This is a genomic window from Vreelandella sp. H-I2 (assembly GCF_052959335.1).
Window position 1 is genome coordinate 569869 of the sequence record NZ_JBRAMC010000002.1, and the last position, 54946, is coordinate 624814.

General features: G+C 52.7%; 62 protein-coding genes and 1 tRNA gene (2 of these 63 running past the window's edge). 30 read left to right on the forward strand and 33 right to left on the reverse strand.

Annotated elements, in window-relative coordinates; genetic code table 11:
• The 8 genes from ychF to ACUVOF_RS07235 form a co-directional block, all read right to left on the reverse strand.
• Positions 1-1071: the 5' portion of a redox-regulated ATPase YchF gene (ychF, locus tag ACUVOF_RS07200; RefSeq protein WP_447043676.1), read on the reverse strand. The gene continues 21 nt to the left of window position 1, outside the view; the window shows 1071 of its 1092 coding nt (coding positions 1-1071); its start codon is at positions 1069-1071; its stop codon lies beyond the left edge, outside the window.
• A 125-nt stretch (positions 1072-1196) separates the two neighbouring features.
• The gene (gene pth, locus ACUVOF_RS07205) at positions 1197-1781 is read right to left on the reverse strand and encodes an aminoacyl-tRNA hydrolase (protein ID WP_447043677.1); all 585 of its coding nucleotides are present in this window, start codon (positions 1779-1781) and stop codon (positions 1197-1199) included.
• 173 nt (positions 1782-1954) lie between these two features.
• Positions 1955-2599, reverse strand: a complete 645-nt coding sequence (locus ACUVOF_RS07210; protein ID WP_447043678.1) for a 50S ribosomal protein L25/general stress protein Ctc — start codon at positions 2597-2599, stop codon at positions 1955-1957.
• A gap of 96 nt (positions 2600-2695) precedes the next feature.
• Complete coding sequence (locus ACUVOF_RS07215) at positions 2696-3637, reverse strand: ribose-phosphate pyrophosphokinase (RefSeq protein WP_196238098.1); 942 nt, start codon at positions 3635-3637, stop codon at positions 2696-2698.
• Positions 3638-3694: 57 nt separating this feature from the next.
• Positions 3695-3769, reverse strand: a tRNA-Gln gene (locus ACUVOF_RS07220).
• Between the two features lie 115 nt (positions 3770-3884).
• On the reverse strand, positions 3885-4739 hold the full coding sequence (gene ispE / locus ACUVOF_RS07225; protein WP_447043679.1) for a 4-(cytidine 5'-diphospho)-2-C-methyl-D-erythritol kinase: 855 nt from the start codon (positions 4737-4739) through the stop codon (positions 3885-3887).
• 14 nt (positions 4740-4753) lie between these two features.
• Entirely contained in the window at positions 4754-5401 is a 648-nt protein-coding gene (lolB, locus tag ACUVOF_RS07230) for a lipoprotein insertase outer membrane protein LolB (protein WP_447043680.1), read from the reverse strand.
• A 72-nt stretch (positions 5402-5473) separates the two neighbouring features.
• Positions 5474-7327 carry a tetratricopeptide repeat protein gene (locus ACUVOF_RS07235; RefSeq protein ID WP_447043681.1) on the reverse strand — a complete coding sequence of 618 codons (1854 nt, stop codon included), beginning with the start codon at positions 7325-7327 and terminating at the stop codon, positions 5474-5476.
• A 260-nt stretch (positions 7328-7587) separates the two neighbouring features.
• Between ACUVOF_RS07235 and hemA the strand changes: the two genes are divergently transcribed.
• From hemA to ACUVOF_RS07260, 5 genes are read left to right on the forward strand one after another with little or no spacing between them, the layout of a single operon-like run.
• On the forward strand, positions 7588-8901 hold the full coding sequence (gene hemA, locus ACUVOF_RS07240; protein WP_113269952.1) for a glutamyl-tRNA reductase: 1314 nt from the start codon (positions 7588-7590) through the stop codon (positions 8899-8901).
• On the forward strand, positions 8898-9986 hold the full coding sequence (gene prfA / locus ACUVOF_RS07245; protein ID WP_113269953.1) for a peptide chain release factor 1: 1089 nt from the start codon (positions 8898-8900) through the stop codon (positions 9984-9986). Before hemA ends, prfA begins: the two co-directional genes overlap by 4 nt.
• Positions 9986-10834 (forward strand): peptide chain release factor N(5)-glutamine methyltransferase, encoded by an 849-nt coding sequence (gene prmC / locus ACUVOF_RS07250; RefSeq protein WP_447043682.1) that lies wholly within the window; start codon positions 9986-9988, stop codon positions 10832-10834. The genes prfA and prmC overlap by 1 nt, the downstream gene beginning before the upstream one ends.
• 33 nt (positions 10835-10867) lie before the next feature.
• A complete protein-coding gene (locus ACUVOF_RS07255; RefSeq protein ID WP_113269955.1) occupies positions 10868-11368 on the forward strand; it encodes an Lrp/AsnC ligand binding domain-containing protein in 501 nt (166 codons plus the stop codon).
• Between the two features lie 4 nt (positions 11369-11372).
• Positions 11373-12128 carry a HesA/MoeB/ThiF family protein gene (locus ACUVOF_RS07260; RefSeq protein ID WP_447043683.1) on the forward strand — a complete coding sequence of 252 codons (756 nt, stop codon included), beginning with the start codon at positions 11373-11375 and terminating at the stop codon, positions 12126-12128.
• A gap of 32 nt (positions 12129-12160) precedes the next feature.
• On the opposite strand, the gene ACUVOF_RS07265 is transcribed toward ACUVOF_RS07260, so the two are convergent.
• Entirely contained in the window at positions 12161-12715 is a 555-nt protein-coding gene (locus ACUVOF_RS07265) for a bactofilin family protein (protein ID WP_447043684.1), read from the reverse strand.
• Positions 12716-12921: 206 nt separating this feature from the next.
• On the opposite strand from ACUVOF_RS07265, the gene ACUVOF_RS07270 reads away from it, so the two are divergent.
• Both ACUVOF_RS07270 and ACUVOF_RS07275 read left to right on the forward strand, forming a co-directional pair.
• Positions 12922-13497 carry a bactofilin family protein gene (locus ACUVOF_RS07270; RefSeq protein WP_447043685.1) on the forward strand — a complete coding sequence of 192 codons (576 nt, stop codon included), beginning with the start codon at positions 12922-12924 and terminating at the stop codon, positions 13495-13497.
• A gap of 128 nt (positions 13498-13625) precedes the next feature.
• Positions 13626-15305: a methyl-accepting chemotaxis protein gene (locus tag ACUVOF_RS07275; protein WP_447043686.1), complete on the forward strand. Its 1680-nt coding sequence runs from the start codon at positions 13626-13628 to the stop codon at positions 15303-15305.
• Positions 15306-15396: 91 nt separating this feature from the next.
• Here the strand turns inward: ACUVOF_RS07275 and ACUVOF_RS07280 are convergent, their stop codons facing one another.
• The gene (locus ACUVOF_RS07280) at positions 15397-16164 is read right to left on the reverse strand and encodes a class I SAM-dependent methyltransferase (protein ID WP_447043687.1); all 768 of its coding nucleotides are present in this window, start codon (positions 16162-16164) and stop codon (positions 15397-15399) included.
• 274 nt (positions 16165-16438) lie between these two features.
• Between ACUVOF_RS07280 and ACUVOF_RS07285 the strand changes: the two genes are divergently transcribed.
• The 7 genes from ACUVOF_RS07285 (at position 16439) to ACUVOF_RS07315 (ending at position 22783) form a co-directional block, all read left to right on the forward strand.
• The gene (locus ACUVOF_RS07285) at positions 16439-16954 is read left to right on the forward strand and encodes a metallophosphoesterase family protein (RefSeq protein ID WP_447043799.1); all 516 of its coding nucleotides are present in this window, start codon (positions 16439-16441) and stop codon (positions 16952-16954) included.
• Between the two features lie 166 nt (positions 16955-17120).
• Positions 17121-17909, forward strand: coding sequence for an endonuclease/exonuclease/phosphatase family protein (locus ACUVOF_RS07290; protein ID WP_447043688.1), 789 nt, complete (start codon positions 17121-17123; stop codon positions 17907-17909).
• A complete protein-coding gene (clsB, locus tag ACUVOF_RS07295) occupies positions 17900-19120 on the forward strand; it encodes a cardiolipin synthase ClsB (protein ID WP_447043689.1) in 1221 nt (406 codons plus the stop codon). The genes ACUVOF_RS07290 and clsB overlap by 10 nt, the downstream gene beginning before the upstream one ends.
• Positions 19121-19126: 6 nt before the next feature.
• Entirely contained in the window at positions 19127-20110 is a 984-nt protein-coding gene (locus ACUVOF_RS07300; RefSeq protein ID WP_447043690.1) for a lysylphosphatidylglycerol synthase domain-containing protein, read from the forward strand.
• A 107-nt stretch (positions 20111-20217) separates the two neighbouring features.
• Complete coding sequence (gene nfsA, locus ACUVOF_RS07305) at positions 20218-20949, forward strand: oxygen-insensitive NADPH nitroreductase (protein ID WP_447043691.1); 732 nt, start codon at positions 20218-20220, stop codon at positions 20947-20949.
• 129 nt (positions 20950-21078) lie between these two features.
• Positions 21079-22044, forward strand: coding sequence for a zinc-binding metallopeptidase family protein (locus tag ACUVOF_RS07310; RefSeq protein WP_447043692.1), 966 nt, complete (start codon positions 21079-21081; stop codon positions 22042-22044).
• 100 nt (positions 22045-22144) lie between these two features.
• Positions 22145-22783 (forward strand): hypothetical protein, encoded by a 639-nt coding sequence (locus ACUVOF_RS07315; RefSeq protein ID WP_447043693.1) that lies wholly within the window; start codon positions 22145-22147, stop codon positions 22781-22783.
• A gap of 98 nt (positions 22784-22881) precedes the next feature.
• On the opposite strand, the gene ACUVOF_RS07320 is transcribed toward ACUVOF_RS07315, so the two are convergent.
• From ACUVOF_RS07320 to ACUVOF_RS07335, 4 genes are read right to left on the reverse strand one after another with little or no spacing between them, the layout of a single operon-like run.
• Positions 22882-23682, reverse strand: coding sequence for a PEP-CTERM/exosortase system-associated acyltransferase (locus ACUVOF_RS07320; protein WP_447043694.1), 801 nt, complete (start codon positions 23680-23682; stop codon positions 22882-22884).
• Positions 23683-23712: 30 nt separating this feature from the next.
• Positions 23713-26541, reverse strand: a complete 2829-nt coding sequence (locus ACUVOF_RS07325; RefSeq protein ID WP_447043695.1) for an EAL domain-containing protein — start codon at positions 26539-26541, stop codon at positions 23713-23715.
• Positions 26542-26574: 33 nt separating this feature from the next.
• Positions 26575-27786 carry a hypothetical protein gene (locus ACUVOF_RS07330; protein WP_447043696.1) on the reverse strand — a complete coding sequence of 404 codons (1212 nt, stop codon included), beginning with the start codon at positions 27784-27786 and terminating at the stop codon, positions 26575-26577.
• The gene (locus ACUVOF_RS07335) at positions 27755-28171 is read right to left on the reverse strand and encodes a hypothetical protein (RefSeq protein ID WP_447043697.1); all 417 of its coding nucleotides are present in this window, start codon (positions 28169-28171) and stop codon (positions 27755-27757) included. Before ACUVOF_RS07335 ends, ACUVOF_RS07330 begins: the two co-directional genes overlap by 32 nt.
• 475 nt (positions 28172-28646) lie before the next feature.
• Here ACUVOF_RS07335 and ACUVOF_RS07340 point away from each other — a divergent pair, with 475 nt between their 5' ends.
• Positions 28647-29555, forward strand: coding sequence for a dihydrodipicolinate synthase family protein (locus ACUVOF_RS07340; RefSeq protein WP_447043698.1), 909 nt, complete (start codon positions 28647-28649; stop codon positions 29553-29555).
• 117 nt (positions 29556-29672) lie between these two features.
• Here the strand turns inward: ACUVOF_RS07340 and ACUVOF_RS07345 are convergent, their stop codons facing one another.
• On the reverse strand, positions 29673-30608 hold the full coding sequence (locus tag ACUVOF_RS07345; RefSeq protein WP_447043699.1) for a glycerophosphodiester phosphodiesterase family protein: 936 nt from the start codon (positions 30606-30608) through the stop codon (positions 29673-29675).
• 80 nt (positions 30609-30688) lie between these two features.
• Positions 30689-31231 carry an adenylate kinase gene (locus ACUVOF_RS07350; protein WP_447043700.1) on the reverse strand — a complete coding sequence of 181 codons (543 nt, stop codon included), beginning with the start codon at positions 31229-31231 and terminating at the stop codon, positions 30689-30691.
• A 143-nt stretch (positions 31232-31374) separates the two neighbouring features.
• On the opposite strand from ACUVOF_RS07350, the gene ACUVOF_RS07355 reads away from it, so the two are divergent.
• Complete coding sequence (locus ACUVOF_RS07355) at positions 31375-32004, forward strand: SDR family oxidoreductase (protein ID WP_447043701.1); 630 nt, start codon at positions 31375-31377, stop codon at positions 32002-32004.
• A 15-nt stretch (positions 32005-32019) separates the two neighbouring features.
• Here the strand turns inward: ACUVOF_RS07355 and ACUVOF_RS07360 are convergent, their stop codons facing one another.
• The gene (locus ACUVOF_RS07360; RefSeq protein ID WP_447043702.1) at positions 32020-33003 is read right to left on the reverse strand and encodes an aldo/keto reductase; all 984 of its coding nucleotides are present in this window, start codon (positions 33001-33003) and stop codon (positions 32020-32022) included.
• Between the two features lie 58 nt (positions 33004-33061).
• On the opposite strand from ACUVOF_RS07360, the gene ACUVOF_RS07365 reads away from it, so the two are divergent.
• Entirely contained in the window at positions 33062-34003 is a 942-nt protein-coding gene (locus tag ACUVOF_RS07365) for a LysR family transcriptional regulator (protein WP_447043800.1), read from the forward strand.
• A 41-nt stretch (positions 34004-34044) separates the two neighbouring features.
• Positions 34045-34644 carry a class I SAM-dependent methyltransferase gene (locus ACUVOF_RS07370; RefSeq protein ID WP_447043703.1) on the forward strand — a complete coding sequence of 200 codons (600 nt, stop codon included), beginning with the start codon at positions 34045-34047 and terminating at the stop codon, positions 34642-34644.
• A gap of 28 nt (positions 34645-34672) precedes the next feature.
• On the opposite strand, the gene ACUVOF_RS07375 is transcribed toward ACUVOF_RS07370, so the two are convergent.
• The 3 genes from ACUVOF_RS07375 to ACUVOF_RS07385 form a co-directional block, all read right to left on the reverse strand.
• A complete protein-coding gene (locus ACUVOF_RS07375) occupies positions 34673-34945 on the reverse strand; it encodes a Txe/YoeB family addiction module toxin (RefSeq protein WP_447043704.1) in 273 nt (90 codons plus the stop codon).
• Positions 34926-35198 (reverse strand): type II toxin-antitoxin system Phd/YefM family antitoxin, encoded by a 273-nt coding sequence (locus tag ACUVOF_RS07380; RefSeq protein ID WP_447043705.1) that lies wholly within the window; start codon positions 35196-35198, stop codon positions 34926-34928. Before ACUVOF_RS07380 ends, ACUVOF_RS07375 begins: the two co-directional genes overlap by 20 nt.
• 74 nt (positions 35199-35272) lie before the next feature.
• Complete coding sequence (locus ACUVOF_RS07385) at positions 35273-36184, reverse strand: LysR family transcriptional regulator (RefSeq protein WP_447043706.1); 912 nt, start codon at positions 36182-36184, stop codon at positions 35273-35275.
• A gap of 131 nt (positions 36185-36315) precedes the next feature.
• Here ACUVOF_RS07385 and trpB point away from each other — a divergent pair, with 131 nt between their 5' ends.
• The 4 genes from trpB to ACUVOF_RS07405 all read left to right on the forward strand — a co-directional run bounded on the left by trpB (position 36316) and on the right by ACUVOF_RS07405 (position 40430).
• Positions 36316-37542: a tryptophan synthase subunit beta gene (trpB, locus tag ACUVOF_RS07390; RefSeq protein ID WP_447043707.1), complete on the forward strand. Its 1227-nt coding sequence runs from the start codon at positions 36316-36318 to the stop codon at positions 37540-37542.
• Positions 37543-37565: 23 nt separating this feature from the next.
• The gene (trpA, locus tag ACUVOF_RS07395) at positions 37566-38405 is read left to right on the forward strand and encodes a tryptophan synthase subunit alpha (protein WP_447043708.1); all 840 of its coding nucleotides are present in this window, start codon (positions 37566-37568) and stop codon (positions 38403-38405) included.
• Between the two features lie 308 nt (positions 38406-38713).
• A complete protein-coding gene (locus ACUVOF_RS07400) occupies positions 38714-39763 on the forward strand; it encodes an SDR family oxidoreductase (protein ID WP_447043709.1) in 1050 nt (349 codons plus the stop codon).
• Positions 39764-40109: 346 nt separating this feature from the next.
• Complete coding sequence (locus ACUVOF_RS07405; RefSeq protein WP_447043710.1) at positions 40110-40430, forward strand: hypothetical protein; 321 nt, start codon at positions 40110-40112, stop codon at positions 40428-40430.
• On the opposite strand, the gene ACUVOF_RS07410 is transcribed toward ACUVOF_RS07405, so the two are convergent.
• Positions 40414-41025 carry a LysE family translocator gene (locus tag ACUVOF_RS07410; RefSeq protein WP_447043711.1) on the reverse strand — a complete coding sequence of 204 codons (612 nt, stop codon included), beginning with the start codon at positions 41023-41025 and terminating at the stop codon, positions 40414-40416. The two genes, ACUVOF_RS07405 and ACUVOF_RS07410, sit on opposite strands and share 17 nt — an antisense overlap.
• 43 nt (positions 41026-41068) lie before the next feature.
• Complete coding sequence (locus ACUVOF_RS07415) at positions 41069-41899, reverse strand: AraC family transcriptional regulator (protein ID WP_447043712.1); 831 nt, start codon at positions 41897-41899, stop codon at positions 41069-41071.
• 169 nt (positions 41900-42068) lie between these two features.
• On the opposite strand from ACUVOF_RS07415, the gene ACUVOF_RS07420 reads away from it, so the two are divergent.
• A complete protein-coding gene (locus ACUVOF_RS07420; RefSeq protein ID WP_447043713.1) occupies positions 42069-42428 on the forward strand; it encodes a VOC family protein in 360 nt (119 codons plus the stop codon).
• Positions 42429-42823: 395 nt separating this feature from the next.
• On the opposite strand, the gene ACUVOF_RS07425 is transcribed toward ACUVOF_RS07420, so the two are convergent.
• Together ACUVOF_RS07425 and ACUVOF_RS07430 are read right to left on the reverse strand one after the other, a co-directional pair.
• A complete protein-coding gene (locus ACUVOF_RS07425) occupies positions 42824-43012 on the reverse strand; it encodes a hypothetical protein (RefSeq protein WP_447043714.1) in 189 nt (62 codons plus the stop codon).
• A gap of 246 nt (positions 43013-43258) precedes the next feature.
• A complete protein-coding gene (locus tag ACUVOF_RS07430) occupies positions 43259-43477 on the reverse strand; it encodes a type II toxin-antitoxin system RelE/ParE family toxin (protein ID WP_447043715.1) in 219 nt (72 codons plus the stop codon).
• A gap of 135 nt (positions 43478-43612) precedes the next feature.
• Between ACUVOF_RS07430 and ACUVOF_RS07435 the strand changes: the two genes are divergently transcribed.
• Together ACUVOF_RS07435 and ACUVOF_RS07440 are read left to right on the forward strand one after the other, a co-directional pair.
• Positions 43613-44080, forward strand: a complete 468-nt coding sequence (locus ACUVOF_RS07435; RefSeq protein WP_447043716.1) for a 2TM domain-containing protein — start codon at positions 43613-43615, stop codon at positions 44078-44080.
• A gap of 90 nt (positions 44081-44170) precedes the next feature.
• The gene (locus tag ACUVOF_RS07440; protein ID WP_447043717.1) at positions 44171-44629 is read left to right on the forward strand and encodes a nucleotidyltransferase; all 459 of its coding nucleotides are present in this window, start codon (positions 44171-44173) and stop codon (positions 44627-44629) included.
• 24 nt (positions 44630-44653) lie between these two features.
• Here the strand turns inward: ACUVOF_RS07440 and ACUVOF_RS07445 are convergent, their stop codons facing one another.
• The gene (locus tag ACUVOF_RS07445; protein ID WP_447043718.1) at positions 44654-45427 is read right to left on the reverse strand and encodes an SDR family oxidoreductase; all 774 of its coding nucleotides are present in this window, start codon (positions 45425-45427) and stop codon (positions 44654-44656) included.
• Complete coding sequence (locus ACUVOF_RS07450) at positions 45427-45753, reverse strand: nuclear transport factor 2 family protein (RefSeq protein WP_447043719.1); 327 nt, start codon at positions 45751-45753, stop codon at positions 45427-45429. Before ACUVOF_RS07450 ends, ACUVOF_RS07445 begins: the two co-directional genes overlap by 1 nt.
• A 92-nt stretch (positions 45754-45845) precedes the next feature.
• Here ACUVOF_RS07450 and ACUVOF_RS07455 point away from each other — a divergent pair, with 92 nt between their 5' ends.
• Entirely contained in the window at positions 45846-46220 is a 375-nt protein-coding gene (locus ACUVOF_RS07455; RefSeq protein ID WP_113269991.1) for a winged helix-turn-helix transcriptional regulator, read from the forward strand.
• 10 nt (positions 46221-46230) lie between these two features.
• The gene (locus ACUVOF_RS07460) at positions 46231-46662 is read left to right on the forward strand and encodes a GNAT family N-acetyltransferase (RefSeq protein ID WP_447043720.1); all 432 of its coding nucleotides are present in this window, start codon (positions 46231-46233) and stop codon (positions 46660-46662) included.
• Between the two features lie 192 nt (positions 46663-46854).
• On the opposite strand, the gene ACUVOF_RS07465 is transcribed toward ACUVOF_RS07460, so the two are convergent.
• The 6 genes from ACUVOF_RS07465 to ACUVOF_RS07490 all read right to left on the reverse strand — a co-directional run bounded on the left by ACUVOF_RS07465 (position 46855) and on the right by ACUVOF_RS07490 (position 51919).
• Positions 46855-47715, reverse strand: a complete 861-nt coding sequence (locus tag ACUVOF_RS07465) for a LysR family transcriptional regulator (protein ID WP_447043721.1) — start codon at positions 47713-47715, stop codon at positions 46855-46857.
• The gene (locus ACUVOF_RS07470; protein WP_447043722.1) at positions 47709-48719 is read right to left on the reverse strand and encodes a phosphonate dehydrogenase; all 1011 of its coding nucleotides are present in this window, start codon (positions 48717-48719) and stop codon (positions 47709-47711) included. The genes ACUVOF_RS07465 and ACUVOF_RS07470 overlap by 7 nt, the downstream gene beginning before the upstream one ends.
• 9 nt (positions 48720-48728) lie before the next feature.
• The gene (phnE, locus tag ACUVOF_RS07475) at positions 48729-49559 is read right to left on the reverse strand and encodes a phosphonate ABC transporter, permease protein PhnE (RefSeq protein WP_447043723.1); all 831 of its coding nucleotides are present in this window, start codon (positions 49557-49559) and stop codon (positions 48729-48731) included.
• 9 nt (positions 49560-49568) lie between these two features.
• Entirely contained in the window at positions 49569-50438 is an 870-nt protein-coding gene (gene phnD / locus ACUVOF_RS07480) for a phosphate/phosphite/phosphonate ABC transporter substrate-binding protein (RefSeq protein ID WP_447043724.1), read from the reverse strand.
• Positions 50435-51280: a phosphonate ABC transporter ATP-binding protein gene (gene phnC / locus ACUVOF_RS07485; RefSeq protein WP_447043725.1), complete on the reverse strand. Its 846-nt coding sequence runs from the start codon at positions 51278-51280 to the stop codon at positions 50435-50437. The genes phnD and phnC overlap by 4 nt, the downstream gene beginning before the upstream one ends.
• 249 nt (positions 51281-51529) lie before the next feature.
• Positions 51530-51919, reverse strand: coding sequence for an ester cyclase (locus ACUVOF_RS07490; protein ID WP_447043726.1), 390 nt, complete (start codon positions 51917-51919; stop codon positions 51530-51532).
• Positions 51920-52018: 99 nt separating this feature from the next.
• Between ACUVOF_RS07490 and ACUVOF_RS07495 the strand changes: the two genes are divergently transcribed.
• The gene (locus tag ACUVOF_RS07495; RefSeq protein ID WP_447043727.1) at positions 52019-52354 is read left to right on the forward strand and encodes a zinc ribbon domain-containing protein YjdM; all 336 of its coding nucleotides are present in this window, start codon (positions 52019-52021) and stop codon (positions 52352-52354) included.
• Between the two features lie 27 nt (positions 52355-52381).
• Here the strand turns inward: ACUVOF_RS07495 and ACUVOF_RS07500 are convergent, their stop codons facing one another.
• On the reverse strand, positions 52382-53275 hold the full coding sequence (locus ACUVOF_RS07500; protein ID WP_447043728.1) for a LysR family transcriptional regulator: 894 nt from the start codon (positions 53273-53275) through the stop codon (positions 52382-52384).
• Between the two features lie 147 nt (positions 53276-53422).
• On the opposite strand from ACUVOF_RS07500, the gene ACUVOF_RS07505 reads away from it, so the two are divergent.
• On the forward strand, positions 53423-54694 hold the full coding sequence (locus ACUVOF_RS07505) for a YbfB/YjiJ family MFS transporter (RefSeq protein ID WP_447043729.1): 1272 nt from the start codon (positions 53423-53425) through the stop codon (positions 54692-54694).
• Positions 54694-54946, forward strand: the 5' portion of a protein-coding gene (locus tag ACUVOF_RS07510; RefSeq protein WP_447043730.1) for a glutathione S-transferase N-terminal domain-containing protein. 350 nt of this gene lie beyond the right edge of the window; the window shows 253 of its 603 coding nt (coding positions 1-253); it begins with the start codon at positions 54694-54696; its stop codon lies off the right edge, out of view. The genes ACUVOF_RS07505 and ACUVOF_RS07510 overlap by 1 nt, the downstream gene beginning before the upstream one ends.

Consider the following 54946-nt stretch of genomic DNA (forward strand, 5'->3'; position numbering starts at 1 on the left):
GACAACGTCGCCATCTTTGACGATGTACTCTTTGCCTTCCAAGCGCCATTTGCCAGCATCTTTGGCACCTTGTTCGCCGCCGAGCGTGACAAAGTCGTCATAGGCAACCACTTCAGCGCGGATAAAGCCTTTCTGGAAGTCGGTATGGATAACGCCGGCCGCTTCAGGTGCAGTCGCGCCTTCTTTGATTGTCCAGGCACGGACTTCCTTAACACCAGCAGTGAAGTAGGTTTGCAGGCCCAGCAGCGAATAACCGGCGCGAATCACGCGGTCAAGGCCCGGTTCATCCATGCCCATCTCGCTTAGGAACATGGAGCGCTCTTCGTCATCCAGTTCAGCGATTTCAGCTTCCAATTGATTGCAAACGGGCACCACCAGCGCACCTTCCTCAGCGGCAATTTCATTCACAATATCCAGGTAGGGGTTGTTCTCGAAACCATCTTCATTGACGTTGGCGATATACATGGTGGGCTTCAGGGTCAAAAAGCCGAAGCTTTTCACCTGGCGTTGCTCTTCATCGCTCAAGCCAAAACTGCGTAGCGGCAAACCTTCGGCAACGTGAGGCTGGATACGATCAAGAATCGCCTTGGTGGCGATGGCGTCTTTGTCACCGCCCTTCACCGAGCGAACCAGGCGCTGGCTGGCTTTTTCGACGGTATCCAGATCGGCCAGTGCCAATTCTAAATTGATGGTTTCGATATCCGCGCGGGGGTCGACCTGGTTAGCCACATGGATAACATTATCGTTATCGAAGCAGCGTACCACGTGGGCAATTGCCTGGGTTTCACGGATATTGGCCAGGAATTTGTTGCCCAAGCCTTCGCCTTTGGAAGCGCCAGCGACCAGACCGGCAATGTCGACGAACTCCATGGTGGTCGGCAGTACTTTCTGCGGCTTGACGATTTCGGCAAGCTTATCAAGGCGCGGGTCCGGCATCGGGACGATACCCACGTTTGGCTCAATGGTGCAGAAGGGGAAGTTTTCTGCATCAATGCCAGACTTGGTCAACGCATTGAAGAGCGTGGATTTGCCGACGTTGGGCAGGCCGACGATGCCGCAATTAAAACCCATAAAGTGTTCCTGAGAATAAAATGTTGAGGCGATAAATTAAGCGCCATTCTACGAGATGAACTAGCCGTCAGTCACTGGCTAAAGGCTTCAGTCACTCGCTAAAGGCTTCAGTCACTAGCTAAAGGCTAGGGCTTCAAGCTGTGTAGCTGATTCATGGCTTTAGCCCAGTCGCCATCAAGTGCTAAAGGCAGGGTGGCGATGCACTCATCCAGGGCGCGAACGATAGCTTCTTGTTCAGCCTTGCCAGGACGGCCGAGTACATAATTAGTGACTTGACGCGCCTCACCTGGATGACCAATGCCAATCCGCGCGCGGTGAAACTGCTTTTGGCCGCCTAATGCGCTAATAATATCGCGCAGGCCATTATGGCCTCCATGCCCACCACCGGTTTTGTAGCGTGCCTGACCGGGTGGAAGATCAAGTTCGTCATGGGCGACCAATAAATTGTCGGGAGCCAGTTTGAAAAACTGACACAGGACGGCGACTGCGGCACCGCTGCGATTCATAAAGGTGGCAGGATTGAGTAGGTGTAGCTCATGGTCACCTAGACGTATCTTCGCGTAATGACCAAAAAACTTTTTTTCTGGCCGCAATTCAGCATGGGCGCTGCGCGCAATAGCGTCGACCAGCCAGAAGCCAGCGTTATGGCGTGTGGCCTCATATTCGGCGCCGGGGTTACCTAATCCAATAATGGCTGTTACCTGGCTCATCTTCGCACCTCATACACAATATCCAGAAGACCAACACTGTCCCGAAAGCATTGTTGACGCCGCGCCAGCGTCGGGCCTAAAAAAAATCAAGCGCCGAGGCGCTTGATTCTAACATCCTGTTAGCAGCATGAGGGCCATGCAAGCATGGCCTCAATAGCATGCTAAACGGGTACTTACTCGGCGCTGGTACCTTCTTCGCCTTCGCTTTCACCGTCTTCATCTTCTTCACTAGCACGCACTTTTACTTTCGTGATGCTAAGTACCGCATTGTCGTGCTCTTCACCGTGAGACAGGTCAACAGAAGTGACGCCAGTCGGCAGGGTAAGGTCAGACAGGTGCAGCGTCGTGCCAAGCTCAACGGTAGAGATGTCGACTTCGAGGTAGTCTGGCAGGTCTTTGGGCAAGCAGCTGATCGCAACTTCGTTGGCCAGTACGTGCAGTTCACCGCCTTGGTCTTTGATGCCTACACACTTCTCTTCGCCCGTCACGTGCAGCGGCACGTTGATGGTGATTTCGTGAGTTGCATCAACGCGCAGGAAGTCAGCGTGGGTTAGCAGCGGCTTGAAGGGGTGACGCTGCAAATCACGAACAACGACTTGCTCTTCTTTACCATCGACCACGAGTTTAATGACCGAGGAGAAGAAGGACTCGTCTTCAATCGCTTTATAGAAAGCGGTTTTTTCGACAGAGATGGACTGCGCGCCTTTTTCACCGCCGTATACAACGGCAGGCACTTGCTGGTTCGCACGACGCAGGCGGCGGCTCGCACCTTTCCCCAGGTCGTTACGAACGCTGGCTTTTAGGATAAAATCAGACATGGAATTGCCTCTTAGTTTAAGTAAGGAAGACGCCGCCGACCGCGACCAGACGACGACGTTTCCGTGGCCCCAAAAGGGGGCTGTATCGTCAGCGAATTAGTGAAACATCGCGCTGACAGATTCTTCGTTGCTGACCCGACGAATCGCTTCTGCGATGAGGCCTGCAACGCTCAACTGGCGAATTTTGCCGCTTCGACGTGCAATGTCAGATAGCGGGATGGTGTCGGTCACCACCACTTCATCCAGTACGGAGTTAGTAATATTATCGACCGCCGGGCCGGATAGAATCGGATGTGTTGCATACGCCACAACGCGCTTGGCGCCGTGATCCTTAAGTGCTTCACCGGCTTTACATAGTGTGCCTGCGGTATCGATCATATCGTCGACCACCACACAGGTGCGGCCTTCAATCTCACCGATGATGTGCATCACCTGGGCTTGGTTAGCCTGGGGGCGGCGCTTATCGATAATGGCGAGATCGGCGTTCAGCTGTTTAGCAATGGCGCGTGCGCGAACAACGCCGCCTACGTCGGGAGAAACCACCACGAGGTCGCTGTAATTCTGACGCTCAATGTCATCCAGCAAAATCGGTGAGCCGTAGACGTTGTCGACCGGCACATCAAAAAAGCCTTGGATCTGATCAGCGTGCAGATCCATGGTCATTACGCGGTCAACGCCTGCTTTAACCATCATGTCGGCAACCACTTTGGCGGAAATGGGCACCCGTGCGGAGCGCACACGACGATCCTGGCGTGCATAGCCAAAGTAGGGCAGAACAGCAGTGATGCGAGTTGCCGAGGCACGACGCAGCGCGTCGACCATCAGAATCAACTCCATCAGATTGTCGTTTGTCGGTGCACAGGTGGACTGCAGGATGAAGACATCCTTGCCGCGCACGTTCTCATTGATCTCGACTGCGATTTCGCCGTCGCTGAATTGACCCACCGTCGCGTTACCCATACGGCTGTCTAAGCTCTCGGCAATTTTTTGAGCGAGCGCGGGATTAGCATTCCCGGCGAAAACCATCAATTTTGACACGCGCAACCACCTTTGCAGTGTTGGGGATCAGGGGAAAAACGCAGGCCATTGTTGGGTTGGCTGGGGTACCAGGATTCGAACCTGGGAATGCCGATACCAAAAACCGGTGCCTTACCACTTGGCGATACCCCAGCAATAACCTAACGCGCTGACCGGGCGCTTTTAGCTGCCCAGAGCGGGACTATAAACTGCCCAGAGCGGGACTATAAACTGCCCAGAGCGGGACTATAAAAAGCCCAGAGCGGGACTATAAATAGCCCAGAGCATCATGTAGGGGAGAGGTGTTGAGTCCTCGCGCTACCCATGCCGACCAATGTGGGCTCGCTAATTGCGCGATTGCCTGTGCTGTTTGCTGCGACTCAAAGGCAGCGAACACGCAAGCGCCCGTGCCGGTCAACCGGCTAGGTGCGTGCTGTGCAAGCCAGTCAAGGGCTTCCGCAATGGGCGGATAGCGCTCTTTTACGACAGCTTCACAGTCATTGCGCCACTCCGGCGCTCCCCCCTGCAGTGCGCGCGCCATAGTAATGGGGCGGCTGTCACGTGTCAATTGCGGGTCTTGAAAGATACCGGGCGTCGACACGCTAATACCGGGGTGAATAATGACGAACCAGGGGGTATCAAGCGTCACCGATGTCAGCTGTTCCCCGATCCCTTCCGCCCACGCGCTATGGCCGTGCACGAAAACGGGTACGTCGGCCCCAAGCTGTAACCCTAAACGTGCCAGTTCCTCTAGCGACAGATTCAACTGCCAGAGATGATTCAACCCCAACAGCGTCGTCGCCGCGTTGGAACTGCCGCCCCCTAAGCCGCCACCCATGGGCAGTTGCTTGTTAATAGCAAGGGTGGCCCCCAGCAAGGTGCCGCTGTGGCGCTGCAGTAACCTAGCCGCACGCACGATCAGGTTGTCATCGTGGTTTACGCCGCTGACCGCTTGGGTGAGCTGGATGTCGCCATCGTCGCGAGCCGCCAGGGTCAGATGATCATTCAGGTCGATAAACTGAAAGAGCGTCTGCAGCGAGTGGAAGCCGTCCTCTCTGCGGCCCACGATATGCAGCATGCGGTTAAGCTTGGCCGGGGCAGGTAATGTCAGCTGCGCGTTCATTAAAACGATTACCCTTACTCTTCGCTGGCTTGCCACTGATTGACAACGAGCGTAATACGTACATCGTCGTAGTTCATGATTAACCGGCGCGGCAGCCACATGCCTTCAAACTGTTCCCAGTCACGGTAGTCAATTTCCCAACCGTCTTGTGCCAAGTGGCTGGGGAAGCCAAGTTCATCGGTTTCCAACTGGTAGTTATCATTTTCGCCAGGTAGGCCGCGCACCCAGTCTGGCATGGCGCTGACAGGCAGTGACCAGCCAAGTTGCTCTTCCATCAATGCTTCTGGGGTTTCTGCCTCAAAGCGTCCATCGCTATTGGAGAGTGAAAAACGCCCTTCGCGGCCCTCAAGCACGTTGCGCCCACCACCAAAAGGTCCGCTGATCAGCATGCGGAAATAATGTGGGGTTTGGTTCCAATCAAGATTGGCGCTGACGTTCTCTTCTGGGGTACGCAATCCCGCTTTGCCGACCAGTGTCCAGGTGTCGAATGCTTCTACCTCAGCCTGCTGACGTTCCCATTGGCCTGCCTGTCGGCCGCTTTCATCCATGGGAGCCTGGGAGGCACACCCTGCGAGCAAAAGTAGTGCGAAGCCGGCAAGCCAGAGGCGCGAGGAGTGCCGCGTTAAGGGCCAGCGGGGCGAAGGGGACGTCAGTGTCGGCATAAACAGGCTCCATGTTTAGGTGAGTACGGCGCAAGGGTAACATGATGAGTGCACTTAAAGGGGCGCGCAGGGTTAGGGTACCTCTGGCGGCGTTAGTTCAGGGCTTTGCTCAGGGCGTAGCTTACGACTTAGCTCAGGACTTAGCTCAGGAAAGCGCTCAAGCAAGTCATCAATCTTAGGATGCAGGTTGGTTCGTTGCATAATCTGTTGTATCAATTGCCGTGCCTCTTCATCACGCCCCAGCGCTTGCAATACTTCGGCTAGGTGCGCTGCCACTTCTTGATCGGGCATTTGCATGTAGGCGCTCTCAAGCCAGGGCAGCGCTTCTTCCGGCTGTCCGAGCCTGAAATAGACCCAGCCCATGCTGTCGAGTACGGCTGGGTTATCAGGATCTGCTTCGTAAGCGCGCTCAATCAGTTCAAACGCCTCTTGCAAGCGCCCCGATAAGTTAAGGTCGGCCAGGGTGTAACCTAGCGCATTGAGCGCCTCAGCATTGTCGGGGTCGGTGCGCAGTATCTGGCGTAAGTCCTGCTCCATGCCTGCAATGTCGCCTGCTTCCCAGCGTCGCATAGCGCGCATATAAAGTAATGAAGCGTCATCGGGTGTGCGGGCGATCTCACGGTCTAGTAATGCATTAGCGTCCTCGGGCTGATTCATTTCATCGAGCAACTGTACTTCGAGCATCACCAGTTCGGTAAAGTAGTTATCAAAGCGCATCCGCTCAATGCGCAGGAAGGCGCGGGCATCAAGCAAGCGGTCTTCTTCTATCAGCATTTGCGCCGCCGCTGCGCGAGCGGGCAAAAATTCTTCCCCCTCACTGACTTGACGATAATAGAGAAGGGCGTTGTCGGTATCGCCTTGGGCCTGGGTGATCGCGCCGAGCAGGTAATAGGCGAGATTCGGCACCTCAGGTTGGCCAATGAGGGGCTGAAGCAGACGCTGCGCAGGTTCAGGGTGTCCCTCTTCCAGGTAGAGCTGTGCCAACGACAAGCGTAGTTCCTCATTGCCACCATGGCTTTCCAGCAGTGCATCGGTTTGCGCCTCGGCAGCACTGATGTTGTTAAGCCGAATTTCCGCCTGGGCCAGTAGCAAAATAAAACGCACGTCGTCAGGTGCTAGTTCCAGCCCTTGCTGAGCTGCGCGTTGAGCCGTGGAGTAATCTTCGGTCTCCAACGCCAAGCGGGCTCGAACTAACCATAGAGCCGCGGATTCAGGGTCAAGCAATGCGACCTGATCAAGCCGTCGTTGGGCAAGTGCCGTGTCGCCGAGGGCGGCTTCAACCAGGGCCGTGCCCAGCAGTACATCGCTATGGTGCGCTAACTGATCGGCATTGGGGCGAGCTAAATGTTCACGCAACTGCTGAACGATTAACTCCAATGGTGCCTCTTCAGCAATCGCAACCTCAGCAAAGGCGGTCACGTCGCCATGCCCGCCTGCTTCAACGATATCAAGGCGCTGCTCCAGACTGTCGAGCCAGTCGCCTCGCTGTAGCGAAAAAGCCGCCAGTAGGCGATTGGGTGTTTCTGCCTGGGGAGCCAGTTCGCGCCAACGTAACGCGGAAGCTTCTATTAATGAAGCTTCATTGCCAAAGCGGGCGGCGAAAGTAGCGCGTTCGGCCAGTGCTGGCTCGCGATAGCGCTGCGCTGCTTCTAGGTACCCCTGGCTTGCGTAGCGATAATCGCCACGCTGACCCGCAAGTTCAGCGCCGAGTAGCGTGCTTAGCCCTGTAGCATCCAATCCCTGGGTGATGGGCGGCGCATTGCGCATGGGGTCTTCGACCTGCATGCCAAAGGGACCATCCTGTAAGCTAGATGAGGTTTGACAGCCGCCTAGCAGCAACGCAGCGGTAGCCACTGGGAAAAGCGTCGAATGCCGTAAAGCAGAGCCCGGAAATAATAAGCCCAGAAATGTTGAGCGAGGTCGCATGCGTCTCTCAATTAAGTGGCCGAATGCTCAGCATAGCGGCTTGCTTGCCTGCGGCAAAGTGGTGTGGGCCAGATGATAGCCTGCTGTGATAGAATGTTCCTCCTTGAAAAAGTGGTCAGCAAACTTCATGCATAGTGATATGCAGCGCTCGAACCACGCCAAAGACTTGTTTTAGCAAGCCCTAAATGACGATGCAGCCGCTTATAAGTAAGACCGGCGGTTGGCGTAAAGTCCGACACACTAGCGAAGACGCATAACGCATGACGCTTCTTGCCCTGGGAATAAATCATCGTACTGCCAGCGTGGCCGTGCGTGAGCAGGTGGCTTTTACACCAGCGCAGCTTGAAACCGCGTTGGCTGAATTACGTGACCTGCCACAAATCAGTGAGGCGGCGGTGCTATCTACTTGCAACCGCACGGAGCTTTATTGTGTCACGGATTCGGCTGGCGAGCAGGCGGTACTGAATTGGCTCGGACGCTTTCACAATTTACGCGTCGATGAGCTGACGCGCTGTGCCTACCATTATTTAGACAACGATGCGGCGCGCCATTTAATGCGCGTAGCGGTTGGCCTGGATTCCATGGTGTTGGGGGAACCGCAGATTCTGGGCCAGTTGAAGGATGCCTATCAACAGGCACGCCAATCTAAAGGGTTGGGCGGCGAGCTGGAGCGTTTATTTCAGCACACGTTTGCGGTGGCCAAGCAAGTGCGTACCGAAACAGGAATTGGTAAGAACCCTGTTTCAGTCGCCTATGCTGCTGTCAGCATGGCCAGCCGGATATTTGACGATTTCAGTCGTTCTCGCGCACTGTTGATTGGTGCGGGGGAAACCATAGAGCTGGTGGCACGTCATTTACACGAAGCGGGCGTTCGCCAGCTTACCGTCGCCAATCGCACTCGTGAGCGCGCCGAATTAGTCGCAGGCCCCTTAGGGGGAACCGCGATCACCCTGCAAGAAATTCCCGACGCGCTTGAATATGCCGATATCGTTATCTCATCCACCGCAGCGCCTTTACCCATTCTCGGCAAAGGGATGGTTGAGCGCGCGCTGAAAAAACGTCGCCATCGGCCGGTCTTTATGGTGGATATCGCGGTGCCCCGCGATATCGAACCTGAAGTGGGCGAGTTAGCGGATGTCTTCCTCTACACCGTTGATGATTTGGAAGAGGTGATTCAAGAGAATCGCCGTCATCGCCAGGTCGCCGCTGATCAAGCGGAGTCGCTGATTGAACACGGTGTGGGCAGTTGGCAACATGAACGACGTATTCGCAACGGCGGTGAACTGATACGCGATTACCGCCAGCATGGCGAAGCGCTGCGTGATCTTTCTCGTGACCAAGCGCTAGAGCGGCTTGCCCGCGGTGAAGACCCTGCTAAAGTCATTGAGCGCTTGGCGCATCAATTGACCAACCGTTTGCTCCACCAGCCCACGCAAGCGATACGCGATGCGGCGTCTGAGGAGCAACACGAGCTATTAAATGCAGCAACGCGCCTGCTGCTACCCACAAAACCAGCCTTTGAGACTACCCTCGCGCCCACGGTTAACCGCCAGAAGGATGATACGCCCGCATGAAAGAGACTCTGCGCCAACGCTTAGACAGCTTTACGGAACGCTTTGAAGAGCTGGCGATGCTGCTGTCGGACCCTGACGTGATCAATAACCAGCAGCGTTTTCGGGATTATTCACGAGAATACGCCGAGCTAGAGGAGTTGGTGGCAGCTTGGCAGCGCTACCGTGACATCGAAACCAATATGGATGAAGCCGAGCAGCTCAGCCGCGATAGCGACGCTGACATGCGCGAGTTGGCAGAGATGGAACTAAGCGAAGGGCGTGAGCGGTTAGCAGAATTAGATATCGAGCTTAAGCGCCTGCTGGTGCCGAAAGACCCTGATGATGGGCGTGGGGTGTTTTTGGAAGTACGCGCCGGTACCGGCGGCGACGAGGCCGCCATTTTTGCGGGCGACCTGTTCCGCATGTACTCCCGCTACGCGGAAAAGCGCGGTTGGCGGGTCGAAATCGTCAGCGCCAGCCACGGTGAGCAGGGCGGTTACAAAGAGATCATTTCCCGGGTGAAGGGCGATGGTGTTTACGCTCAACTAAAATTCGAATCTGGCGCCCACCGGGTGCAGCGCGTACCCGCAACTGAATCCCAGGGCCGTATTCATACTTCTGCCTGTACCGTCGCGGTCATGCCTGAAGTTGATGACGTCGGTGATATCGATATCAACCCAGCTGATCTGCGCGTGGATACTTACCGTTCCAGCGGCGCCGGTGGTCAGCACGTTAACACCACGGATTCCGCGATCCGCATTACCCACCTGCCGACCGGTGTCGTGGTGGAATGTCAGGAAGAGCGCAGCCAGCATAAAAACCGTGCCAAAGCGATGTCGCTGTTAGCGGCGAAACTTAAGCGCAATGCGGTGGATTCTCAGCGCCAAGAACAAGCCGATGCCCGCCGTTCATTGGTGGGTTCGGGGGATCGCAGCGAACGGATCCGTACCTATAATTTCCCCCAAGGGCGCATTACCGATCACCGCATTAATTTGACGCTTTATAAACTAAATGAAGTGGTCAGCGGTGAGCAGTTAGATGATGTGATTAATCCGCTGATTCACGAATATCAAGCGGAACAGCTCTCAGCCCTCCAGGACGTCTAATGTCGCTTGATGCGCTGCTAAAGCAGGCTGCCCAACGGTTGCTGACGGCGGGGTCACCCTCGCCGCGTATCGATGCTGAAGTGCTGTTGTGCCATATCCTCGGGCGGGATCGCACTTGGCTTTACACCTGGGGCGATAAAATGTGTTCATCCTGGGAGCATGCCCGCTTTGATGCGCTAATCGCTGCTCGTGTCCAGGGTACGCCGGTTGCCTATCTTACCGGCCAGCGCGAGTTCTGGGGGCTACGCTTAGCCACCTCACCCAACACACTCATTCCCCGACCCGATACCGAAACGTTAGTAGAGCTTGCGCTTAGTCGAGCACCAATGCCCACAGGCCGACTGCTTGATCTTGGGACGGGGACCGGTGCCATTGCGTTGGCATTCGCCAGCGAGCAGCCCGGCTGGCAAGTGCTTGGTGTAGACGTGCGTGAAGAGGCGGTCGAGCTGGCAGCGCATAATGCGCAAACCTTGGGGCTGGTGAATGCGCGTTTTTTGCACAGCAACTGGTTTGCTGCGCTGGAAAGCTATGATGAAGCCGGGACGCTTTTCGATATTATCGTCAGTAATCCTCCTTATCTTGCCGCTGATGATCCTCATTTAGCCGAAGGCGATGTACGTTTTGAACCTCGCTCAGCACTCGTTGCAAAAGCTGATGGCATGGCTGATTTGCTGTATCTGGTAGAGTCTGCTCAGCACCATCTAGCAGCAACAGGTTGGTTACTTCTTGAACACGGCTATACCCAAGCCGATAAGGTACGCATGGCCCTCAACAGTGCTGGCTACCAAAACGTTGAAAGTGTTCGTGACCTGGGTGGTCATGAACGGGTTACCCTAGGGCACCTTTAATAACTGCCTGATTCATCAGTATTGGATCCTGCCATGAAACCAAAAAATAGAACGCTGGACCGTATCGATCTTAAAATTCTGCGCTGCTTGCAGGACAATGCACGTATTTCATACGTTGATTTAGCCTCGGAAGTAGGCTTATCCACAACCCCTTGTCTGGAACGCGTTAAGCGTTTAGAGAAAGCAGGCATCATTCGTGGTTATCAAGCCATCCTTGACCCGGGCGCTTTAAAGGCCAATTTATTGGTGTTTGTGGAAATCAGCTTAGAAACGCAATCGCCCGCGGTATTCGATGAGTTTCGCCGTGCCGTCGAGAAGCTGCCACAGATTCAAGAATGTCACCTCGTCTCAGGTCAGTTCGACTACATTTTAAAATGCCGAATCCCCGAAATGGCCGCCTATCGCCAACTGTTGGGTGATGTAGTGTTAACACTGCCAGGCGTGAAAGAGTCGAAAAGTTATGTGGTAATGGAAGAAGTAAAAGAGAGCTTTAACTTACATATTCCCGCCTTTGAGGAATTTGAGGATAAATAAACCGATGATGGATGACCAGGCGCTGCTGCGCTATAGCCGCCAGATCATGCTTCCCGAGGTGGATATCGAGGGCCAGGAGCGACTGAGTTCTGCCCATGCATTAATTATTGGTGCAGGCGGTTTGGGCTCTCCGGCAGCACTCTATTTAGCCGCCGCTGGGATAGGGGGTATTACGATTGCCGATGCTGATAAGGTCGAGCTTTCTAATCTTCAGCGCCAAATAGCGCATCAACAGGCAAGTATAGGTTTAAATAAAGCCCTCTCTGCCCAGGCCAGCATGCAAGCGCTTAATCCGCTTTGTGACATCGTTGCATTAGACCAACATGTCAAGGGCGAGTCGCTTGAGCGCTTAGTGGCTTCGGCAGATGTGGTACTGGACTGTACTGACCGCTTTTCAAGCCGCTATGCGGTGAATGCGGCTTCGCAAAAAGCGGGGGTTCCTTTGGTTTCCGGTGCGGCAATTCGTTTTTCAGGACAGCTAGCCGTATTCGACCCCCGCGATACCGAGTGCCCTTGCTACGCTTGTCTGTATCCACCTGATGACAGCGGCGATGAGGCGCTCAGCTGCGCAGAGAGCGGAGTCATGGCCCCACTGGTGGGTTTGATTGGCTGCTTTCAGGCGGTTGAGGCGTTTAAGCTATTAAGCGGTGCTGGCACTGCTCACCAAGGACTTTCCACGTTCGACGGTTTAAGCGGCCAATGGCGGCATTTTCAAGTTCCCCGCGATCCCGCTTGCGCCGTCTGTGCTCACCGCCGTTAGGCGTGCAATGCTGTTAGCTAAACAATAGCGCTTTACGCTTCTGTTTCGTCGTGCGTGACAGTGGATGTTTTTTGAGATGTCGTATTTGTGGTTTTGTTCAACGTTGCCGTTTTTGCAGTCTTGCCTGACGTATCGTTAAAAGCGCTTTTCAGCATATCGTTATCGGGGTCCATATCGATACTGCCGTGGAAAACACTGCCATCTTCTAGCACTAGGCACGGGGCCACTATAGTGCCTGAAACGTGCGCACCTTTGTGAATGGTCGCCCGATGTAACACTACTAAATTGCCTTTTACCTCACCTGACACATGTAGGGTATGGGCAAAAACATCGCCTTGAATATAGCCTTTGGTACCTAACGTTACGGTGTGCTGTTTGCACGTGATAATGCCGCTGACGCGTCCTTCTACCGTCAAGTCTTCGTCGCTATTAATATCGCCTTCTACCTGTGTGTTGCTGCCGATAACACAGAGGCTTGACCGCGCACTGCTAGTTGGCGAGCCTGTCGGCGACGATGAACGAGTATCAGGCTTTATTAGCGTCGCAGCTTTATTCTCAGGTGGGGCATTCTTGGCTTTGTTAAACATCGGATGACTCCTGGTGAATGACGCCAGAGCGCCTTTGGGCGCGCTTAATAGGTATAAAAACCTTCATTGAGCACTTTAATCTGCTTCATACCTTAATAAAGCCCGGAGTTAAGCAGAATGAGGGGGCTTATTCGCGCCGCCACAAACTTTCAGAGCGCGTATAACGTTAACTGGGGTAACCACATCTGAGGCAATAGGGCGGCGGTATGGGTATTCAAGCATGGTTTATTATTCTAGGTGTTGGCGCAATGATGATGATTGTGTGGGATGGCAAGCGCTGTAAGGTAAAACCGCATGTTTCTAGCATGCCTGAAGGCTTATACCAGACGCCAGTCGCTACTGCTTTCATCATCCCGGACGTATCGCTTAAAGAGATGTCGCCACCAAAAGCAGTCGCCGCTAACGAGATGGAGCCCACCATTGACAACGTTAGTGAGGGGAGTCGAATTGGGGCGGCTACGCATATTTCAGGTAGAGTGATCGCTGATGAACCTGTGGTCATCAGGGGGCATTTAGAAGGTTCGGTCATTGCCCCCAATCACCCTGTCTCAGTGGCTGCCTCCGGCCATGTAGCGTCGTATATTGAAGGAAGCTATGTCGATATTGACGGCCAGTTGGTGGGGACGCTTAAAGCCAACACCAGAGCCACGCTACAATCACGGGCGCGTGTACAAGGTGTCGTCGAGGCGCCTCGTTTAGAGTGCATGGCCGGGGCTTGGCTCCAGGTCGATGTAGCTCAGAAAGCCAGCCTCTATCGTCCTAAAATCGCCTTAGTGTCATAAGGATGCTATCAGCCATACTGACGCTACCTATTATATAAACGTCTAAAATCACCCTGAAACGTTTCAGTTATCTTTAGCTTGGCCGATACCTAACTGGATGACTTATAAATGAAAAAGGGATCGCCGGGATGAAGCACCTGTCTATTAAATGGAGTCTGACTGCTGCGTTAGCTTTGCTGGTGCTTATGATTGGGCTGATCAGCGGGCTTGGGTTTTATGCCAATCACAATAGCTCCCAGGCACTTGAAGAGCTGACGGCCACTAACGTAAAGCTCACGAACTTAGCCAATCGCACACAAGTACACGCCCTGAGAGCACAAACCTTTCTAGACCGTTCAGCGAGTTTTAGTACCCAAGGTAATCCTGAAAAGGGACTGGAGAGCCTCGCTCTGGCAGTAGAGGCAGCGGCTAAGGCTGAGGCGCGTTTTAATGAGTTTCGCGCCGTGCCGATCAATCCTGAAGGCACACTCGCGCCACATCGCGATGCGATTATCAGCGCTTATGATGCTTTTATGACCCAAGGTATTTCGCCACTGCTAGAGGCCGCTCCTTTTCAAATCCAGCGCAGGCAAGAAGAATTAAGCGCATTAAGTGCCGAGCTGGATGCGGCTATGAGTGGGTTTATCGCTTATACCGACGAGCGTGGAGCGAGTGTCCTTCAACAGGTCAAACAGCTAGCCACGATTATTGGTGTTATTGCTCTTTCTCTTCTGGTGATTTCAGTATTGGCCGCGGTGATTATCAGGTGGGCCATGATGCGTAGTGTTGTGAGGCCGCTTCGCTATGCTAGCGCGCATTTTGCTCGAATTGCAGATGGCGACCTGACCGGTAACATTGAAGATCGTGGCCGTAACGAAATTGGCCAGTTATTCAGTGGGCTGGCGGCCATGCAGGAAAAGTTAAAGCAATTGGTCATCGCATTGCGAGGCAGCAGCGAGCATGTCTTTAGCGGAGCAGGCGATATCTCTGCAGGCAGTCAGGACCTCTCTTCAAGAACTGAACAGCAGGCTTCCGCGTTACAACAAACTGCTTCCAGCATGGAGGAGATGTCGACGACCGTGAGTAAAAACGCTGAAACGGCCCAAGAAGCCGATCAACTTTCGGTTGCGGCGTCACAGTCAGCAGAGTCAGGCGGAAAAGAGGTAGAGCGCACGGTGGAATTAATGCGCGAGATTGCGGCCAGTTCGAACCAGGTAAGCGATATCATCGGTGTTATTGATTCTATTGCTTTCCAAACCAATATATTAGCACTCAATGCATCGGTCGAGGCCGCGCGGGCAGGGGAGCAAGGCCGTGGCTTTGCTGTCGTGGCCAGTGAGGTGCGTTCATTAGCAACGCGTAGCGCAGACTCAGCAAAAGAGATCCGCAGTTTAATTGAGCAAACCACCACAAAAATTAACGGAGGGGCTGAGCAAGCAGAGCGCAGTGGCCAGACGATTCAACAAACGGTGGATGCTATTCGTCAGGTAACGACGATGATGGGCGAAATTTCGACGGCAACAAAAGAGCAGAATAGTGGTATTGAGCAAATCAATGCGGCACTCACGGAAATGGACTCTGTCACTCAGCAAAATTCCGCTCTTGTGCAACAAACCAGTGCCGCTGCAAGCTCATTAGAGGACCAAGCCCGCAAATTGGCCAGTTTGATGGCAACCTTCCGTATTGATGAAAATGCTGCCAGCAACGTTTCGCTAACTCTCAGTGATGATTCCCATCAGCCAAACGCCGGTCATCGCATTGAGTTAACGTCGAAAGAACAGGTGCCGAAAAGTAAAAAAGCGACTGCTGATGAGTGGGATGAATTCTAAACCCTAGCAGCCTTTAAAGAGTTTTATCATTTATAGCCGCCGATAATAAGCACAATCATTATCGGCGGCTTTTTAACGCGACAATGCCAGCTCAAGCACGAGCAGCAACGCGTATGCGTACATAATCGGCTGTCCAGTTCCCTTGCTCATCGCGTAAGCTGTGGCCCAGCAGCGTTAACGTGTTCTCAAGTACGGCATCACGTACATCTTCATCAAGCCCATGCAAGAAAGGGCTGGCGAAGGTCTCAAGCCACCCAATCATGCCGGTAGGTAGGGGAGTAGGACGCGGTATCAACTCAATACTATCGACTTTGAAACCGACTGTTTCCAACATGCGACCGTACTCTTGGGGCGTTGGAAAATACCAAGGATGGCGGCCGCGAGCGCTAATGCCACGGAACTGCAGGGCAGCAATCAGTGCTGTGCAAATTGCCGCTACATTGCCATGACCACCAAACTCGGCCACGAAACGTCCTCCTGGCTTTAAGGCTCGCTTAACGCCTGCCAATACGGCCTGGGGGTCAAGCATCCAGTGCAGTGCCGCGTTGCTAAATACCGCATCAAACTCATGATCAAAAGGGAGTTGGTGGCCATCAATAACCCGTGCGGTAATACCCCGCTCACGTGCGGCGTTTACCATCTCTTCTGACGCGTCTACGCCTATGGCATCCGCACCTAGTTGCACTAAGCGCTCTGTCAACGCACCATCGCCACAGCCAAGATCCAAAATGCGTTCGCCGGGTTGCGGTGCTAACAGCTTGATGACTTCACTGCCTAGCTTAGGGACGAAATTAGCATTCTGAGCGTAGCCACTGGCGTTCCACTCTTGCCCAGGTGCATTTTTTGAGATATTGGTCATGTCGGCTTCCTGGCGTCGTTAATATTCCATCATTTGTTAGTCATAAACACTAGTTTTGCAGTATAGCGTGCTGAGGACTAACTTATTAGACAGACAATAAAAAATCTAAAACATTTCCCATCGCGGCATTTCCTTTTGCTTAAATACCTAGCCTGTTTGGGTAATGCTGTGTAGCGATTTAACAATAAAAGCAACAAATGTGTTATTACACGACGATGTAATGGAAAGAATTAATTTAACGAAAAAGAAGGAATTTAACGGAAAGAACGTACTAATGAGCCTATCTATACCATGTTATAGCCTTGCTTCTCCTATTGGTGTAATTGCCGATACCCACGGGTTGCTGAGAGCTGAGGCACTTCTGTTGTTACAGGAATGTGAGCTCATCCTGCATCTGGGGGATGTGGGCAATAAGGACGCGGATAAAGCGATCTTGGAACGCCTTGAGGCAATAGCGCCCGTTCACTGCGTGCGAGGTAATATTGACACAGCAGCGTGGTCGGCAAGTTTGCCGCTACATCAGGATCTCATCGTTAATGAGCGGCATCTGCATCTTGTTCATAGTTTAGAAGATTTTGATCCAGCAACGCCTTGCGACGCGGTATTGCATGGTCACTCCCACAAACCCCGCAACGAATACCAGTCTGGCAGGCTTCTCTTTAACCCTGGTGCCGCTGGAAAACGCCGTTTCAAACTGCCCATAACCTTAGGCAAGTTATGGATAGATCAGCACGGGGTGCGTGGCGAAATACTGTCGTTAGAGAGAAATACTGTCGATAGAGGCAAGTAGCTAGCAGATTCGTCATGCATGGCTTCACTCACCAGAGAAAATTAATTTACAAAGTGGCACGCCTGCCCAGAACAGGGCAGCGAAGAAGCCAGTAAAAGGCAAGATCAAGACTCTCCTGCTACGCTTTTCCTTGATGGGTTGTCATGAAACAGAAATGGAGTTTCTGGTGAGTGTCACGGAAGAGACTGCAACACAGCCATTACGTCATAGCACGCCTGTCGAGACATTACAGGTCATGACGCTCAATGTGCACAAGGGATTCAATGTCTTTAATCGGCGTCATATCCTGCCAGAGCTGCGGGATGCTGTGACGACGCTGTCCGCCGACTTGGTGTTCCTACAGGAAGTAATAGGCGAACATCAAAAGCATGCAATTCGCTTTGCTGACTGGCCAAGCGTGCCCCAGTACGAATACCTCGCTGACACGTTATGGCCAGATTTTGCCTATGGCCGTAACGCCGTCTACCCCCATGGGGACCATGGTAATGCGCTGTTGTCCCGGTACCCGATCCTGCAATACGACAATAAGGACGTCTCCATCCAGGACACCGAGAAGCGTGGCCTGCTGCATTGCCAACTGGATGTCCCCGGGCAACGCGGGGTACATGCCGTTTGCGTCCATCTGGGACTAAGGCAGGGGCATCGACTGGAACAGATGAAGTTGCTGTGTGAACTGCTCGACTCGATACCGGGCAACGAGCCGGTCATCGTGGCGGGCGATTTCAACGACTGGCGGCGCCAGGCAGATGCAGTGCTTGCTGAATGTGGGCTGCACGAAGCGTTCGTGCAACATTATGGGCATCCGGCCAAGACGTTTCCGGCGCGTTGGCCACTGCTACGTCTTGACCGTATCTATGTGCGTAATGTCTCTGTTCGCCGCCCCCGAGCCTTGTATCGAAAGCCCTGGTCTCACCTGTCGGATCATGTACCACTAATTGCCGAGATATGCTTGTGAATTTCCAATGGACGGAATGTAACGAAGCCGAGTTGCTCATTAATGGGAGTCAATATTTCAGTAGTGTGTTCGACTGTATACGTGCGGCTCGCGAGGAAATATTGATCGAAACCTTTATTATTTTTAATGACGAGGTGGGGCAAGAGCTGAAGGAAGCCCTGCTTGGCGCTGCCGCTAGACAGGTACGTATAGACGTCACGGTGGACGGTTATGGAACGGCGGACCTGGACAAAGAATACATAACCGAACTGACAGACGCTGGCATCCACCTGCATGTTTATGATCCCAAGCCTCGCCTGCTAGGCATGCGTACCAATCTGTTTCGCCGCCTTCACCGCAAGATCGTCGTGGTGGATGGTAAAATAGCCTATATCGGTGGGATCAATTTCGGCGCCGATCACCTACCCGATAAATATGCCATGGGTAAGCAGGACTATGGCATACGGGTGCAGGGGCCGATCGTTAATGACATTCGCGATGCGGCCGGCGCGCTGCTGGTCGAGCATCAGGCGTTACAGGAACTGCCGCCTATTCGCACATCGACTTCGCCCACTGGCGACGCCTCCATGCTGTTGGCTATTCGCGACAATAATAGTCACCGTAACGATATCGAAGAACATTATCTTCAGGCGATTCGTTCGGCAACATCGCGCCTGCTCATTGCCAATGCCTACTTCTTTCCCAGTTATCGACTATTTCATGAATTGCGCAATGCGGCGCGACGGGGTGTCGAGGTTACGCTGATCTTGCAGGGCCGTCCTGATATGCCCTGGGCCCGTATGTTCTCCAGCTCGCTTTACAGCTATATGCTGCAGGATGGCGTCCAGATTTTTGAATATACCGAGCGTCCACTGCACGGAAAGATAGCAATAATGGATGATGAATGGTCAACGGTGGGGTCAAGCAATCTCGATCCACTCAGCCTTTCATTGAATCTAGAAGCCAACCTTTTTGTTCGCAACGCAGGACTCAACCAGCAGATCCAGGAGCATTTGACTGCGCTCATCGATCATAGCTGCAGAAGGATAACAACCGAAGTTGCCGAAAAGGGGCGCTGGTGGCGGGCACCGCTTATGTTTGTGAGCTTTCATTTTCTGCGCCACTTTCCTAAGCGCATGGGTTGGCTGCCGGCTCATGTGGCTCGGATGGAGACGTTGACACCCATGTCGCAGAACCCTAACACGCAAAAAAACAAGCGTGCACAGGAGTGAGCCAGAATGGAGCCAAGCAGTAACAACACGCGTAATGCCCCCTCTAAGCAACGTAATGTGTGGGTCCCTTGGCTGAAGCGTGGCGTCACGATACTGTTCTTCATCCTGGTCGTTGTCTTGCTCTTTTCAATGATTCGGAATGTAGACTGGAACGCGGTATTCGAAACGCTGCGGGGGTACAGCCTCGCCTTGATGCTAATGGGGCTAGGGATTACTGCCGCCAGCTTTATCGTCTTCAGCAGCTACGACCTGCTGGGCAAGTTTTATACCGGTCATGAAATACCGGTCCGGAAAGTGCTGCTGGTCGCCTTCGTATGCTACGCCTTTAATCTTAACTTAGGGGCCTGGGTTGGCGGTATTGCCTTTCGCTATCGGCTATACACGAAGTTTGGCCTGAGCGTGGCGACCGTGACTCGGGTCTTAAGCGTGAGCCTGACCACCAATTGGCTGGGCTACATGCTGCTCGCCGGCATTATATTCTCTCTTGGGCTGATTGATTTGCCTGAACACTGGCAAGTCGGCATGCTAGGGTTGCGATTCATCGGCGCGGGTTTATTACTCGTGTGCCTTTTTTATTTGGCAGCGTGTCGTTTTTCCCGACGACGCACCTGGCACTTGCGGGGTAACGAGATCACTCTCCCTTCGCTCCGACTAGCCTTGCTGCAAATGGTGCTAGGGGCGGTTAACTGGTCGTTGATGGCTGCGCTTGTTTACCTGTTATTACCCCAAGGTGTTTTCTATCCCACCATCCTAGGCATCTTACTGGTCAGCAGTATCGCGGGGGTGATAACCCATATTCCCGCCGGTTTGGGGGTTCTTGAAGCGGTATTTATCGCCTTGCTTCAACATCAGTTGGCAACGAGTGAGATACTTGCTGCCTTGATCGGCTATCGCGCCCTTTATTTCCTTTTCCCGCTGGTGCTGGCATGCCTGGTGTATCTATTCTTGGAGCGCTGGGGTAGCAGGCGAAAAGGGAGTGGAAAGGATTGATGCAGGCGGAAACTGGAGAGGGGCTATCTGAGCCGATAAGATAACAGAGCTATGCTATGTGACTGTAGTGCTTACTAGAAACGACCATTATACCAAGGCGAGGCCCCATGAACGACGTTATCAAACTTCTGAAATCACACCGTTCGATCCGTAAGTTCAGTGACCGTCAGATTCCACGGGAACTGCTGGTAGAGCTGATAGAAGCCGGACAGGGTGCTGCGACGTCCAGTCATGTACAGGCATATACCATCATTCATGTGAAAAATTCAGCTAACCGCGAACAGATCGCGGAACTGGCCGGTGGCCAAGGGTACATAACTACCTGTGCCGATTTTTTAGTGTTCTGCGCCGATATGAAGCGACCCACCGAAGCGTCTGAGCGAACGGGGGCGAACGTGGTACGTGGCATGACCGAACAGCTGCTAGTGGCCACCGTAGACACGGCGCTAATGGCGCAGAACGTGGCGGTAGCTGCTGAATCTGAGGGGCTGGGTATCTGCTATATCGGCGGCATTCGCAATAATCCCCAGGAGATTAGCGATCTGCTTCGTCTACCTGCGCATGTTTATCCAGTATTTGGTATGTGCCTGGGGTACCCCGACCATGACCCCGAAGTGAAACCACGGCTATCGGTAGAAGCGATTCTTAAAGAAGACTACTACACTGAAGACGGCGAGCAGGTAGAGGCCTTTGACACAACCATGCAGGCTTATTACCAGGTTCGCAGTAGCAGTAATAAAGACACCGATTGGTCGCACAATCTTAAACCGTTGTTCGATAACAAGCTGCGCCCCCATATGCGCGATTTCTTGATCCGGCGCGGTTTTGAAATGAAGTAAGCGTGGGGATGAAGTAAGCGTTGAGATGGAAGAAAAAGCGCTGCATCCTATCGAACACGCTATTCGGAAAAGAGAACGACCAATAAGTAAGATCACGTTCTCTTTCCCCGTTTTCAGGAGCTCAACCGTATGCGTGTATTTTCAAACCCTGTCGGTTCTGGCTCTCTTTGGTTCGATAACCTTGCGACTGCCGACGGCACTCCCGTCGCCTATGATCCCCAGGCCCGGGCTTTTGTGCCCATGCCGCCTTTCTGCATCAATCGAGAAATCATCGGTTGTAATTGGATAGCACCCGAAGAGGGTGCTTTTTGCCGCTCTTGTGCGATGACTGCGTTGGCGCCTGATCCCAATCTTCCTAACGCCATTCCGAACTGGGCACAAACCGAAGCCGCTAAACGCTGGGTATTGGATAATCTGGGCCGCTGGCACTGGTTCCGCCCCGAAGACCCCGGTGCACCACCGGTTTTCCATCTGCTCGCCGAGGGTGCCACGGCCGTGCCAATGGGGCACGTAGGAGGCGTGGTTACCATCAGTGTGACTGAAGTGGATCCTGTACTGGTCACCACGCGTCGTGAGGCGTTAGAAGAGCCTTATCGCACAATGATTGGTCATATGCGCCACGAAATATCCCATATGCTCTGGTGGCGGCTTAGCTTACGTGAAGACTTTCTTAACGCTTTTCGTGAAATGTTTGGAGATGAGCGCGAGGATTATACAGCCGCGCTTCAACGCCACTATCAAAATGGACCACCACCTGATTGGAAAGAGCGTTATCTAACCACGTATGCTTCTGCCCATCCTCACGAAGATTGGGCTGAGACCGCTGCACATTTGCTGCATTTAACCGATATTGCCGATAGCTTTGCAGCATCAGACCTTTCTTCGCCGGAGCTACCTAGCCACCAGTGGGAGCCTTATGCAGAGCCAGATGCAGAGCGTTTGATTTATGTAGCAGCGTCACTCACCGTGGGCCTTAATCACGTTAATCGTTCCATGGGGCTGCCGGACCTATACCCTTTTGTGCTTTCTGAAACTGCCCGGCGTAAGCTTGCGTTTGTACATGATTGGCTGCGCCGGGGTGCACAGGGCCTTTAATACGCTTCTAAGTGGTTAAATTCGTGAAGAATTGAGTGGGTTGCCTATACTGTAGTTCAAGGCCTTATTAGCATGCCAACAATAACAAATGGAGATATCTATGAACCTTGATCGCGCTTATCGCCTATTGGCATTGTTCTACAGTTTAATACTCGTTATCGGCGTCATTGCTCTGATGGTCGGTGGCGGAACGTTGTTGGCCCCCGTGTATCTGCTGTTGGGCACATTAGCAGTGGTGGGGCTTTGGGGATATATCCTAAAGCGTCGATTTATGAATCCTCGCATGTGGCGACCGCTGGCAGGGGTTTTAGCGGTGGGCATAGTGGTTCAATTATTCATTATGCTCACCACGCCACTCTCGAGTGTTTTCTTAACCTGGATGCTTACCAGCAGCATTTTCTCCGTCATGTTAGTGATTCTGCTGTATCGCTACGGTGACCGTGACCAACCTTTATGGGCAACGGAGGAGGAGCGTGCAGCTGCCAAGCAACTGGAATTGCTGTTAAACGGAAGCTCGCCATTAACCGCCGTTAAACGTGATGGAGACCGCGAGAACAGCGTTATGATATCTAAATCGGACGATGTCTATAAAGCCCGCGTGACACGAAACTCACAGGATGGTCAAGAGCGTTTTGAAGAACGCTTCCGTTATCCCGAAACAATGGTATTTTTCCTAGAGAAATTTACCAGCGTTACAGTCAATGATTTCAAAAAAAACGACACCGCCTACTTCTCTTAGTACAAGCAATGAAGCAGAAGCGCAGAGATACTATTGATAGAGCTGATAAGTAAGGCTGGTATGCCAGCCTTACTGGTTTAATTGTAATAATTTGATATTTACTTTAAGTTATGGAACTGCTTTGAAAGGTCTTTATTGATGTAAGAATATAGTGGAATTAGCTGTTCTGGTAAATTTTCCACTGCTTTATGTTGATCAATGTAATAGGCTGCCCTTTCTCCACAGTAATTAATAACATTTCCAACTTTCTGAAAGTGTAATCCTGAGCATTTAAGTAGCCTATTAAATCTTGGTTCTAGCATGGCGAATACATGTTTTCTCTGAACAAGTCCGACAATTGATGTAGCTGATAGAAATAAGCTTAAGCTAATTAAAGACTGATTTTGAAGGTCATTATTTGAAGTTGAGTCTTTTGTTTTAGATTCTTTAAAATCTATCGGAGGTTTTGCTTTTTTTCTAAATAATGGATGCACAGCAAGTCTTGAAACTTCACAAATAGAATTTTTAGGTAGGTTTTTTGGGTGTAACACTGGGTCTGTTAAGCTCTCAGAGCAGTATTCTTCTAGGGGAAGATTTTCAGTAGATCCATTTGCGGTGTCGCTAATAATGACGACTCTTAAACAACCTACATCCATTCCGCTTTCTCTATGCTGGAGAAGGCAAAGTATCGAATATTGATCGTGAGAATCCTTTTCAAAAGTTGAGTTTTTATTGTCACCAATATTGTAATTTAACTCGTCATTGAAGACTTGGTGGCGTAATAGAAAAGCACGTTTTTTTTCATCAGGTGAGTTGGCAATTATAAATTTAAAGCTTTTGTCTATTTGGTGTGGGTCGATGTTCGGTAGTAAAGGCTTGATTATCGTGTCTTCGTTGTCGCAAAGTATATTTGAAGTCATTTGGTCATCTTCTGTTTTGGTCAAAATATTTTAACAACGCGATGAAATTAATTCTTTTAACTGTGAAGGCTTGCCTAAGTGAAAACCTTGCCCATAAGTAATTCCATAAGATTTTAAAATTGGCAGCAAATCTTCTTGTTCAACAAATTCAGCAATAGTCTGTTTGCCAAAACCAGCCGCAATATCGGCAATGGCACGAACAATAACGCGGCTGTCGGGGCTAATCAGCAAGCTGCGAATGAAAGAGCCATCAATTTTAATATAATCCACTGGTAATTGGCCAAGGTAGTGGAAACTACTGAACCCAACTCCAAAATCATCCAATGCGGTACGGCAACCTAAGTCTCTAAAGGTTTGCAGCACACCTCTTGCAGTAGAGAAATCGGTTACGGCGGCTGTTTCGGTAACTTCAAGAATAAGGTGATGAGGGTCAGCACCGCTATTTGCCAGCTCTTCAGCAAGAAACTGTTTTAACCCTTCGTCATGTAAGGATTGCCCCGACAGGTTAACTGCAAGCGTGATACCTTGTTGCTGTAGTTGGCCAAGTGCTTTTAAACTGTGGCGCAATACCCAGCGGTCGATTTGTATGATCTGTCCGCTCTGCTCAGCCACAGGAATAAAATGGCCGGGTGAAACAAGGCTGCCGTCTGCATCACGCATTCGCAATAATACTTCATAATGTTTTATATCGTTGTCTTCAAGCCTCATAATAGGTTGTACCATTATTTCAAAGTTATCTTCTTGCAATGCGTTACGTATGCGTTCAACCCAGTAAACCCGTTGTTGCAGTTCGTCTTTTGCATTTTCAGCTTTAGAAAGTAAATGCCAGTGCTGAATTCCACTTCCTTTTGCTTTGTACATAGCGACATCGGCACTGGCCATCAGGTCGGCAGCCGAATTCCCATGGGTGGGGAAAAGGGCGATGCCGATACTGGCGGTGGCCCGCAACCATTGTTGTTCTGTTCTAAACCCGATCCCTTCAAAAAGCTGAACTATATATTGAGCGATGGCCACTGCCTGTTCGGCATCCATATCCTTTAATAACAAGGAAAATTCATCGCCTCCTAGGCGAGCAATAACACCACGATGGCCTAGGTTAAGCGAAAGTGTTTGGGCTACTTCACGTAATAGCCGGTCTCCCACATGATGACCGTTCAACTCGTTCACTTCCTTGAATTGGTCTAAATCCAGCAATAGAACGGCGCCTTTAGTGTGCTTCAAAATTGCATTTTGTAAGGCATCTTGAAAGTAACGCCGATTATAAAGCTCGGTGAGAGGGTCATGTTCAGCCAGCCAGACCAACCTTGCTTCGGCAGCTTTGCGTTCGGTTATATCAAGCCCAATTGAAATTCGCGACATATCCTCATTATTACTCGAAAGGAGAGGCGCGTGATACCAAACAATAGTGTGAAATTTTTGATCTGGCGTAATTAAAATTTTCTCTTCCTGAGTATGAGCATCGAAGCTACTAACTAAAGATGGGGCGCCAGGTGCAAAAATATCAACGAAATGACGACCAAGTAGAGCAGGCTCGCTTTGATTGAGTACTGCTTGGGTATAGTCGTTGACCCGATTAATACAGCCTGTACTATCCTGAACTATGATAAAAACCTGAGCAGTGTCGAGTAGGCTGTTAACAAAATCACGCTCTTTGGCTAATTCGTTAATACGCTTTGCTAACTGATTACCACGATCTGCGATTTCTTTTTCTAGGTTTTCTAGCTGTTTAGAGAGTGAAAGCGTAGTACTTTCGAGTGTGTCGATCTCATCGGGAAACAAGCTTCTATTAGCCGGGATGGCGTTACGTATTTCGTTAAAGCCGCCATTCGCCAAACGTGGTAGCAACCGAGCGACTCTACGAAGCCGTGCCATTGGCCCCATCAATATCATTAACAGTAAAAGCTCGGCAGCCAGCCACCCAATCACCCCGACTACTAACAGGGTACGAGTGTTCTGGTTAATTGCCTTCATTTGGTCAGTAATATCTGAAATCAGGAGGAAGTAACCCGTGTTGCTGCTGGTCGTATCTTCTTCCATATAGACAGCACTTAGTTCTAGATTTCTTCCGTTATGCTGCAGGCTAAGCGGTGCTTCGATTAGACGCTGTAACGGAGCGGTATTAGCAACACGCTTCAGAAGGGCTAGGCTCAATTCTTCATGGGTCAACGCAACAAGGTGGCCATTCCAAGCATCCAACTGACGTGCATGGGCTAAAGTGCTTGCTTCTATAGAGCCTGTTACCATCGTCGCTATTTCGCTATTAGACACTTCTTTCGCTTGTCGCATGACATCTGCTAGCGAGCGAGATAGGACCACCATCCCAACGCTTTCTCCTTCTACCAATACAGGTACTGCCGCAAATTGCTGGCAACTGGTAGTGCAGCGTAGGGTCGTTAACGGCACCTCATTATTTAAAACCTGATTGATCCAGCTTTGTATTGGCAAGCTATTTTTAGTGTCATTACTACCCCAGTTACCTAATGTTTGACCATTTATATCAACCACAAGAATTCCGTCGATCCCCGCTTCGAGCTGCAGGGAAGGCCATTGGGCATTTAATATACCTTCAAGCTCGTTCAGGTTACCTTCTTGGAAAGGGTAGCCAAGTCCTGTAGAAGCTGCAGTTAAACCTGCTAATTGGCGTAGATTTTCAGACGCCCTTTGTAGTGCTAGCCGGATCTCACGTTGTTGCCTTTCATGGTGTTGAAAACGACTTTCTTGAAATTGGCGAGTAAGATTTTCATGGCCGAGCCAAGTGAATAAAATCATTAGCACTAATAGCAGTAGGCTACTTAATGCAATAACGCGCCATGTAAGACTAAGATGCTGAGGTATTCTAATAGGAATGGGAGTTTTCATCGCTGCAACTTCCTAGGCAGAATTAATAATACGTTAGAAGCGTAGCGACAGCTGAAACAACCACATATTCCAATGTCGTTTGTTCTCTGCGGGGGTTGGATTATCTTGATGGGGTAACCAACCCGTGCCATCCACATGATGGTACTCGCTTGCGAGCATTACTCGTGGATGGGGTGTCCATTGAAGGCCAAATGTTATGTCCTCTGCAAACTGGGAGTGCGCAGCCCCTAATTCGTTGGCTGCATACGTCTTTCCCGAGCGATCGTTGTTGTTATTAGTTAAACTATCGTATCTGATAAGCCAGCTCCAATTCTGATTAACCCTACGTTGATACTGTAAATACCAGCTTTGCCCCATGATCTCAAAAGATCTTGGTATTGTATTACCTTGTAGAGACTGCTTTCTAAAAGCGTATTCGGCCGTTAAACTCCATAGTTCTTGATTATATTGAATAGAAGCAATCCAAGGCTGGAAACTAAAATCACCTGACCCTTCTGGGAAAACTGTATCCAATCTGACATCCGCTGCACTAATTGCAGCTACAAAATTGTTATTACTGTTTTCATATAAAAGTTGAGCTATTAAAGAATAATCGCTTGCAGATACATCAGAACTTACATTGCCAGCAAAAACTTGTCCTGCTAGGTCTGAATCTGTCTGCGGGCGCCCTATACCACTTCTAAATCGTATAGAACCAGTAGGTATTCTTTCATCTAAGTAAATACTAAGCCCGTCAGCGGCAATACCTATTGATCGAGTACGATCAAAATAAATTGATTGAGGCAGCAAAATACTTGGCCGAGTAAAAGCAACATCTCTAGTTTGGTTATAAAAACCAAAGGGGTTTTTAAACCTACCTAGCTGGACGCCAAAAGTGCGTTGCTGGTTTGAAATCATTTGATAATCGATGAGCCCGTAATCTAGTTTTGGGGTTGCATCGGTCAGATCCCCACCTGCATTACGGCTTAAAACTTGAGCGGCAAGTAGTACATCCTGGTGAGGCCGTAACGATGCATTAAGACCAATTTCGGTGAACTCAAAACTTCCATTATCTTCACTACTAGGTCCAAAAAAATTGTTATCGTCCGTAATGACTAACGCTTGGCTAAGAAAACCGTGAACTTGAAAAGAGCCCATGACGCTATCATCACCCATAACATGAGAGGATGAAATCAAAGCAAATATGCTTACTGTAATCGCGGTTATACGATATTCAATCCATTGAAATAACTTGGATACTATCATCCACATACTCCCTTTCAAGATATCCTAAAGCGCCGGGTGTGCTGGCGATCCTATCGCGCATTTCCGCTTGGGTGCTCACTCGGTTGGGTGCTTGACCCGTACCGGAGAACACCATGCGATCCCAGGCCAACTGTAATTGGTGTGGATAAACGGATAACTGTTTCTTAGTAAAGCGAGCATGCACAGGGTCGCTACTATCGAGCACAAAAACTCGCACTGCTTGTCCGTCTGGCCAAGTACGTTGCCGCATGGCGAAGATGGCGCGAGTAGTATCCTGGTTCAACCAGTGGGTAGTGACACTGGGGTTCGCTACCAATAACACGGGCGGTTCTCGGGCAATAACCTGAGCGGTAGCCAACACAAAATAGGCCATCAGTAAAGTCACCACCTTCACCCTGGCAGTTCGTCGAACCATGTCGCGGGTTATAACGAATACCCTCATTGTGGGTTGTTGTTCCGATGGTTACTGGGTGTCAGGTTTATGCACCATGCAGACATGTGCCGCGCATAAAGTGTATAAGACTTGATGACATTGTCTCCCTGAGCTCTTCTGAGCGTTATATTTTTTGTCAAGCATCTTTTGAAAACTTAAACAAAATACATTAGAAAAAACACCATTATGCCATTTCGACGTAGTTAATTTCCCAACACTACAACAAATTCATGACTTTTGCAGGGGGAGGAACGTAAACCGATAGATCGAGGGAAGGCCTAGAAAGCTCATTGGCGTTAACATGTGAAGCTACTTATAATTAATTGTTAAGTATAAATTACCTATGGCTTACTAAAGAACACGGCTACCTAATAGCTAAGTGTGTTCGAGAACACTAATGAAGGACCTCATAAAAGGAATATCCACGATGTTCACCGGCTTAAGTGCATTTCCGTTAACCCCCATGAACGAACAGGGTATCCAAGAGAACGAGTTTATTCGTTTAGTAGAGCACTTGGCTGGGGCAGGCGTTGATTCCATTGGCGTGCTGGGCTCAACCGGCAGTTACGCTTATTTAAGCTGTAAAGAACGTGCTCGTGTTGCCCGGTTAAGCGTCGAAAATGCAGGCGGCGTACCTGTAATTTTAGGCGTTGGTGCGTTACGTACCCGCGATGTGCTAGCCAATGCGGAAAGTGCCCAGCAAGCTGGCGCCAGCGGTGTGCTACTAGCGCCGGTTTCTTATCAAAAGCTCACGGACGATGAAGTTTTCGACCTGTACGCAACGGTCTGTCATTCATTGAGCGTGCCACTATGCGTATACGATAATCCTGGCACGACTCACTTTACATTCAGCGATGAATTGCACGGGCGAATCGCCCAGTTGCCGCAGGTGCGTTCAATCAAGATCCCTCCGGTGGTTAGCGACATTGACGTTGCTCGCGAGCGTATCGTAAGGCTGCGCATGCTAATTCCCAGCGATGTCACCATCGGTATAAGCGGCGACCCTGCTGCAGCAACCGGGCTAAATGCGGGTTGCGATGCGTGGTATTCCGTTATCGGGGGGCTGTATCCTCAAGCGGCACTGGCGCTGACTCGGGCTGCACAAGCGGGGGATGTTCAGCAGGCCGAGGCGCTTTCTGTTGCCCTTGAGCCGTTATGGGCGCTTTACCGTGAGTATGGCGGCAGCCTGCGAGTGGCGGCTACCATCGCAGAAGTCACTGGCAAAGTGAGCCAACCCTGCTTGCCCCAGCCGCTTAAAACTCTGCAAGGAAACGACCGCAAAAGAGTAGAGCAAGTAGTAGAGCAGCTTGGCCTAGCCTCTGAAGTTAGAAGTTAAAGCGGTGCAATAAAAACGCCCAGCCGAAGCCGGGCGTCATAACTGCTCAATCCATGTTTACTTAATACATGTTTACTAAAGCCATAGTTACTAAATCAATGATTACTAAACCAATGGTTACTCAACGAGTTCGAGCAAGCGATCAGGATAATTGGTGAACATGCCGTTTACGCCCATTTCCATTAAGCGCTCCATTTCCTTGGTCTCGTTGACGGTATACACGTGTACCGGCAGGCCGTTTTCATTAGCTTGGCGGATAAAGTCGGCATCAATGACTTCTTCGCCTTCGTAGATGAAGTTGGTACCAATGCCGACCGCGTAATCCGCTACCGCCTGGAAATCTTCATCCGTGATCTCTTCTGGTCCTGGGGTTACGCCCGTCCACTCCACTAAGCGCGAGTTGTCTTCTTCGCTTGGGTAGTACCACACCAGTTGAATCAACGGCACATTGGCATTCAGTTCATGCACCTTTAACAGGCTATCCTGTTCAAAGGACTGCACCAATACACGGCCTTTCTCAACCATATCGTATTCTTCCAGCGTTTTTACCAGCGCTTCTTCCAAGCCAGGGTTGAGCTGTGGCGACTTGGTTTCAATATAGTAGCGGGTATCGTGTCCAAAGTGCTCAAATACCTCCTCCAGCGTGAGCATCTGCGCGCCTTCAAAGGCAGTGTCAGCACTGCGGGGGTTTTCCTCGTTAAACCACGTGCCGGTATCCAGCGCTTTGAGTTCTTCCAGTGTGTAATCATTGATCGCGCCTTCGCCGTCACTGGTGCGATCAATGGCGTCATCGTGAAATACCACCACTTCACCGTCGGTGGTGATTTGAGCATCTAGCTCCAGGTAATCGACGTCCCACTCATGGGCCAGCTCATAAGCTGCCATGGTACTTTCCGGCGCGTGTCCACTAGCACCTCGGTGGGCGATGACCTGAAATGACTCAAGATCTTTTAGCTGCTGCTCCAATGGCGACATCGCCGCCAACGCAGTGGTCGTGACAGCACCAGCGAAAAGACCCATTGTTAATGAAGTAACCAGTAAACGGCGTTGCATAGAATTTCCTTTCATTGAATGCCTGTTTAATAACCCTACACGGATTGAAGAATGAAAGCCAAGACGGCCTTAAATGTCGCCTAGCTCAAAGCAGTTAGGCGTTTCACCAACGTCTGTGCCTCTTTCCTGGAGGTTAAACGGACAAACTGAATATGTGCATAGCGAGGATTAATCATATCGGCAAAGTAACGTTGACGATTCTGTCGCCACGTTTTAAGCGACCAGAGCAACACGGATTCACGGCTTAAAAAGGTTTTTCGGAAAAACTCTCGATTGCCTGTGCCGGGCCAAAGCTCTACTTGGCTGATGATGCGTTTGATAGCTCGAAAGATGGCTTGACTAAATACCTTCCAAAACGGGTAGTCGATCCACACCACCATATCAACATCGCGCCACTTGATAGGGCGTGTGCGGTCAAAGTTGCCATCCAATACCCAACTCTCAGACGAAGCAGCCAAGGCTTCTTCCAGTCCGATGAAAAACACGTCGTCAGGCGTCCCTTGCCAATTAGCGCGCCAAAATAACTGATCAAGCTGTACATAGGGAATGTTCTGCGCTTTTGCGAGCTGCATTGCTAGAGTGCTCTTGCCGCTGCCACTTGTGCCAACCACATTAATTTTCATAACAAAGCACTTTTTGAACGGCGGGGCATTTTATAAATTGCTTATCGAATGGACAACCTGCGTTCATCGTCCGTGCTTAAGTTCTGCTAGGCTCTGCACAAGCAAAACCGATCTAAAAGCCCGCGCCGCGCTGTTGGGAGCGAATGACAACGTTAGTGATTGGTGCGAACGGACAGATTGGCAAACAATTTTGCGAGCTAGCGCAGCAGGCGGGCACGCCTATCAAGGCGATGGTTCGCAGTGAAGAGCAAGCGTCATGGTTTAATGATCAAGGCATCAATACTGTAGTGGCTGACCTAGAGGGTGAGTTTGAACACGCCTTTGAAGGGTGGGATCAAGTGGTTTTCACGGCGGGCTCAGGTCCCCACACCGGACCGGACAAAACCCTAATGGTTGACCTTTTTGGTGCTATTCGTACCGCCGATATCGCCAAACAAAAAGGCCTCTCTCGTTACATCATGATCAGCGCCATGCGTGCGGAACAGCCGCTGGAAGCGCCCGAGAAAATGCGCCCTTACATGGCCGCGAAATTTGCCGCTGATGCCCACTTGCGCAACAGTGGCGTTCCCTATGTCATTCTCAAGCCCGGCCGATTGACCGACGAAACCGCCTCTCAGCAGTTTGCCAGTTCTATTGACGAGGCGGGCGATAACCAAATCTCACGTGCTAATGTCGCTCACTCCCTGCTCCACACAATGCAGACGTCCAGTTTAGCGAATCAGGAGTACCTACTACTGGACGGTAAGCGTTCAATTGGCGAGATTATTCAGTAGGCAAGTTGCCGACACTCACGCATTAACCCCCTTCATGCCTTCCGGCGTATAGCGTTCACCGGTCACCGGAAGGTCGGCGGTGGCGGTTTCCAACTGCTCTTGCTCATCAGCGGTCAGGGTAATGGACGCCGCTGCCGCATTCTCTTCAAGGTAGCGCAACCGCTTGGTGCCCGGAATCGGTACTATGTTGTCGCCTTTGGATAGCAGCCAGGCCAGTGAGAGCTGCGCAGGGGTGCAGCCTTTGAGCGCTGCCATTTCACCGATCACGTCGGCGATGTGGCGGTTGGCACCCATGGCCTGCTCAGAAAAGCGTGGCAGGTTAGGGCGAAAATCGTCTTCGCCGAAATCGCTGGCATCCTGAAATCTTCCTGTCAAAAAGCCCCGGCCTAGAGGTGAGTAGGGCACAAAGCCGATGCCGAGTTCCTTGCAGGTGGGCAGCACTGCTTGCTCCACATCCCGCGTCCACAACGAATACTCGGTTTGCACGGCGGTAACCGGGTACACGGCATGGGCACGGCGCAGGGTATCAGCGCTGACTTCGCAGAGGCCGATATGGCCAATTTTTCCTTCTTTCATCAGTTGCCCTAAGCCCTCCATGGTTTCTTCAATGGGAGTTTCCGGGTTAACGCGGTGAACGTAGTAGAGATCGATTTGCTCGATGCCCAGCCGCTTTAGTGATGCCTCGCAGGCTTGCCGGGCATAACGGGCACGGCTATCCAGGCTGCGCTGATACTCGCCAGGATTGCGCACAATACCGAACTTGGTGGCGATGCGTACCTTGGGCTTGTGGCTGGCGAGAAAGCGGCCGATTAACTCCTCGTTATGGTGAGGCCCGTACATATCCGCTGTGTCAAAGAAGTCGATTCCCAGCTCCACCGCCCGGGCCAACACCCGCAACGACTCGCTATCGTCTCGGGGGCCGTAGAACTCACTCATGCCCATGCAGCCTAAGCCAATGGCGGAAATGGTTAGGTCGCTGCCCAGTGTGCGTGTTTGCATAATGTTTCTCCTTGAATCGTTCTTGAGTGGCGCACTCACAGCGTGGCACTATCCATTAATGAAAAAAATTAACGAATTCGATAACCCGGTTTCCGATATTGGAAAACAGATGCCTCACGGCTGGGTCTGGGACGATACCCGCACCTTTCTGGCAGTAGCCCGCCATGGCACCTTGAGTGGCGCGGCAACGGAACTTCACCTGGGCATCGCGACGCTCTCCCGACGCATTGAACGGTTAGAAAATACCTTGAAGCTGCCGCTGTTTGTGCGCCAACAATCAGGCTATCAACTGACAGAGGAGGGGGCAGGGCTCATTGAAAGGGCCGAAGCCTTGGAAGCCGCCGCAGCGGCATTTGCCAGCGGGGTTTCTAGCGCTGCCCAGCTAAGTGGCAGGGTGCGCTTGGCCACGGCTGAAAACCTGGCTACGGCACTGATTCTGCCCGCGTTGCCAGAGTTTTATGCGCAACACCCCGGCATCCGGCTTGAGATGGTGACTGATATCACTACCGTCAATCTGCACCGCCGCGACGCCGATTTGGCGCTTAGAATGGTCAAGCCCGAGCGAGGTAATGTCACGCTTCGTCGCCTTGGCACCCTGGGTTTCGGGCTTTACGCTAGCCCCAATTATGTAGCGCAGCGTGAGGCTCACCACGATACCGGTAATTACGACACCGACGCCTTTATCACTTGGGGCGAAACGCAGGCGCACCTGCCTGCCGCCCAGTGGGTTGAGTGCGTTCTGCAAGGGCGGGAACCGGCGCTAACTACCACCTCGCTGGCGACCCAGCTAGCGGCGGCGAAAGCGGGGTTGGGGATAGCGGTATTGCCGCATTTTCTGGCGTTGGAGGCTGGACTGGTCTGTGTCGCTGCGGATATTGGCGTGGATCAGCCCATCTACTTGGTCATCCAGACGGATCTCACCCGGTCAGGCCGTACCCGTGCCGTGGCGGACTTTCTGACTGAGTTAGTGGCCAATAACCGCGAGCGCTTGAGTGGGTGATATAGTCACTAAGTTTTCAATCTTTATCCTGCAGGCCATCAATGACACCGACTGATATTGGCAGCGCCTACGATCAGATCACCCACCTCTGGCAAAGCGAGAAATTCAATCTCGCTAACGGCATGGATGCGCATAAAAGAGCGCTGTCGTTTGTTAAAAATCGAGGCAGGGCGCTCGATATCGGTTGCGGATGTACCGGTCGCTTTATTGACTTTTTTCAACAAGAAGGCTTTACGCCTGAAGGCGTGGATATTTCCGATGAAATGTTACGTTTGGCTAAGCAGAATCACCCTGAGGTGATCTTTCATCATCAGGATATATGTCAGTGGAAGCCGCAGGAAAAATACGACTTTATCACCGCCTGGGACAGCATCTGGCATATTCCGCTAGCGCAGCAGGAAAGTGTGATGACCAAACTCATCGAAAGCCTGAATAAGGGTGGAGTACTGATCTTCTCTTTCGGCGGTACCGACGAACCCGGTGAGCACACTGATAACTTCATGGGGCCAGAAATTTACTACTCCACGCTTGGTACCAGCGGCTTCTTGTCCCTATTGATTACGCTAGGCGCGGTGTGTAGACACCTGGAGTACGACCAGTATCCGGAGTTGCATACTTATTTGATAGTGCAGAAGGGGTAACGTCGTGCTCTTCATCCATTAACTATTATCAGGACTGATCGTAATGTCCGCCGATGGCAAAAATATAAATAGTTTTGTCATCGAACCGGTAGATCAGCCGATCTTTTTGTGAAATGCGCCTTGACCACAAGCAAGAAAGATTGTGTTTGAGTGGCTCCGGTTTTCCAATACCAGCTGTTGGATCGTCAGAGCGGAGCATTTCTTTTAAGAGTTTGCAGAGCGCTTTATGCAGCTTCTTATCTGCTTCACGCATTTTTTCATAGGCTTCCCACGTACGGCCCTCAAATACCAGTGATCTCATTCATCTGCTCATTATTAGGTTGGTATCCTTGACCACGACTATGGGTATCTAGAGAAGCAGCAATTTGTTGCATGAGATCCCGATTCTGAAGAACATGCAGCGTTTCTTGTTCTCTTTCCCAGTCCTCAGCACTAATCACCACGAACGCCTCTCCTGCACGACGGGTTACCTTTAAGGGTTCGTGCCTGCTAATAACTTGTTCTACTACGCTTTTCAGGTTGTCCCTGAATTTGTTAACACTAATGATATCCATAACGTCACCATAATGTACGGAAGTGCCGTACAACTATATCTTGCTCTTGATGATATTACCAAGGTAAATAACTGCTATTTATTGAGCTCTAATTCTCCTTTGAGCCACTCAGCCAGTGGCTCGCTGCGGCGGGGTTGAGTGAGAACGTTGGCTTGACTAGGTAGCCACAGGCAGAGTCGGGCGGGGGTTTCGATACTTCCCCAGGGCGCGATGAGCCTGCCGCTCTTCAGGTCGTCTTCTACCAATAACCGCGGCGCAATAGCGATACCCAGACCCGCCACGGCCGCTTCCATCAAATAGTAAAGATGATCGAACCCTTGGCCCTTGCTTAGCGCCCCTTCAAGTTGAGTCAGCTCAAGCCCCTTGGCACTGGCCCATTGCGGCCATGCCTGAGGGCGCGAGGCAGTGTATAAGAGTTTGTTCGCCAATAGCGTTGTCGGTTCGGCGGGGTCAATATGTGCCGCCAACTGCGGGCTTGCCACTGCGCATATCTGCTCCACCATCAGCTCGAATACTTCCACACCTATGGGCCAGGGCGGCTCAGAAAACGCCAGGGTGGCACTGGCATCCGTTTGCGTGCCCGGCTGCTCGCTTTCACTCACCACGACTTTTAGTTTTAGTTCTGGCAGCTCGTGGTGCAGGCGGTCCAGACGCGGAATCAGCCAGCGCGCCAGCAGGCTGCCGGGGCAGGCGAGGGTAAAGGGCGCCTCTTCCACATCTCGTTTGAGCGCTGCGCAACTATTCTTGAGGCTGGTGAACGCTTCGCCTACGCCGCTTTGTAGCTTTTCCCCATGTGGTGTAAGCGCAATGCCGCGGCCCATTTTGGTAAAGAGCGGAATGTTAAAATACTCATCCAAACTTTTTAACTGGCGACTAACAGCGCCATGAGTGACGCTTAGCTCATCGGCAGCGGCGGTCACACTACCCAAGCGAGCGGTGGCTTCAAAGGCGCGCAAGGCGCTAAGCGGTGGCATGCTGTGTTGCATGGGTATATTTCGTCCGACAGTTGATTAAAGCTCACATGTTGCTGACATCTTATCGATTTTTATCACCGCCTGCCTGCGCTATCTTCATCACAATCTTAAATTGCCCTGTTCAATCGCATTCAGAGGTCGTGATGAATAAACCAATGGATTTATCTTCAAGCTTGCCCAATGCTAACGGGCTCTTTGGCAGCTTCGGCGGTCGTTTCGTCGCCGAAACGCTGATGCCGCTAATCCTGGAGCTCCAAGACGAATATGCCAACGCAAAAAGCGACCCCGAATTCCAGCGCCAGTTAACCTACTTTCAGAATGATTACGTAGGGCGACCCAGCCCGCTTTACTTTGCCGAGCGGCTGACCGAGCACTTCGGTGGGGCCAGCATCTATCTGAAGCGCGAAGAGCTAAACCACACTGGCGCACATAAGATCAATAACTGTATCGGCCAGGTGTTGCTCGCCAAGCAAATGGGCAAGAAGCGCATCATCGCGGAAACCGGCGCCGGCATGCACGGCGTAGCCACGGCCACCGTGGCGGCGCGCTTTGGTTTATCCTGTGTGATCTACATGGGCACGACGGACATTGAGCGCCAACAGCCCAACGTATTTCGCATGAAGCTGTTGGGCGCGGAAGTGATTCCCGTTACCTCGGGCACAGGCACGCTGAAAGACGCCATGAACGAAGCGCTGCGCGACTGGGTCACCAACGTCGACGACACCTTCTATATCATCGGTACCGTGGCTGGGCCGCACCCATACCCCGCCATGGTGCGTGATTTCCAGGCCGTGATCGGCCACGAAACCCGCCGGCAGATGCTGGAAAAAGAAGGGCGCCTACCGGATTCACTGGTGGCCTGCATTGGCGGTGGCTCAAACGCCATGGGGCTGTTTCATCCGTTTCTAGACGATCTAGACGTGAAGATGATCGGCGTGGAAGCGGGTGGGAAGGGCGTAAAAAGCGGCCTGCATGCAGCCAGCTTAAATGGCGGCACTCCCGGCGTACTGCACGGCAACCGCACCTACTTGCTGCAAAACGAAGATGGCCAGATTATCGACGCCCACTCGATTTCAGCTGGGTTGGATTACCCCGGTATCGGCCCTGAACACGCATGGCTGCATGAGCAGGGGCGGGTAGAGTACGTCTCCGCGACTGATGACGAAGCGCTGGAAGCGTTCCAGGTATGCTGCCGCCAGGAGGGCATCATCCCCGCCCTGGAAACCGCCCACGCCCTGGCCGAAGTGGCCAAGCGAGCGCCCACGCTGCCACGCGAGCACTTAATGGTGGTTAACCTAAGCGGCCGTGGCGACAAAGACATGATGAGCGTCGCCCATTACTTGGGTGACAAGTTCGGAGTCAAAAGCTAATGAGCGCAATCCAGGAGACTGTCATGAATAACACCTCTCGTCTTGATCACTGCTTTGCCGCGCTCAAGCAGCAAAATCGCCCGGCGCTGGTCAGCTACCTGACTGCTGGTGACCCGGACGCCGCTACCTCGGGTCGCCTGTTGGATGGGCTGCCAGAAGCAGGCGTGGATATCATCGAACTCGGCATGCCGTTTAGCGACCCCATGGCCGATGGCCCCGCCATTCAAAAAGCCGCCCTGCGTGCGCTGGGAAACGGCCAAACCCAAGCCAAGACGCTGGAAATGGTACGCCACTTCCGTGAAAAAAATAGCACTACGCCGATTGTACTGATGGGCTACTACAACCCCATTTTCTGCTACGGCGTTGAGCGTTTTTTAACGGATGCCGCCCGCGCCGGGGTAGATGGCCTGATTGTGGTCGATCTTCCCCCCGAGCACGACGAAGAACTCTGCCAGCCAGCCGCCCGGCATGGCATCGATTTTATCCGCCTGGCCACACCAACCACCGATGCCAAGCGCTTGCCGAAAGTGCTGGCCAACGCCTCCGGGTTTATCTACTACGTCTCGGTGGCCGGTGTGACTGGCGGCAGCGCCCCCACGCCGGAGCGGCTGGAAAATGCGGTTGGCAAACTGCGTGAACATACCGACCTCCCCATTGCTGTCGGCTTTGGTATTCGCACCGCCGAACAGGCCGCCATCATCGGTCGCTATAGTGATGCAGTGGTAGTAGGTTCCGCGTTAGTTGATTGCATCGAACACGCCAATACCGCCGACGAAGCCGTGGAGCGAGTGCACAGTCTCGTCAGCGAGCTGGCCGAAAGCGTGAGGGCATGTCGAAAAGTGAGTGAGGCTCAAGCCTGCTGATCTATTGATATAAAAACAGTAACGAGTGATATGTAACAAGAACAGGCCGATGCGCCTGTTCTTTTTATTATTTCCCTGCATCTCTTTTTTATATCGACCTAATTAACCTTAGCTTTTTAACTATCATTTTTTAAGTTTTTGGTTTCTGCCGGTACTCCACTTGGTAATCATCGCTATTCCAACTAGGGTCAATAGAGTTTTATTCGAGCTGATGCATTTCCCTATTGTATGTTTTAGCAGGGATAGCACACGCGTCTTAGGCCATTTGCCAAGAATGGATTCACGACGATTACTTATTGGGGATTACTATGAAGCCCGACAACACTTTTGACCCTACTCGCCGCCAAGTGGTGGGCGGTCTTGCAACCGGTATGGCTGCTGCGATGGCCGCCCCCGCGTTTGCTCAGTCATCATCTTCATCGCCGTCTGGCAATACCGGTAGTACCTCTAACACCTATGACGCAGGAGGCCCTATCTGGCAAATGCAGGATCCCAAAGACAAGTACCCCGAGCCGCCGTTTCCCCGGCAGCCCCAAGAGTGGCCAGGGCTTGCCAGTGAGATGACGCCCCGCCCAGACCACGGCGAAGAGAGTTATCGAGGCAGTGGCCGGTTAGTGGGAAGAAAGGCGCTTATCACCGGTGGGGACTCCGGTATTGGCCGTGCAGCCGCGATTGCCTATGCCCGCGAAGGCGCCGATGTGGCCATTAATTATCTGCCAGCAGAAGAGTCAGACGCTCAAGAAGTCATTCAATTGATTGAAGCGGAAGGGCGTAACGCGGTGGCCATCCCAGGCGATCTTCGCGATGCCTCGTTCTGCAGTGAGCTGGTAGAGCAGGCGGTACAGCAATTAGGTGGGCTGGACATTTTGGTCAATAACGCTGCTCGGCAGCAGTGGAAGCCGTCGATTATGGAAATTAGTCACGAAGACTTCGACGACACGATGAAGACCAACCTATATGCCATGTATTGGATCACCCAGGCGGCCATACCGCACATGGAGCCTGGCTCAGTGATTATTAACACGACTTCAGTGGTGGCCTACGATCCGCCTGAAATTCTGCTGGATTACTCAATGACCAAAGCGGCGATCGTCGTATTCACCAAAGCGCTCGCGAAGCAGCTGGCCGAAAAAGGCATTCGCGTCAACGGCGTCGCGCCCGGACCATTCTGGACCCCGCTTCAGCCCAGCGGTGGCCAGCCCCAAGACGCGTTGGAAAGCTTTGGCGAAAGCACGCCGCTTGGCCGACCCGGCCAGCCGGTAGAGCTAGCCGGTACATACGTACTGTTAGCGTCGCCAGAATCCAGCTATACCACCGGTAATATACATGGCGCGGGCGGTGGCGCTGGTGATCCCTAAGTTGTCCTGGACATTGTTCTCGTTATTTTTCTAAGCTGTTCTAGCTATTTATTAAAATAGCCGCGCGGGGCCTGACATTCATTTGTTCAGGCCCCGTTTGGGTAGTTAGGCTCATAATGGTTTATTACCATAGCCGATGACGACTCAAAACGGCTATCTCTCTACTACTATCTAGCGCTATCCCTATCCCAATCCCAATCTACCATAGCGAAACACCAATCTCCCACAGCTATTGGTAAATCATCTCTCCCCGCTTGTTCACGCTGGCTACCACAGGCATTATCGGCGCTCGAAGCGGATTGCCGATGATGTAATCCGCCAGGATTTCGTCACTAAGAGAGCAACCATGGGAAAGCTTTTCACATTGATAGTCGTGCTGGCGCTTGGGTATACAGGCATTTATTTCTATTATGGCGTGGTGGTCAAACAGGAAGTTCAGCAGCAGTTAGATGATCGCGGCCTTTCCGCCGTCAGCATTGAGAACGTGGAATATGGGCTAACCGCCCCCATTAGTACGTCAGCCGATATCTCAATCACCGGCATTTATCGCGGCGCAGAAGCCACCATTGATATGGCAGTAAAGGGGCATCCTGTATTCTCGGACGACGTCACTGTCGAATTCGACGGCCTGCAAGCGCTGCGCCTGGGCATCAGCCTCGGTCAGTAAGCGGTAGCCAAACATGCTCATACCCAATCGATAACGCCACGGCAATCAGTAACCCTGCCATCAGCCAATTGAAGCGCTTAACGATGATGGGGTTTTTAATCCGTTGGCCGACTAAGCTGCCAATCATCAGGTAACTGCCGGGCGCACCTGCGGCTAGTATCGCCAAGCCGAATGCCCATATCACTAGGCTAAGTCCGTGAATGCTTGCTGCGGGAAATTGCAACGTGGTAATCGGCAGGGTGGCGACAATGGCTTTGGGATTCAGCAACTGCATGACTAGTCCATCGCGATAACTGACCAGCCGAGGGGCGTTAACCGGCTTGCTTAAATCGGCGCTTGAGCGGGCAATTTTGCTCGCCAGATAAATGATATAACTACAACCCAAAGCACTCACCACCACCAGCGCATCATCATCGATCCACGCCGCGCCCGCCCAGCCCAACACCAATAAGTACGCCAGCATCCCGGTACCTACCCCCAGGCAGAATCCGACCGACTGTCTGGCCTGGCCATTGATGCCCATGTTCAGGCCGAGCAGATTCACAGGCCCAGGGGTATACATGACGCCCAGGGCATAGGCGACGATTGCTAACATGGTGAAACCTCTTTTGATTAGCTCTTTTATCGAACTCAGATGGTCAGCGCGCGATATCGCGCTGATATTGATGGGGCGTCATGCCGTAAATACGCTTGAAGCGGCGATTGAAATGGCTAAGATCCGCAAATCCATAGCGCAAAGCGACCTCAGTTAACGAGGCGCCACTGTCCAGCGACGAACGGGCCGCGTTGATCCGACAATTGATCACATATTGGTGCGGCGTGATGCCGTAATGCTGACGAAACAAGCGTAAGAAATGGTACTTCGATAAGTGTGCCGCCTCGCTGATATCATCAAGGGAAATATCCCTATCCAAATGGGCGTGGATATACGCTTTCGCCAGTCCCAGCAGGGTATCGGGGCGGGTAGACACTTGGCTGGGCTGAGCAACACCACCGAGTTGCACGGTCCGCTCGATGACCCGATAAAATGCATTCTCCTGATCGATACAGCTACCGACCTGGGAGGTCACCAAGCGCGCCAGTTCCACTATGGCCTGGCGCAGTGGGGCATCCTGAATCAGCGTTTGATGGGAACGGAAATTCGCGCCACGCTCGTGTCCCAGGGCATTAGCAAACAGCGGCTTCACCTGTTCGGGGTGGACGTACACCATCAGGTAATTCAATGCTCGCTCGCCGCCTGATTGCCCGTCATGGACTTCTTCCGGATTAAATAGAATCACGTTACCTGGTGGGCTACGGTGAAACTGCCCGCCGCTGAAGAAATCCTGACGCCCGGCCAGCGTCACGCCGAAGGCATACTCCTCGTGGGCATGGCGGTCGTAGCTGAAGTCCTCCATCGCCGCGTGCAGCACCGTCAGGCTTGGCACATGCTGGCTTTTGATGAATTGAAACCGGCTTTCGTTACCCATGCCGCCCCCTCCTGATTAGTCACAACGCCTAGCTTATGCCAGCTCCGTATGCGGATGCTTGTACATAATTGCTAATCGACGCGATGCCAATAAGGTCTAAGCTTAACGAAAAGTGCAGGTAGTCATACACCATACCCAAGAAGACCTACCATAACGCAAGGAACCTACCATGCCCGCGCATGAAAAACTCAATTACGTCGAGCTTGCTGCCAGAGACTTGAACGCCACCAAAGCCTTCTTCTCAGCGGTGTTTGGCTGGGAGTTCACCGACTACGGCCTCGAATACACTGCGTTTTCCAACCAAGGGCTGGACGGCGGCTTCTACCAAACGGATGCCTGCAGCCGCACCACCAACGGCGCCGCTTTACTGGTGTTCTACAGCGCTCAGTTGGAAGCCACTTACAACAAGGTGGTGGAACATGGCGGCGAAATCGTAAAGCCGGTTTTCGAGTTTCCCGGCGGCTTTCGTTTTCACTTCCTCGAACCCAGTGGCAACGAGTTAGCCGTGTGGTCAGAGACGCGGGCCTAAGGCCAATCAATATCGACGATATTCGCGCCATAAGTTAGGCGGCCAACATTTCACTGCCAATCCTAAACGGCAAGCGCGAATTCTACGCCAAGCAGCACTTGCACGAAGGCGAGGGTGTTTACTGCTTTTTACGCCCAGCGGAGAGAGCAAGCATGACCAGCGTAAGCATGATGCCGCCGTGGCGGGTTGATGCAATACGGAAGTCGCGAGACGTTGATACATAATGGTAATGAGGCAGGGTAGTGGTTGGTGCTGTAATTGTTGCGCCCAATTAAAACATGCGGTGGGGGCATTGTTTTTAGGAGTAGGCTTCAGCTCGCGACAGCATAAGCTCCCACTTTAAGGCCAACGCCAATCGTCGTTTATATTGCTAGGGCGAGATGAAAAGAGGGTCATTAAACGGGGAAACCATGATGGCTACCATCGGGAAGCTCAATGTCCACACGGACGCGGCCGCCCAGCGCCTCAACGTAGCGTTTAAGGGAGCTAAGGCGCATATCCTGGCCAACCTTTTCAAGCCCCGCCACGGTTGGTTGCTTAACGTCCATCGTATCCGCAATTTCGGATTGCGTTTTTTCTGCCAATAGACGAATCTCGATAGCCTGATTTCAAACAGCGTGTTGCTCGTCTTCGCTTCTGCTGCGGCGACGGCCTCTGGCTTCTCTTTTGCCTGTAAGTCTTCCAGTTTGCGTGCCATGATGACCACCTCACTTTAACGTTTCCAGGTGAGCCGCATACTCTCTGTCGGCGACTGGAATCATTTCATCGTAAAAACGCTTTTCATTCCCGACTTTATCACCGGCACAAAAATGATGCCGGTACGCGTCGGGTCAAACGCAAAGAATGCCCGGATAGGGCGTCCAAAGCTCTGTGCGCAGCTCTTTCATATTGGGAAACTGCGAGCCGTTTACCGTATCAGCATGCGGTCGTGAGAGCATCGGGCCCCTTTCTCGTAAAAGAAGTAGAGAAGCCAGGACATTCTCCCGGCCAGCTTCTTCAAGCGAGAAAAACCACATTTCAAAGGTATCTGTCTGCTCTGTTGAGCACATGAGTACCTCATCGTTTTATAGGTTTTTAACTTATTGAAAATATTGAAGTGTCAGGCAGCTGTCGTGTTTATGACGTTACGCTAAGTGCATGTCGGGCTATAGAGTAATTCTCAGAACAGCAGAAAGGGGTCAATGATGATTGTTAGAAAACTTAGGTTGCAGCGAGGTTGGTCTCAAGACCAGTTGTCCCAACTCAGCGGATTAAGTGTAAGAACCATCCAGCGAATTGAGGGAGGACAAAAACCGGGGCTTGAGTCTCTTAAATCGTTGGCTGCTGTATTTGAAATTAAAGTCGCAGACCTTGAACGGGAGCCCGACATGAACAATGAGATACAAGTGACAGAGAATGAAAAAGCCGTTATAGAACAAGTAAGGGCGATTAAGGATTTTTACACGCATCTCACTTCTTATGTGTTGGTTATTACATTGCTATTTATTATTAATTTTGTGACTGGCACGGGCTATATGTGGGCATGGTGGCCAGCCATGGGGTGGGGAATAGGGATTATCAGCCATGGTTTAAGTGCCTTTGAAGTGTTGAATATTTTTGGCCCAGACTGGGAGAAAAAGCAAATTGAAAAAAGGTTAGGAAGAAAGCTGTAATCTACATTCTCCTAGACATTAACAAGGCTGAATAATATGGCCTTTATGATTTAGTTTTGCGGTTGTGGTGAAGGATAAGCAGGAGGTTTTATGCATCAGTTAGCCGCTCAATGGATAGTGGGGTTACTGAGAGATAGACATATCCCCTTTCAAATCTGCGGTGGGCTGGCAGCAAAAGGATATGGAGCAGAGCGTGAATTGAATGACATTGATCTGTTTGTTCCCGGGATGCATTTTGCGGCGGTGGTTCAGGCTGGCAAGGCGTATATTTCCAAGCCCGCCACGCATTACTGCGAGGAGGGCTGGGATTTAACCTACGTACAGTTCAAATATGAAGGCATCAAGGTGGAGGTTGGGAATGCTGATGGCGCGCAGATCTTCGATGCTATCAGTCAGGTTTGGGTACCGCTAACTATTGAGTTTGACCGTTATGAAACGGCCAGTTTATTGGGCCTAACGCTTCCTTTAATGTCGAAAGAAGACTTGATCCGCTATAAGACAATGCTCTTAAGGCCAGTCGATATCGACGATATTCGCGCCATAAATTAGTCGCCTTCTTCTCTACTGCTAGTGTTAAACAACCGGCACAGTACCACCATCAATCACATACTCCGTGCCCGTAATGGTAGCCGCCAGCGGTGATGCCAGAAACCCAATCAGGTTGGCCACTTCTGCAGGCTTTGAAGGGCGGCCAATCGGGATGCCACCTAGCGAATTCATGATGATCTGCTTGCCGCCTGCGTAATCGGTGCCTGCCTGCTGAGCCAGCCGTTCGGCCAGTGCAACAGAGGCTTCTGTTTCAATCCAACCCGGCGACACCCGAACCACGCGCACCCCTTTGGGCGACACCTCTTTGGACAAGCTCTTGCTATAGGTAGATAGCGCCGCCTTGGCCGCTGCGTAAGCGGTGGTTGACTCAGGCAGGGGAAGCTCACGCTGAATAGAGGTGACGTGGATAATGACGCCTTCACCCTGGGCCAGCATGCCGGGCAGCAGGGCGCGATCCAACCGCACGGCAGGAAACAGATTAAGGTCGAGCTCCCGCTGCCACTCCGACTCACCAAGGGCCGCGAAGCCGCCGCCGGGTGCCGATGATCCACCCAGCACATGCACGATAATATCAACACCGCCCAAGCGCTCGTTAACTACATCAGCCAACGTGGCACACTCCTCAGCAATGGTGAGATCGGCAGCAACAAATAGCTCATCCGGCAGGTCGGCGGGGCGGGTACGGGCGGCGGTCAGCACCTGCGCGCCTTCCTCGCGAAAGAGGGCCACCACGGCAGCACCAACCCCTTTGCTGCCACCGGTGATCAATACACGTCGCCCGTTCAAGTTCAGGTTCATTAGTGGATCTCCAGTGACTGGATTTGCGCATCGGCAAGCTGGAACGAGTGGTCAAGTTGCACCGGGCTGCCGGGGAAGTTGCCGGTCACGGTCGCGATAACCACTAGGGTATCGCCTTGCTGGGAAACGCTGACCGGCTCGACGCGATACGCAAACTTGCTGCGGGCAGCGTGCATCCAAGCTTGAATAGCGGGTCGCCCGCGGTGCGTCTCGCCTTCATCAAACACGCAGGCATCGGGGGGAAAGCAGTCGCCAAGGTGGGCATCATCCGCCCCGTTGCTAATGTTGAAGTAAGTGCTGATCGCGTTTGGCAGTGACAAACTCATGATGGTCATCTCTCGCAAGGGTTAATATGCGAGAATCTTCTGCCTAGACTGACGCGTTAACAAGAACGCACAAAAAGGTAAGTGGCTTACCCATGAGAAAGATTTATACGCCCGCTACCGCCGCAAGCGATGTGGAAAATGTATTAAAAATGCTGGAAGGGCGCTGGAAGCTCATTATTCTCTTTCATCTCTTCGATGGAAAAGTGCAGCGCTACTCCGATTTCGAAAAACTCATCCCCGACATCTCCCAGAAAATGCTCGCCCAGCAGCTGCGCCAACTGGAAGCGGATGGCATCGTGGCCCGCAAAGTCTATCCACAGGTGCCGCCGAAAGTGGAGTACCGCCTCACCGAATGGGGGCAAACGCTCTGCCCAGCGCTGGATGCCTTACTGAAATGGGCCGAGCAAAAGGATCACTTCCAACATCCAGCCGAACAGAACGATCAAGACACTGCCGCCACCCAATGAGAGCCGCCTGATGCACTACCGCACCATGACCATCAACGATTACGAAGCCGCCATTGCCTTATGGAGCGAAAGTGAAGGCGTGAGGATACGCGACGCCGATTCACGGCAAGGCATCGAGAAGTACTTGCTGCGCAACCCCGGCCTGAGCTTTGTAGCAGAAGTAGAAGGAGAGCTGGTGGGAACGATCATGGCGGGCCATGATGGCAAGCGCGGCTATGTGCAGCACCTCTCGGTGGCGAATTCTCACCGCCGTTTAGGCATTGCTACACGGCTGGTAAGCCTCTGCCTGGAAGCGCTGGAGAGTGAAGGCATCCTGAAATCACACCTGATGATTCTGCCCGAGAACGAAGCCGCCCAAACGTTTTGGGCCAATCAGGGCTGGGCCTACCGATCTGATATTTTGCTCTATTCGTTTGTTAATGGGGATGATCCGAACGTTTAGCTGAAGCGCTAGTGCAACAGACATAACGACAATCATGCCTTATACACACCTCTCTGATCAGTGCGCTGAGCCTCACCCAGCCCCACCCGCGTTGCGTAAGTATCTGCGAAGCTTGCGAGGGCGGGACTCAATGGCACCTATTCTTAGCTGCCCACACGCCTTCCCTGGCTATGTAAAGATGTCCCTCCCTTTTCACTGACAGATATGGCTAACGAAAGTGGAGACTGGCGGTTGCCGCGCAAGCGTCTCTGGGCAAATGACGCTCAGTTTTTTGGCAAGCCCCGCATCACTGACCGGGATGGCACACAAGCTACCCGCTCGAATCTCCTCTTCGACGCAAGCCGCCAGCACCAGTGAGACGCCAAGGCCCGCTTTGACAGCCTGTTTAACCGCTTCGGTACTGCCCAGTTGCATAGACACACTCGGGTGCGGCCCTGCTTCGCCAAAGAAACTCGCAAGCAACCGGCCAGTACCTGTTCCGGGTTCACCGCCCAGCAGGCTCATTCCGGCTAGGGTTTGACGGTCTATTTCATGCCATCCCGCACAGGGGTGATCGGGCGAAGTAATTAACACCACGGGCTCTTGTCGCCAATCCATTGCCTGGAAGCCAGGTTTCGGGTGCCACCACTCCATTACCGCGATGTCCAACTCACCGCTGGTCAGTTGTCTGGCAATGTTTGGATTGTTATCAATCACCAGATCCAAATCAGGTGCTGCCGGGATGTTTTTGAACGAGCGCACGTAGGGCTGGAGCATGTAAATACCGATGTTGGAGCTTGCCCCCACGCGCAAACGGGTACCGCTGACGACTTCTCGAGCGCGCTCCTCCAATCGCAACACGCTAAGCGCAAGCGGCATCAGCGCCAGGGCTGCTTTGGTGGGCTCGCAACCCGTTTTGCTACGGCGTATCAACAAGGCGCCTAGCTGTTCTTCGAGCTTTTGAATATGCAGGGAAAGCGTGGGTTGGGCGATACCGAGGGCTTGGGCGGCGGCCTGAAAACGTCGGTGCTGAACCAGGGTGGTAAAACTTTTCAGCCAGACCAAGTTCAGCATGGAGTCTCCTCAGCGATAATTGGCGAATTAGCCGCATCCTGAGGGCGTTCTCCTTGTAACGCTTGAAGGATATTGTCGGCAGCTCGCTGTTCAATCATCAACCGCACATCCTGAACGGCAGAACCGATGTGCGAAGTGAATAGCGTGTTCGGATGGGCCCGCAAGGCAGAGCATATCGCCTGCGGACGGTCCTCTCGGGCCCAATCTTCCATTTCAAAAACATCCGCGGCGTAGCCGCCCAACTGACCAGACTCTAGTGCTTCCAAAACGGCAGCTTCCTCTACCACCGAGCCCCGGCACGGATTGATCAGGAAGGCGCCTGTTTTCATCAACCCCAGTCGCGCAGAGTTGATGGTATGCAGGGTTTGTTTTGTGAGCGGCAAGGCCAAAATGACAATATCAGATTGCGCAAGAAGCTCCTCAAGCGTCTTGCGCGCTACGCCTAGCGCGGCCTCTTCAGCAGCGGGCAAGGCGTCTGGCTGAGAATAGAGCAAGCTCGCGCCCCATCCCTGGAGCCGTGTTGCCACTGCCTGGCCGATGGGGCCCATGCCGACGATACCCACGGTTGCGCCGGCAATCCCCAGCCCATAAAACATGGGCTGCCACCCCTTGAACTGGCCGGAACGAACATACTCGTCGGCCGCTCGAACATGGCGGATGAGGCCAATGGTTAGCCCGATGGTGAGTTCAGCCGTTGGCACCGTCAGTAGATCCGGCACGAAGGTCAGCCAAACACCACGACGCGTACACGCCTCCACATCGAAATTATCGTAACCCTTTAGGGCGGCGCCAATGACTTTCAGATGGGGGCAGCCCGCTAGAAACTCCTCGCTCACCTGGTCCGGCATAAACACCATCATGGCGTCTGCGGTTGCCGCGTGGGCTTTTACCTCGGCGGCGGGCAAGGTAGTGGCTGACTGGTTGGTGATCACTTCACAGCGCTGTTCCAGCTTTGCCAACACGCTGTCATGTACCCGGTGGGTAATGAAAACCCTTGGTTTCATGCGAATTCCTTACTTAAATTTCTTACGAAGATAGCCGCTCAGACTATCCACCATCGTCACCATGGCGAGTATGACGATCAGGATGGCGCTGACTTCCTGGTATTGCATGACGCGTAAAGAGCCCATTAGCTCAAAGCCGATCCCACCGGCCCCCACCATGCCCATCACCGTAGAGGCGCGGAAGTTGTATTCCCAGCGGTAGATAGAGACATCGGCAAACTGGGGCAGCACCTGCGGGAGCACCGCGTGCCAGTGAACCTGTAATCGCGTTGCGCCAGCGGCATTGGCGGCTTCCACCGGGGCAGGGTCGACATGCTCGATTGCTTCAGCAAAGAATTTACCCACCATGCCGATGGAATGAAGGCCGAGCGCAAGCACGCCCGGCAAGGCGCCAAACCCCACGGCAGCAACGAAGATAATGCCCATAATCAACTCGGGCACCGATCGCAGAGCGTTTAGCATCGTGCGGGTCACATGGAAAACCATGGGGTGGGGCGAGGTATTGCGAGCGGCCAGGAACGCCAGGGGCACCGAAGCGGTGACCGCTATCGCCGTACCGGCAATGCTCATGGCGAGGGTATCGACCAACGGCGCTATCCAATCCATGGCGTTGGTAAAGTCGGGCGGTAGTGATTCTCCCAGTAGGGTCGCGATGGCAGGCACCCCGTTGGCCAGGGTGCGAAAATCCAGCAGATCCACGTACCAACTCGCCAGGAGTACCACTGCCAACACCGAGCCAGCCTGGAAGAGCTTGCTCCGCCAACCGCGCGCGTGTTCGTCCAATACGGCGTCAGGAGAAAGCGATGAAAGGGCCGGTGGCGCTGTTTTGGATTGATTCATCATGCCCCCTTACATCTTGGCGAAGTCAAGATTGAGCAGACTACCCATTTCCCGGATCACATCGTAGTCGGAATCAGTGATAACGGCGAAACCTTCGGCTTTTAGGTTGTCCAGTATCTCTTCATCATCGATGCTAATAAAGGCATCCTGGATCTGCTGCTTGAGTGTCGGGTCCAGGTTGGAACGCATCGCCCAGGGGTACTGAGGATATTCCCCGCTGTGGCCCAACACCCTAACCTGGTTGCGATCAATTAGGCCGCGATCCATTACGTGTTCAAAGATCACTTCCGATAGTCCACCTGCATCCGCATTACCATTGGCCACGTTCACCGCCACGGCATCATGGGTACCAACGAAATGGGCTTCATAGTCTTCGCCTGCTTCCAGTCCTGCCGATTCAAGCAGCACGGTTTTGGGAATCAAGTGGCTTGATGTGGAGGCACGGTCCCCATAGGCCATTTTCATACCTTCGATATCGGCATAGGACTCAATGCCGGAGTCGACATTGGCAATGATGATGGAGCGGTAGGTGGGCTTGCCATCTACAATCATGGCGGCAAAGGGTTCGATCTCGCTTTTGCTTCTTGCCATGACATAGGAGAGCGGGCCGAAGTAGGCGAGGTCGATGCGACCAAAGCGCATGGCTTCGATCATGGAGGAGTAATCCGTGGTGACGATTAACTCAATTTCTTTGCCAAGGGTACTTTCAAGATACTCTTTCAAGGGCTCGTTGCGTTTGATCAGTTCAGAAGCATTTTCATCAGGGAGTAGCGCGACTTTTAACAGATCCGGATTTGGATCAGCGTCCGCCGCCAAGGCCGGCATGACGATTCCAACTATAAGACAGAGGGCGAAGAAAAAGCTGAATAGCGGTTTCATTGGGCAATCTCCAGTTTTATCGGGGAAGGATGTGTGGATGGAAGGTTGGGTTCGGTGTTCTCAGCGGTGTCGGTTACAGCCCCGGCCGCGCCGTGGTAGATCTCGTTCAGGTGGCGTTGCTGTAACTGTGAGGGGGCTGCATCGAAAACGATCTGGGCATTCGCTAACCCGATAATGCGGTCAGCAAACCGCTGGGCATACTCCAACTGGTGCAGTGAAATAATGGCGGTAATACCATCCTCACGGCATATATCTCGCAGTAACGTAAGCACTCGTTCAGAGGTTGCCGGGTCAAGGCTGGCCACTGGTTCGTCCGCCAGGATCATCGCAGGCTGCTGCGCCAAGGCACGGGCAATGCCTACCCGTTGCTGCTGGCCGCCGGAGAGTTGATCGACCCGGGTAAGCGCTTTCTCGGCCATGCCAACCCGCTCCAGGCAGTGCAGGGCAAGCGCCTGTTCCTGCCGGGGGAGCGGAAACAAACTGCGCCAGGTGCTGTGGTAAGCAAGCCGACCGGTCAGCACATTCTGGAGCGCCGTATGGCGTTCAATGAGCTGATGGTGCTGGAAAACCATGGCCGTTTTGCACCGATGGCGGCGTACCGTAGAACGGGTTTCGAGCGCACCTAGCTCAGCCGAGATCACTTTGCCGGCGCTGGGCAGCACTAAGTGGTTGAGGGAACGCAGTAATGTCGATTTACCCGCACCGGAAAGGCCGAGTAGTACCGTAAACTCCCCTTTGTGGAAATCGACGGTGGTAGGGCGGAGTGCGAGGACATTCCCAGGATATGTCACCCCCATTTTCTCGATGCGGAGCATTAAGTCAGAGGATTGAGCAGGCTCCATTGGATCACCTTCTGCAATGTATAAGCTCACTTGATTGTGACTTACAATGCAACGGTAGCCCGCCTAAGTGACAAAGCTGTGTCGTTCAGGTGATAAGTTAATGACTGTCCTGGGAGCGCAGGTAGTCAGTCCAATAGGTCAGATAACGCTTCTATAGACCAACATTGTCAAAAACTAGGCCCAACGGGGCTGGGCCTATTGATCCGACAACCTGCTCTATTCGTACGTGAAGGGAGATAACCAGAACATCTAGCCAAGCTGAGCCTCAATCGCGGTTTTATCAATCACCGACCAGACCTCTCTAACCTTGTCATCGCTAAACAGGTAGAATGCGTTTTCGCAAAACGACACTTTTTTACCATCCACCGCAAGGCCAAGGAAGCTACCTTTGGGAGTTACATCGAATCGCAGCCTGCACGCGATATGCGGTGGATCAACAGCCAACAGCTCAATGTTGAAATGAAGATCCGGTATCTGCTCGTAGTCGGCTTCCAGCATGGCGCGATAGCCATTAACGCCTAGGTACCTGCCGTTGTGGTGGGCATCGTTATGCACGAACTGGCCAAGGTTCATCCAGTCCTGATTATTGAGGCAGGTGATGTAATCACGGTAGGTCGCTTCCAGGTCACGTTTGTTCATCCTGGCTCTCCTTTGTTGGGCTAGGGTGAAGTCATTCGCCACGGCGTCAATGGCTCAGTATCATTATCAGCCTAAACCAAACCACAGAAGTCATCATTCATGCCGTGCCCACCTTGCCCAAACTGCCAATCTGAATTCGTCTATCAGGATCAAAGCCTATTCATCTGCCCCGAGTGCGCCCACGAATGGAACCCTTCTGAGACTGAGGCGGAAGATACCGTAACGGTAAAAGATGCCCACGGCACACCGTTAGCGGAAGGCGATAAGGTAACGATGATCAAAGACCTCAAAGTCAAAGGCAGCTCACTGGTACTCAAGGTAGGCACCAAAGCCGTGATCAAGCGGCTTATGGACAGCAAGGACCATCAACTGGACTGCAAAATCGACGGCGTCGGCGACATGATGGTGACCGCCCATTTTGTGAAGAAGGCCTGACTAAAATCCGAACTGCTTTGATCCACCTTACGACGCAGTCAACTGAGGCTCATCTACCACCACCGCATCACGCAACGTTTCAGCGAAGCTTGCCAGGGCGGGTGTCCAGGTTTCCGGTTCGGGGGCGACAAAATAGGTATCGATATTGGCGATGGACGCGGGCAGTGCCAGCGTGTGAATCCCGAACCGGTGTTGGTGGGCCTCAACGGTTCCACGGGGCAGCACCGTGTAACCCATCCCGGCAGCAACGCAGCCAAGCATCGCGTCCAGCGAGCCGAACTCAAAAATCCGGCCCGCATTAACACCTTGGGACGCCAGCAACAGCTCGATACGCTGGCGGTAGCTGCACCCCTGGCGAAACGCCAAGAAAGCAGACGTCAGCAGCGCTTGTGAAGAGGGCATCTTCGTCATAGGCGTGGAGCCTACTAAGACAAGCTGCTCGCTAAACGCTTTGAGCAAGTGGTAACGGCCATGCTCGAGCCGCCCGGCCACGAAAACACAATCCACCTGCCCGTTTAGCAACAACTCCACTAACTCAGCCGTGGGGCCGGTCTTGATCTGGATATCAACGTCAGGTTGCGCTGCGTGGTACGCCGCCAGTATCGGCGGCAGGCGCAACGCCGTCGTGGTCTCCATGGCGCCGATGCGCAGCCGCCCACACGCCTTCTCCTGGCCTTTGAACAGCGACACCGCTTCATCGTGGGCCGTCAGCATGCGCTCGGCATACTCCACCAGCGCCAACCCGGCACTCGTAGGGCGAGCGCGCCCCGCACGGTGAATCAGCTGTATGCCTAACTCCTCCTCAAGCTTTTTAATGTGGGTGGTCACATTGGATTGCACCGTGTGTAGCCGTTTGGCCGCCGCCCCAAAGCTACCGGTGTCGGCCACGGCCACGAGCAGTCGCAGCGATTTAAGTTGCATGCGCCGTCTCCTTGTCAGGTTATCTATAAACAAGATAGTAGCGATCAAAGCTAATCGTTTCTAGAAATAATTCCTCACGCGTAGTCTGGCGGTGTACCAGCGTGCTGCCGACCCCACCAAGGGGTGGCACAAAAAGGAGTTGGCGTGATGAAGCGAACACTCACTATCCACGATCTGCCTGCCCTGATGACAGGAGTAATGGCGACCCTGGCCGGGATCGGCATTGCGCGTTTCGCCTACACCCCTCTATTGCCTGCGATTATTCAAGTGGGTTGGTTTACCGCGAGCCAAGGCGCCTACCTTGGGGCCGCCAACCTGCTGGGGTATTTTATCGGCGCACTTGCCGCCCACTCGCTGAGTGAGCGCTTTTCTCCTCGTTTGGTGATGGCCGCAAGCTTCGCGGGTATCGCACTTAGCTTTGTGCTTTGCGCCGGGGCGGGCGGTTTTCTCTGGTTCTTCTTCTGGCGGTTGGTGTCGGGCATGGCGGGGGCCATCTTAATGGTCGTCGAGCCTTCGCTTGCGTTAGCGGCCACGCCACCTGAAAGGCGAACGCGTGTCGGTGCCATGGTGTTTACCGGTATTGGCTTTGGCGCACTGCTTTCGGCCTTCATCGTACCGTTACTTCTTGAGACAAGCCTCGCGGTCATCTGGGGCACGCTTGGGTTGCTCTGTATTGCCGCTGGCCTCTTGTGCGACTATTTTTTGCAACAGGGAGTAGCGCCCTTAACCTCACCGATCACGGCTAGCCCAAGGGGGAATAGCCCCCCAGGGTATGCGGGTGTAAAGATAATCGTACTGCTGGTGATTGGTGCTTATGCCCTGGATGCGATTGGCTTTGTGCCCCACACCGTGTTCTGGGTGGATTATCTCGCCAGGGAAAACGCCCTGGGTAATCAAGCGGCTTCCCTGCAGTGGGGAATCTTCGGGTTGGGCGCCCTGTGTGGGCCGTTCATGGTAGGCGCACTGGCGCAGCGGGTGGGCTGGCAGGGTGGCTTGATGATCGCCTTTGCGGCGAAAGCTGCCGCCGTCTTGCTGCCGGCGTTCTCGCTAGCATTGCTCAGCCAATCGGTTTCCTCGTTCATGGTGGGGGCGATGATCCCCGGCATTGTGGCCCTCACCTCTGGCCGCCTTGCTGAGTTGGTAGGGCCAACCGCCCACAAGAAACTCTGGGGGCAAGCCACCGCCGCTTTTGCCGCCGCCCAGGCAGTGGCAGGCTATGCCATGTCGGCGCTTTATGGCGCCTGGGGCAGCTACGCACCACTGTTTGCCATCAGCGGCCTCATCCTCGTTGTTGGCTTTTTGCTGGTGCTGCTTAGCCGTGGCGTACAGCAGCGCCACATGCATCTTTCTGCCCAACAATCTACACAGCAATCTTCAAAGCACTCTACACAGCACTCTTCAAACCAAGGGAGGCAATAATGGAACTCTACCTAAACGTAACCTCGCCCTATGCGCGCCTGGTGCGCATCGTATTAATGGAAAAAGGCCTAGCGGACGCCGTGACGCTGAAGTGGTGCGACCCCTGGGCAGACGATGCCGAACTCTTAAAGGCCAACCCCGCCGGGCGCATTCCTGCGCTGGTAACGGAGGAGGGCACCACGCTAAGCGAATCAATGCTAATTGCCGTTTACCTGGATAGCGTTAGCCCCAACAAGCCAATGCTGCCAGCAG

Coding starts and splice junctions, on each gene's coding strand:
- phnD (WP_447043724.1), bottom strand. CDS start 50,438: ATGAAACCGCTATTCAGCTTTTTCTTCGCCCTCTGTCTTATAGTTGGA.
- ACUVOF_RS07375 (WP_447043704.1), bottom strand. CDS start 34,945: ATGAGATCACTGGTATTTGAGGGCCGTACGTGGGAAGCCTATGAAAAA.
- ACUVOF_RS07325 (WP_447043695.1), bottom strand. CDS start 26,541: ATGAAAACTCCCATTCCTATTAGAATACCTCAGCATCTTAGTCTTACA.
- ACUVOF_RS07270 (WP_447043685.1), top strand. CDS start 12,922: ATGGGTATTCAAGCATGGTTTATTATTCTAGGTGTTGGCGCAATGATG.
- ACUVOF_RS07255 (WP_113269955.1), top strand. CDS start 10,868: ATGAAACCAAAAAATAGAACGCTGGACCGTATCGATCTTAAAATTCTG.
- ACUVOF_RS07445 (WP_447043718.1), bottom strand. CDS start 45,427: ATGAACCTGAACTTGAACGGGCGACGTGTATTGATCACCGGTGGCAGC.
- ispE (WP_447043679.1), bottom strand. CDS start 4,739: ATGAACGCGCAGCTGACATTACCTGCCCCGGCCAAGCTTAACCGCATG.
- ACUVOF_RS07435 (WP_447043716.1), top strand. CDS start 43,613: ATGATTGTTAGAAAACTTAGGTTGCAGCGAGGTTGGTCTCAAGACCAG.
- ACUVOF_RS07505 (WP_447043729.1), top strand. CDS start 53,423: ATGAAGCGAACACTCACTATCCACGATCTGCCTGCCCTGATGACAGGA.
- ACUVOF_RS07350 (WP_447043700.1), bottom strand. CDS start 31,231: ATGAAAATTAATGTGGTTGGCACAAGTGGCAGCGGCAAGAGCACTCTA.
- ACUVOF_RS07455 (WP_113269991.1), top strand. CDS start 45,846: ATGAGAAAGATTTATACGCCCGCTACCGCCGCAAGCGATGTGGAAAAT.
- ACUVOF_RS07330 (WP_447043696.1), bottom strand. CDS start 27,786: ATGATAGTATCCAAGTTATTTCAATGGATTGAATATCGTATAACCGCG.
- phnE (WP_447043723.1), bottom strand. CDS start 49,559: ATGAATCAATCCAAAACAGCGCCACCGGCCCTTTCATCGCTTTCTCCT.
- ACUVOF_RS07235 (WP_447043681.1), bottom strand. CDS start 7,327: ATGCGACCTCGCTCAACATTTCTGGGCTTATTATTTCCGGGCTCTGCT.
- trpB (WP_447043707.1), top strand. CDS start 36,316: ATGAATAAACCAATGGATTTATCTTCAAGCTTGCCCAATGCTAACGGG.
- ACUVOF_RS07440 (WP_447043717.1), top strand. CDS start 44,171: ATGCATCAGTTAGCCGCTCAATGGATAGTGGGGTTACTGAGAGATAGA.
- ACUVOF_RS07260 (WP_447043683.1), top strand. CDS start 11,373: ATGATGGATGACCAGGCGCTGCTGCGCTATAGCCGCCAGATCATGCTT.
- ACUVOF_RS07210 (WP_447043678.1), bottom strand. CDS start 2,599: ATGTCTGATTTTATCCTAAAAGCCAGCGTTCGTAACGACCTGGGGAAA.
- ACUVOF_RS07275 (WP_447043686.1), top strand. CDS start 13,626: ATGAAGCACCTGTCTATTAAATGGAGTCTGACTGCTGCGTTAGCTTTG.
- ACUVOF_RS07420 (WP_447043713.1), top strand. CDS start 42,069: ATGCCCGCGCATGAAAAACTCAATTACGTCGAGCTTGCTGCCAGAGAC.
- ACUVOF_RS07405 (WP_447043710.1), top strand. CDS start 40,110: ATGGGAAAGCTTTTCACATTGATAGTCGTGCTGGCGCTTGGGTATACA.
- hemA (WP_113269952.1), top strand. CDS start 7,588: ATGACGCTTCTTGCCCTGGGAATAAATCATCGTACTGCCAGCGTGGCC.
- ACUVOF_RS07465 (WP_447043721.1), bottom strand. CDS start 47,715: ATGCTGAACTTGGTCTGGCTGAAAAGTTTTACCACCCTGGTTCAGCAC.
- ACUVOF_RS07360 (WP_447043702.1), bottom strand. CDS start 33,003: ATGCAAACACGCACACTGGGCAGCGACCTAACCATTTCCGCCATTGGC.
- ACUVOF_RS07355 (WP_447043701.1), top strand. CDS start 31,375: ATGACAACGTTAGTGATTGGTGCGAACGGACAGATTGGCAAACAATTT.
- trpA (WP_447043708.1), top strand. CDS start 37,566: ATGAATAACACCTCTCGTCTTGATCACTGCTTTGCCGCGCTCAAGCAG.
- ACUVOF_RS07385 (WP_447043706.1), bottom strand. CDS start 36,184: ATGCAACACAGCATGCCACCGCTTAGCGCCTTGCGCGCCTTTGAAGCC.
- phnC (WP_447043725.1), bottom strand. CDS start 51,280: ATGGAGCCTGCTCAATCCTCTGACTTAATGCTCCGCATCGAGAAAATG.
- ACUVOF_RS07400 (WP_447043709.1), top strand. CDS start 38,714: ATGAAGCCCGACAACACTTTTGACCCTACTCGCCGCCAAGTGGTGGGC.
- ACUVOF_RS07310 (WP_447043692.1), top strand. CDS start 21,079: ATGCGTGTATTTTCAAACCCTGTCGGTTCTGGCTCTCTTTGGTTCGAT.
- ACUVOF_RS07380 (WP_447043705.1), bottom strand. CDS start 35,198: ATGGATATCATTAGTGTTAACAAATTCAGGGACAACCTGAAAAGCGTA.
- ACUVOF_RS07460 (WP_447043720.1), top strand. CDS start 46,231: ATGCACTACCGCACCATGACCATCAACGATTACGAAGCCGCCATTGCC.
- ACUVOF_RS07500 (WP_447043728.1), bottom strand. CDS start 53,275: ATGCAACTTAAATCGCTGCGACTGCTCGTGGCCGTGGCCGACACCGGT.
- prmC (WP_447043682.1), top strand. CDS start 9,986: ATGTCGCTTGATGCGCTGCTAAAGCAGGCTGCCCAACGGTTGCTGACG.
- ACUVOF_RS07415 (WP_447043712.1), bottom strand. CDS start 41,899: ATGGGTAACGAAAGCCGGTTTCAATTCATCAAAAGCCAGCATGTGCCA.
- ACUVOF_RS07315 (WP_447043693.1), top strand. CDS start 22,145: ATGAACCTTGATCGCGCTTATCGCCTATTGGCATTGTTCTACAGTTTA.
- ACUVOF_RS07430 (WP_447043715.1), bottom strand. CDS start 43,477: ATGTGCTCAACAGAGCAGACAGATACCTTTGAAATGTGGTTTTTCTCG.
- prfA (WP_113269953.1), top strand. CDS start 8,898: ATGAAAGAGACTCTGCGCCAACGCTTAGACAGCTTTACGGAACGCTTT.
- ACUVOF_RS07280 (WP_447043687.1), bottom strand. CDS start 16,164: ATGACCAATATCTCAAAAAATGCACCTGGGCAAGAGTGGAACGCCAGT.
- nfsA (WP_447043691.1), top strand. CDS start 20,218: ATGAACGACGTTATCAAACTTCTGAAATCACACCGTTCGATCCGTAAG.
- ACUVOF_RS07470 (WP_447043722.1), bottom strand. CDS start 48,719: ATGAAACCAAGGGTTTTCATTACCCACCGGGTACATGACAGCGTGTTG.
- ACUVOF_RS07285 (WP_447043799.1), top strand. CDS start 16,439: ATGAGCCTATCTATACCATGTTATAGCCTTGCTTCTCCTATTGGTGTA.
- ACUVOF_RS07340 (WP_447043698.1), top strand. CDS start 28,647: ATGTTCACCGGCTTAAGTGCATTTCCGTTAACCCCCATGAACGAACAG.
- ACUVOF_RS07410 (WP_447043711.1), bottom strand. CDS start 41,025: ATGTTAGCAATCGTCGCCTATGCCCTGGGCGTCATGTATACCCCTGGG.
- ACUVOF_RS07495 (WP_447043727.1), top strand. CDS start 52,019: ATGCCGTGCCCACCTTGCCCAAACTGCCAATCTGAATTCGTCTATCAG.
- pth (WP_447043677.1), bottom strand. CDS start 1,781: ATGAGCCAGGTAACAGCCATTATTGGATTAGGTAACCCCGGCGCCGAA.
- ACUVOF_RS07370 (WP_447043703.1), top strand. CDS start 34,045: ATGACACCGACTGATATTGGCAGCGCCTACGATCAGATCACCCACCTC.
- ACUVOF_RS07365 (WP_447043800.1), top strand. CDS start 33,062: ATGAAAAAAATTAACGAATTCGATAACCCGGTTTCCGATATTGGAAAA.
- ACUVOF_RS07490 (WP_447043726.1), bottom strand. CDS start 51,919: ATGAACAAACGTGACCTGGAAGCGACCTACCGTGATTACATCACCTGC.
- lolB (WP_447043680.1), bottom strand. CDS start 5,401: ATGCCGACACTGACGTCCCCTTCGCCCCGCTGGCCCTTAACGCGGCAC.
- ACUVOF_RS07450 (WP_447043719.1), bottom strand. CDS start 45,753: ATGAGTTTGTCACTGCCAAACGCGATCAGCACTTACTTCAACATTAGC.
- ACUVOF_RS07265 (WP_447043684.1), bottom strand. CDS start 12,715: ATGTTTAACAAAGCCAAGAATGCCCCACCTGAGAATAAAGCTGCGACG.
- ACUVOF_RS07320 (WP_447043694.1), bottom strand. CDS start 23,682: ATGACTTCAAATATACTTTGCGACAACGAAGACACGATAATCAAGCCT.
- ACUVOF_RS07300 (WP_447043690.1), top strand. CDS start 19,127: ATGGAGCCAAGCAGTAACAACACGCGTAATGCCCCCTCTAAGCAACGT.
- clsB (WP_447043689.1), top strand. CDS start 17,900: ATGCTTGTGAATTTCCAATGGACGGAATGTAACGAAGCCGAGTTGCTC.
- ACUVOF_RS07345 (WP_447043699.1), bottom strand. CDS start 30,608: ATGCAACGCCGTTTACTGGTTACTTCATTAACAATGGGTCTTTTCGCT.